Genomic DNA, 54404 nt, shown 5'->3' with positions numbered 1-54404 from the left:
CAAGCTGGTCAACCCGGCCAACCGCCGCAAGCTGTCCGTCATCGTGGTCGGCACCGGCCTGGCCGGTGGCTCGGCCGCGGCGACACTGGCCGAGGCCGGCTACAAGGTGCGCTCGTACTGCTACCAGGACAGCCCGCGGCGCGCGCACTCGATCGCCGCGCAAGGTGGCATCAACGCCGCCAAGAACTACCGCAACGACGGCGACTCGATCTACCGGCTGTTCTACGACACGGTCAAGGGCGGCGACTTCCGCGCCCGCGAGTCCAACGTGTACCGGCTGGCCGAGGTCAGCGTGAACATCATCGACCAGTGCGTGGCCCAGGGCGTGCCGTTCGCCCGCGAGTACGGCGGCCTGCTCGACAACCGTTCGTTCGGCGGTACCCAGGTGTCGCGCACGTTCTACGCGCGGGGGCAGACGGGTCAGCAGTTGCTGCTGGGCGCGTACCAGGCGATGGAACGGCAGATCGGGCTGGGCAACATCGAGATGCACGCCCGGCACGAGATGCTGGAGCTGATCGTCGTCGACGGCAAGGCCCGCGGGGTCGTCGTCCGCGACCTGGTCACCGGCGAGATCACCACCGACCTGGCCGACGCGGTCGTGCTGGCCTCCGGCGGCTACGGCAACGTCTTCTTCCTCTCCACCAACGCCAAGGGCTGCAACGTCACCGCTTCGTGGCGGGCCCACCGCAAGGGCGCACTGTTCGCGAATCCCTGCTACACGCAGATCCACCCGACGTGCATCCCCGAGTCCGGCTCGCACCAGTCGAAGCTGACGCTGATGTCGGAGTCGCTGCGCAACGACGGCCGGGTCTGGGTGCCCAAGCGCGGCGACGACAAGCGCGCCCCGGGCGACATCCCGGAGGAGGACCGCGACTACTACCTGGAGCGGATCTACCCCTCGTTCGGCAACCTGGTCCCCCGCGACATCGCCTCGCGCGCGGCGAAGAACGTCTGCGACGAGGGCCGCGGCGTCGGCCCCGGCGGGCTCGGCGTCTACCTGGACTTCGCGGACGCGATCGAGCGGCTGGGCCAGCCCGCCGTGGAGGCCAAGTACGGCAACCTCTTCGAGATGTACCAGCGCATCACCGGCGAGGACCCGTACCAGGTGCCGATGCGCATCTACCCGGCCGTGCACTACACGATGGGCGGGCTCTGGGTCGACTACGACCTGCAGTCCACCATCCCGGGCCTGTTCGTGATCGGTGAGGCGAACTTCTCCGACCACGGCGCCAACCGCCTCGGCGCCTCGGCGCTGATGCAGGGCCTGGCGGACGGCTACTTCGTGCTGCCGAACACGCTGAACAACTACCTCGCGTCCGGCCCGTTCGACAAGATCGACGAGTCGCACCCGGAGGTCGCCGCCGCCCGCAGCCAGGTCGAGGACCGCCTGGCCAGGCTGCTGGCCGTCGACGGTGACCGCACCGTCGACTCCTTCCACCGCGAGCTCGGCCACATCATGTGGGAGTACTGCGGCATGGAGCGCACCGAGGAGGGCCTGACCAAGGCCATCGGCCTCATCCGCGGCCTGCGGGAGGAGTTCTGGCAGCGGGTCAAGGTGCCCGGCACCGGCGAGCAGCTCAACCAGAACCTGGAGAAGGCCGGCCGGGTCGCCGACTTCTTCGAGCTGGGCGAGCTGATGTGCGTCGACGCGCTGCACCGCGCCGAGTCGGCCGGCGGTCACTTCCGCGCCGAGAGCCAGACCCCCGACGGCGAGGCGCTGCGGCACGACGACGAGTACAGCTACGTCGCGGCCTGGGAGTTCGGCGAGACGCCCGTGCTGCACAAGGAACAGCTCGAATTCGCATACGTACACCCGAGCACCCGGAGCTACAAGTAATGGACATCCAGGTACGCGTGTGGCGCCAGCAGGGCCCGGCCGACAAGGGCCGCATGGTCACCTACGACGTCAAGGACATCTCCCCCGACGCCAGCTTCCTGGAGATGCTCGACGTCCTGAACGAGAAGCTCATCCTCGACGGTGACGACCCGGTGGCGTTCGACCACGACTGCCGCGAGGGCATCTGCGGCTCCTGCGGCGTCATGATCGACGGCGTGGCGCACGGCCCGGAGCGGGCCACCACCGCCTGCCAGCTCCACATGCGGCATTTCAAGGACGGCGACACGATCGACGTCGAGCCGTGGCGGGCGGCACCGTTCCCGGTCATCAAGGACCTGGTCGTCGACCGCAGCGCCTTCGACGCGATCATCCAGGCCGGCGGCTACATCACGGCTCCGACCGGCACGGCCCCGGACGCCCACGCGACCCCGGTCCCCAAGCCGGACGCGGACGCGGCCTTCGAGGCGGCCACCTGCATCGGCTGCGGCGCCTGCGTGGCCGCCTGCCCGAACGGCTCCTCGATGCTGTTCACCGCGGCCAAGGTCGCCCACCTCAACCTGCTCCCCCAGGGCCAGCCGGAACGCGACACCCGCGTGGTCGACATGCTCCAGGCCCAGGACGACGCGGGCTTCGGCGGTTGCACCAACATGGGTGAGTGCACCACGGTCTGTCCCAAGGGGATCCCGCTGACGCTGATCGGCCGGCTCAACAACGACTACCGCAGGGCCTTCGGCAAGAAATAGCTCCACCGCGCGAACGGAGATGGGCACGGTCGGCGACCGTGCCCATCGCTGTGTCAGCGCGCGGCGATGACCACTTCCGGGTAGCGCGGCGACGGCCGGTCCAGCAGCGGCTGCGGCCGGTCCCGCAGGTGCCGCTCGAAGATCGCCCGGTGGTACCTGCGGGTGATCTCCTGCGAGCGGGCGCCGGTGGTGGTCGCCCCGAGGTCGATGCCGAGCTGGTCGGCGGCCCGGCCCGCGTACAGCTTGCGGAAGAACGCGTCGTCCTCGTCGAGCTCGCAGGTGGCGCAGGTGGCGATCCGGCCGCCGGGGAAGGTGACCGCGTACGTCTCGTGGGTGTGGTCGATCCCCACCACCACGTAGCCGTGACTGGCCAGGTCCTCGGCCGGTCCGGACAGCGAACCGCGGGGCTGGGTGTAGCCGGGCGAGAGCACCACCAGGGGCAGGCTGTGGGCCCGGCCGGCCGGTCGCGCATCGACGTACGCGTAGGTGCGGACCCGGCTGAGGGTGTCCGCGGGCAGGTCGGTGAGGCGTTTGCCGGCCAGGTACAGCTCGGACTCCCGTGGGGTCATGTACCGGGCGCGGGTCCCGCCCGGCGCGGCGGCCGGATACCAGACGGTGACCATGAGCTCACGGGCGGTCAAGCCGGGCACCCAGGGGTCGGTGCGGGACGTGTCGGTCAGGTGGAGCGCGGTGGTGCCGACCGGATGGTGGCCGGTCGGCCGGAGCAACTGCGGGGTGTCCGCGGCCCGGGCCGGCGCCGGGGCCAGCAGTCCGGCGGTGACAGCGAGGGCGGCACAGGCCAATTTCATGTCGGCCCCTTTCCACGAGGGAGTCATTCGGTGCGGAGTGCGGTGACCGTGCGGGTGCCGGCGGCCCAGCCGGCCGGGAGCAGCGCGCCGCCCACCGCGATGACCAGCCCGCCGAGGCCGAACAGCAGCAGTTCCGTCGGGCTGTAGACGTCGACGATCGAGGCGGGCAGGGTGAAACCGGCGCTGCCACCCATGGCGCCGAGGACCGCGCGCTGCAACGCCACCCCGACCGCCGCGCCGATCGCGCCGCCGATCAGGCCGGTGACCAGCACCGAGGAGATGACCATCGTGGTCGTCTGCCGGGGCGTCATCCCGAGCGCCTTGTGCACGCCCAGGTCGTGCACGCGCTCGCGGGTGTCCAGCACGACCACGTTCAGCACGCCCAGCCCGGCGACGACCACCAGCATGACGCTGAGCAGGGCGGTCAGCGTGTCGATGATCAGCACGAGCTCGTCGGTCCCGTGCTCGACCGGCACGGCCGCCGCGCCGAGCGACCGCAGCGCCGTTTCCAGGCCGGAGGCGTACGTCGCGGCGTCGGTCCCGGGCCGCACGGAGACGAGGAAGATCTCCGGTGACAGCCCGGGCTCGGCGGGGCGCAGGGTGGCGAGGTCGGTGAGGATCTGCATGCCCTTGTCGTCGGTGTTGAAGACCTCACCGACGATCCGGGCGGTGAGGTCGGTGCCGTGATCGGTGAGCACGACGGTGTCGCCGACCTCCTTGCCGGCAGCGGTCAGGAACGGGGTGGAGACCACGATCTGGCCCGGTCCGGTGAGCCAGCTCCCGGAGACCATCCGGTAGTAGCGGGCGCCGTCGGTGCCGGTCAGGGCGACGGTGGTGAGCGAACCGGTGATCCCGGCGACGGTCACCTCGGTCCGGGCCTGGCCGACGTACCCGCCGGTCCCGGCCTGCGCGGTGATCGCCGCGACGACCCCGGCAGGGTCGGTGAGCGGCCCCGGTCCGTTCGGCATCGGCTCCCGGCCCGGCCCGCCCGCACCCGGCCCCGGCGCCTCCATCCGGGGAACGACCTGCACGTCGGCGAGGTCCTCGGCTTCCTGGATCAGGCTCAGGGACGTGGCGAGGCCGACGGCGAACGTCACGGCGGCGGTGCCGAACGCGATCGCGGCGACGATGCCGCCCGAGCGCAGCGGGCGGGCGAAGGGATGGGCGAGGCCCAGGCTCATCGGCCGGGGCACCGGAATCCGGCCGGTCAGCCGGGACGCCCACTGCCCGCGTCCGGGCCGGGGCGTTCGGCCGACGGCGATCGCGTCGACGCTGCGCAACCGGCCGGCCCGCGCCGCGGCCGCCCACGCGGTCAGCGTCACCACCACGAGCGCACCCCCGGCGACCAGCGCGTCGACCCACAGCGTCACCCCGTTGTCGGACGTGCCGTACAGCCGGTTGGTCTGGGCCAGGACCGGCACGGTCAGCAGGTTCCCGGCGACGACACCGAGCACGGCGCCGGCCACGGCCGGCATCAGCGCCTGACCGAGGTACGCCCGGACGACCTGGGCCGGGGTGAAGCCCAGCGCCTTGAGGATGCCGATCCGGCGGGTGCCGGTGCTGACCGCCCCGGCGATCACGTTGCCGATGATGAGCACCGCCATCACCACGCCCAGCACCCCGAACGCGATGAGGAACGGCACCAGCAGCGCGGCCTGGCCCACGGCGTCCTGCCGGGTGACCAGCCAGGACACGGCTCCGGTGAGCGCACCGGCCGGCACGGTGGCGGCGATCGCGGCACGGGCCGCCTCGACCTGCGCCGCGGTGTCGGCGACAGTGAGGCGGTAGAGCATCTGGTACCCGGCCGGGCCGCGTTCCCCGGTCCAGGCGGTGACCTGCTCCGGGGTCACCCACGCGTCGGCGGTCCGGCTGACCGAGCGGGCGATGCCGACGACCGTCACGGCGGGACTGCCGGGCGGGTCGGCGACCGTCCACACCGTACCGATCTTGACGGGTGGTCCGCGGAAGCGGCTGTCCTCGGCCAGGACCAGCTCGCCGGGGGCCGTCGCCCACCGCCCCGCGGTCAGAGTGACCTGGTCGACCGGGCCGTCCGGGGCGGACCGGCCGACGACCGTCATCGGCGGCCGCGGCCGGCCGCCCGGCCCCAGCGTGCTGACCTGGGTGGTGGGGAACGGCCCGGCCGCGGCGCTGATCCCGGCGGCCCCCGCGGACGACGTCAGCTGCGCCACCGTCGCCGCGGGGCCGAACTGCGCGGTCAGGTGCGCGCCCTGCTGCTGGCCGAAGGCGCGGTCGAACGGCGCCCGCGAAGCGACCAGCAGGGAGCCGCCGAGCACGGCCGAGGTCACCGCGATCAGCACGACCATGGTGATCACCACGGTCTGCACCCGGTGGCGGCCGGCGCCGGCGCGGACCGCCCGTCCCAGCGTGCTCATCGGACGGGCGCCGTGGTGTCCGCGGCCACCCGGCCGTCGCGGAGCTGGACCGTACGGGTGGCGCAGTTCTCGGCCAGCGCCAGGTCGTGCGTGACCAGCACGATCGTCTGACCGTCGGCGTGCAGCTCGGTGAGCAGCCGCTGGACCTCCACGCCGGCGGCGGTGTCCAGCGCCCCGGTCGGCTCGTCGGCCAGCAGCAACGCCGGCCGGTTCATCAGCGCGCGGGCCACGGCGACCCGCTGCCGTTCCCCGCCGGAGAGCCGGCCCGGGTACGCGGCCGCATGCCGGTCGACGCCGAGCACGGTGAGCAGCTCCGTGGCGCGGCGCTGGGCGGCGGCCCGGGCCATGCCGGCGAGCTGGGCCGGCAGCATCACGTTGTCGGCGACGGTCAGGTCGTCGAGCAGGTTGAAGAACTGGAACACCAGGCCGATCCGGGCCCGCCGGTACCGGGCCGACGCCGCCTCGCCCAGCTTGTCCACGGCGACCCCGTCCACCGTGACCGTGCCGGTGCTCGGGCGGTCCAGCCCGGCGATGAGGTTGAGCAGCGTGGACTTGCCGCTGCCGGACGGGCCGAGAATCGCCACCGACTCCCCCGGCCGCACGGTCAGGGACAGCTCGCGCAACGCCGGGGGCCCGTCGTCGTAGCGTCGGGTCACGTCCCGTAGTTCGATCAACGGCGCCGTCATGGTGGTCTCCTCGGTTCGTCGGCTCTCGGCGGCGTTGACGCTAGGTGCGGGCCCGGACGGGACACATCGCCGGCGGGAGGCATCTTCGGTACCGCATCGGGATGAGCCCGGCGTGGTGTCATCCCTGAGATGTAGGCGTGCGAGGTAGCGCGCACCCGTCCCGCGACGGATACCGCCGGGTCGCCGCGGCGACGAGAATGAGCCGGTGACCGAACGTGCGCTGCTGAGCCGGCTGCGGGCCGGGGCGCGGGCGTTGACCCGTCCGGCCGGCCCGCTGCCGCCGCAGTCGATGCGGGGTCAGGTGTTCGACGCCGTGCTGGCGCTGGGCCTCGGCATCGCCGCGATCCAGGCCGGTGACCAGGGCATCCAGGAGCGGGCCCGGCAGCTCAACTGCCCGGTGCCGGACCCCCGTCCCGGGCCGGCGCCGGTGTGCGAGCCGGTGTGGCCGCCGTTCCTGCCGGTCGACCAGGACCAGTCCGCCGGTCCGACGACTCTGCTGCTCCTGCTGGTGGTGCTGCCGCTGGTGTTCCGGCGCCGCTATCCGCTGGGCGTGCTGTGGGTCGTGCTGGCGCTGGCCACGGCGGTCAGCGAGAATCCGGCGGCGTTGCGGCTGTCGTTCTTCGCCTGCGTCATCGCCGGGTACACCGCCGCGGTGTTCAGCCCGTACCGGTTGCCCGCGCTGGCGAGCCTGCCGGTGGCGGCGGTGCTGCACAACACGTTGCAGTCGGACGCCAGCTCGGTGTCGGACAGCGCGGTGCCGTACCTGATCCTGCTGCCCATCGCCGTCGCGGCCGACGGCCTGCGCCGGTGGAAACACCGCGCCGACGAGGGGCAGGCGCGGATGGCGGTGATGGCCCACGAGCAGGCCGAGGCGGTGCGCCGGGCCACCGAGCACGAACGGGCGCGGATCGCCCGCGAGCTGCACGACGTGGTGACGCACAACGTCAGCGTGATGGTGATCCAGGCCGGCGGCGCCCGCAAGATCATGGACTCGTCGCCCGGGCAGGCGAAGGAGGCTCTGCTGGCGGTCGAGGCCAGCGGCCGGTCGGCGATGACCGAGCTGCGCCACGTGATGGGCCTGCTCACCATGCGGGGCGAGGGCACCGAGCCGGCGAGCGACGCGGACCTGGCGCCCCAGCCGGGTCTCGACGGGCTCGACGGGCTCGTCCAGCGGATGCGCGACACCGGGGTGCCGGTCGAGCTCACCCGCAGCGGGCAGCGGATGCCGCTGCCGTCCGGGATCGAGCTCACGGTGTACCGGCTGGTGCAGGAGGCGCTGACGAACATCGTCAAGCACGCGGCCGGCGCCTCGGTGCGGGTGACGCTCGCCTACGGCGCCGACGACGTGCAGGTCGAGGTGGCCGACACCGGCGGCCGGTCCGGTACCGCGGCATCCACCGGGGCCGGGCGGGGGCTGATCGGCCTGCGGGAACGGCTCGCCGTCTACGGTGGAGTCCTGCAGGCGGGGCCGCGGCTCAACGGCGGATACCGCGTCCACGCCCGGATCCCGGTGGAGGTGTCGTGACAGCGGCGCTGCGGGTGGTGGTCGCGGACGACCAGGCGCTGGTCCGGGCCGGCTTCCGGATGATCCTCACGGCGGACGGCATCGACGTGGTCGCCGAGGCGACGAACGGCGCCGAGGCCGTCGACGCGGTTCGCCGGCACCGGCCCGACGTGGTGCTGATGGACATCCGGATGCCCGAGATGGACGGGCTGGCGGCCACCCGGCACATCCTGTCCGGCACCGGCGACGCGCCGCGGGTCATCATGCTGACCACGTTCGACCTCGACCACTACGTGTACGCGGCACTGACCGCCGGAGCCAGCGGCTTCCTGCTCAAGGACGTCACCCCCGAGCACCTGGTGGGCGCCGTACGCCTGGTCCGCGACGGCGACGCGATGCTGGCCCCGGCGATCACCCGGCGGCTGGTCGAGCGCTTCGCCCAGCGCGACGCCGACGTGCCGATCGTGCACCGGGACCTGGCCGTCCTCACCCCGCGCGAGCTGGAGGTGCTCGGCCTGCTGGCCCACGGCCTGAGCAACGCCGAGCTGGCCGGGCAGCTGCACCTGTCCGAGGCGACGGTGAAGACCCACGTCGCCCGGATCCTGGCCAAGCTGGGGCTGCGGGACAGGGTGCAGGCAGTCGTCATCGCGTACCGGACGGGTCTGGTCAATCCTTGACCCGGGAGCAGGTCATCGCCGAGGTCGCGGGCCGGATCCCGGAGCCGGCCGGTGCCGTACGGGTCGCGGTGGACGGGGTCGACGGGGTCGGGAAGACCACCTTCGCCCGGGAGCTCGCCGCCGCCCTGCGGGCCCGCGGGCGGCCGGTCGTGCAGGTGTCCGCCGACGGCTTCCATCACGTGCGGGCCGTACGCCACCGGCGGGGGCCCACGTCCCCGAAGGGCTTCTGGCTGGACTCGTACGACTATCCGGCGCTCATCACCGCCGTGCTGGCGCCGTTCGGGCCCGGTGGTGACCGGCGGTACCGCAGCGCCGGGCACGACGTCGGCACGGACGAGGTGCTCGATCTGCCGTGGGTGCAGGCACCGGCCGACGCCGTGCTCGTGGTGGACGGACTGTTCCTGCACCGCGACGAGCTGGCCGGACAGTGGGACTTCTCGATCTTCCTGACCGCGCCGTTCGCCGTCACCGTGGCGCGGATGGCGCAGCGCGACGGCAGCCACCCCGATCCCGGCCATCCCGGCCTGGCCCGGTACGTACAGGGCCAGCGCCTGTACTTCGCCGCGTGCCGGCCCTGGGAGCGCGCCGATCTGGTGATCGACAACAGCGACCTCACCCTCCCCCGCATCGCCGACCGCTGACTACTGTCGTCGCTGGACGATCACCGACACGGGGGTGGGCAGCAGTGGATGACCCGGCGCTGGAGCTGGACGGCCTGCGCAAGGACTTCGGGCCCAAGCAGGCCGTCCGGGACGTCAGCCTGGCGGTGCCGCCCGGCTCGTTCTTCGGCCTGGTGGGACCCAACGGCGCGGGCAAGACGACCTCCCTGTCGATGGCCGTCGGGCTGCTGCGCCCCGACGCCGGGCGGGCCAGGATCTTCGGCCGGGACGTCTGGGCCGACCCGGTCGCCGCCCGCGCCCTGGTCGGGGTGCTGCCCGACGGGCTGGCCCTGCCCGAGCGGCTCACCGGCCGCGAGCTGCTGACCTACCTCGGCCGGCTGCGGGGGCTGGACGCGGCCACCGCCGCCGGCCGCACCCGGGACAGGTGGCCGCGTCCGGCACCCTCGCCGAGGTGCGGGCCGGCGGCAGCCTCGAAGAGCGGTTCGTCGAACTGGTCGGTGCGGACACCGGCCGGCGGAAGGGTCCTTCGTGGTTGGCGTCCTGATCGCGATGAAGCTGCGGGTGCTGGCCCACTCGCTCACCGGGACCCGCGCGGCCGGCATGATCCTCGGCGGGGTCGCCGGACTGGTGCTGGCGGCGGGCACGATCGCGCTGACCGCCTCGGGCCTGGCCGCGCCGGCCGTACGGGCCGACCTGCTCGCCGCGGTGCTCGCGGTCTGGCTGTTCGGCTGGATGCTCGGCCCGGTCTACACCGGCGGCGGGGACGAGAGCCTGCGTCCCGAGCACTTCGCGCTGCTCCCGCTGCGGCCGGTCCGGTTGGCTGCGGGCCTGCTCGTCGCCGCGTTCGCCGGCATCGCGCCGCTGGTCAGCCTCATCGCGTTCTCCGCGCTGCTGGTCCACGCCGCGGACCGGGGCCCGGCCGCCGTGACGGTCGCCCTGGTGGCCGTACCGTTGCAGCTCGTTCTCGCCGTGGTGCTGTCCCGGGTGATGATCGGTGTGATCGGGGTGGCCGTCCGCTCGCGGCTCGGCGCGGTGCTCGCCGCCCTGGTCAACGCCGCGATGACCGTACTGCTCAACCAGTCCTGGGTGCTGGTGTGGGCGGCTGTGGAGCTGGACCTGCTGAGCCTCGGCTTTCCCGGGCGCTTCTCGGCGGTGCTGCGCTGGCTGCCGTCCAGCTGGGGTCTGGCCGCGATCGACGCGGCCGCGCGCGGCGCCTGGCCGGTGGCGGCCGCGGCGCTGGGCGGCACAGTGGCCGTGGTCGGGCTCGCCCTGCTGCTCTGGGCCCGACTGCTGGTGGTCCGGACCACCAGCCGGCCGCTGCAGCGGGTGCCCCGGGGCAGTTCCGCGCACGGCTCACCGCTGGACCGGCTGGCCGACGCCGGCCGGGCCGGTGCGGTCGCGGCCAAGGAGCTGCGTACCTGGTCGCGGGATCTGATGCGGTTGCACCTGTTCTTCTTCGCCCTCTTCTTCGGGGTGCTCTACACGCTGGTGCCGTTGCTCATCGACTGGCCGGGCATGCTGCCGTGGGCCGGCCTGATCGTGGTGGCGATGGCCGCGGCGACCTCGGCCAACCTCATCGGGCTGGACGGCACCGCGCTCTGGCTCAGCCTGGTCGATCCCGGTGCCGAGCGCGCCGAGGTACGCGGTCGCCAGCTGGCCTGGCTGTTGCAGGTGGCTCCGGTCGCCGTCGCGCTCACCGTCGTGGGCACGCTCGCCGGCGGCGGCGCGGCCACCTGGCCGTGGGCGCTGGGCCTGCTGGCGGCGACTCTCGGCGGCGGTGCCGGGCTGGTCGTGCTGGTTTCCGTGTACGCGCTGGTGCCGGTCACCGAGCCGCAGCGGCGCAGCGGCAATCCGCTCGAGGCCGGGGCCGTCTTCGGGCAGGTGCTCGTGGTGCTGCTGCTGGTCACGCTCACGGCGGCACCGCCGGCGCTGGTGGCGTACCTGGGTGACCGGTGGGGTCCGGGCCTCGCCTGGGCGGCGGTGCCGGTCGGGGTGGCCACCGGCGCGTGGCTGGCCATCCACTGTGGCCGACTGGCCTACCGTCGGTTGTCCTCGACCGGCCCCGAGCTGCTCGCGACCATGCGCAGCGGCGGGACCCAGGCGCGCACCGCCGTCCGGCCGGGACGCCCGCGCCCGCAGCTCACTACGGGCCGGCAGGCTCTCGTGACGTTCCTCTGGGTCGCCTGCTGGATCCCGATGTTCCCGCAGGGCCTGCTGCCGCTGTGGATGATCTTCCAGGACAGCGGCAACCGGCTGTGGTTCCTCGCTCTGCACCTGCACGATCCCTACCGGGTGCCCACCGCCGTGGCGTTCCTCCTGGCCGGGCTGGTGATGCTGTACTTCGCCACGGTGATCCCGCTGCGCGCGGGCCGGACCGGGGCCGAGCGGGGGTAGGCGTTGCTGGGGACCGTGCTGGCGGCGGTGGGTGTCTTCGCCGGCACCAACGTCGACGACATCATCGTGCTGACCGTGCTCTTCCTCGCGGCGCGCGCGGCGGGACGGCCGCGGCCCTGGCAGATCTGGGCCGGGCAGTACGCCGGGATCGCCGTGCTCGTCGCGGTCTCCGCGCTGGCCGCTCTGGGGCTGGCGCTGATCCCGGACCAGTGGGTCGGCCTGCTGGGCCTGGTCCCCGTCGCGCTGGGTGTCCGGGGCCTGATCGGCGCGATCCGCGGCGGCGGTGCCGACGACTCCCCGGTGGCGGCCGGGAACGCGTTCGCGGTGGCCGGCGTGACGATCGCCAACGGGGCGGACAACATCGCCGTCTACACGCCGATGTTCCGCACGCTGGGTGCCGGCCACGGCGTGGTGGTCGTACTGGTCTTCGCGGTGCTGGTCGCGGTGTGGTGCGCGGCGGCGTCCTGGCTCGGCTCGCACCGCCGGATCATCGACGCGGTCCGGCGGTACGGCCACTGGCTGGTGCCGCTGGTCTTCATCACCATCGGCCTGGTGATCCTGCTGGAGTCGGGCGTGCTGGGCCGCCTGTTCTGAGCAGCGGCCACGGCGCCGGACCCGCCCACCGGGCCCGGCGCCGCGAGCGGTCAGGCCGCTGTGACAGGCTCGCGCGACTCGGGCTCAGCAGCGTCCGCTACCGGGGTGGCTGTGTTGTGTTTCAGCGCCAGGTAGAAGCAGAAGATCGCCGGGGCCGCGATCAGCAGGACCGGGAGGGCGCTGCCGGTCAGGTAGATCGACACGGCGGTCAGCAGCACCCCGAAGACGATCTCGGCGCGGTTGGCCACCAGCGCCTGGCGCAGGGTGATCCGCTGGTCCTCCTTGGGGGTCACCACGAACACCGACTTGCCGAACGCCGAGGTCACCGAGGCCCGGAAGCTGATGAACAGCATCGAGCCGTACAGCAGGATCGTGTGCAGCAGATACCAGGCCAGGCGCAGCTTCGGCATGGCGCGGAAGTGGAAGATCACATCGTTGAGCATCGGTGCCAGCAGGAACAGCGCCGTCGGGGCGAGCATCCACAGCGGATACTCGATGCGGTAGCCGAGCACCGGCAGCACGACCACGTGGATCGCCACGTAGACGGAGAACACCGCGGTCAGCGGCAGGTTGTAGGTGAACAGCACGATGTCGAGCTTCTCGAACCAGCTCATCCGCGAGCGCAGGATCACCCCGGTGTAGCGCTTGATGAACTCCATGTTGCCCTGGGTCCACTTGGAGTGGCGCTTCTTGAAGGCCAGGTAGTCGACCGGATACTCCTCCTCGCACACCACGTCGGGCGCGAAGACGGTGTAGTAGCCGGCGTCGCGCGCGGCGATCGAGAAGCACAGGTCCTCGGCCACCACGTGCGGGAAGCCGCCGGCCTCGGTGTAGCACTCACGGCTGACCATGGCGCCGTGCCCGAGCAGCGACAGGAAGCCGTGCCGGTCCTTGACCGTCTGGTACGCGATCCAGTGCGAGTCGACGCCGATCGAGAACATCCGCATGAAGGCGTTGCGATTGCGGGTGGCGATGTGGTTGGCCTGCACGATGCCCGCGTTCGGGTACGCCGCGAAGTAGTCCAGGCTGCGGCCGATGTAGCCGGGCGGGATGATCTCGTCGCTGTCCAGGATGACGAAGTAGTCGAACTCGGCCGTACCCAGGTAGTTGTTGAGGTTGCCGGCCTTGAAGCCGGCCCGGTCCGCGCGCCGCACCACCCGCACGCCGTGCTCGGCGCCGAAGGCGTCGACCTGGGCCAGGTACTCCGGCTTGGACGAGTCGTCCAGGATGACCACGTCGAAGTCGCCGTAGTCCTGCCGCATGCTGCGCAGCAGGCTGTCGGCGGAGAAGTCGTTGCAGGTGCAGTAGACGAGCACGACCCGCGGCTGCGCCGCCGACGCCCGGCGCGGCACCGGCCGCGACCGCCGGGCCGAGATCAGGTGGTAGTACAGCGTGTAGACGACGTCCTTGGTGCCGTTGAGCCAGAAGTACGCGATGAAGACGGTGCTGGCCACGACCAGCGTGACGATCGGCCAGCCGGCCCGGGTGGCCGCGTCGATCTGGTCCAGGGAGGTCTCCAGCAGCGCCGCGAGCAGCACCGACCAGCAGCCGAGAATGATCAGGTAGAGCCGGGGGGACTTGGTCATCAGGAGCCGTCCCGTCGCCGCTTGAGCCGGTCGCCCAGGGCCAGGACCGCGCCGATGCCGACGAACAGCGCGCCGCCGAGCGTCACCGCCGTCAGGCTCGCGGTCTGCCCGAGAATGGTGATCCCGCTGCCGGTGAGCGCCAATGACGCCGAGTTGTCGTACATGATTTGTTCCTCCCGGTGGAAGTGAGTGCCGGGAACCACCTTGGACGGGCGATATTAATGGCGGGTAAAACAGTTCGTTCGACAGCGTTTCGCGCGGGTGCGGCGCCGTATTGTTTCGCCCGGATGAACTCTGTCAATATCTGACGGCTCGGCCACCGAGGCAGGTCAGCGGGGTATTGTGGGGCGCACGGAAACGTTGTGTCCATACCGGAGAAATGGCGGCATGACATTCAAACTGGCCCATGTGCTGACCCTCACACTGGCGGTGCTGCCGCTCACGGCGTGCGGGTCGGACGGCGACCGCCCGGCCCGGGCCTGTCCGGCCGGCACCTCCGCCGCGCTGACGCCGTATCCGGGCCCGGCCGGCTGGATCCAGGGCGCGACCTGGTCCCCGACCACGGATGTGGCCGGCGAGCTGCGGCGGATGCGCGACGGGTACGGCATCGACACGGTCAACGTGTACGGCCTGGAGACGTGGAGCCGGTCCCGCCTCGACGAGTTCTTCACCGCGCTGACCACGTTGCGGATGCGCGCGGTCGTCCGGCTGGAGGCGTACGAACCGGCGACGTTCGCCTTCCGGCCCGAGGACGCGGCAGAGGTGCTCGACAGGCACCGTGAGCTGCTCGACTACGTCCGGGACAAGCCGGTCGCGTACCTCGCGCTGAACATGCCGGTGGACGACCCGCGGGTGCAGGCCCGCCTCGGCGGGGTCAATTCGCAGCTGTCCGGGCAACGCCAGGTGACGTACGCGAAGACGCTGGTGAGCCTGGTCCGGCCGCACGCCGGCCCGGCACCGGTGTTCGTCGGCCTGTTCTACGGCTGGGACGGTTCGTACCGGATCCCGTCCTATCGCGACAGCGGCGCCGACGGCTACGTGCTGACCAGTTACAGCTATCCGGGCAGCCGGGTGCCGCACGCCGGCAGCAGTACGGACGAGCTGATCGACGCCCCCCGGTTGCGGGCGGCAGCGGACCGGGCGGTGGCCGGGCAGCCGGGCGCGCCGATCGTCGTCGAATACGGATTCCAGACGCTGGCCGCGCAGCAGTCAATGCCGGACCAGACCGCGGGATTAGTGGCCGACGTCACGGTTAAACGCGCGGCCCTGCGGGCGACCACGCATTTCTATTGCTCGCGGTACCCGGCCGTCATCGGCACGACGTATTTCGGCTACAACGTTTTCAAGGCGGAGGGAAATCCGCCGCGAACACTCGACTACGGTTTGACGACTCCACCGGCGCAGTAGCACGACGGTCCGCCCCGCGCGGTCGGGTGACCGTCGGAGCGGGCCGTCAGCCGGAGTGCGGTGGTCAGGCGATGAATTTGCGCCGGCGGCGCAGCAGGAGGGTCGCGCCGCCGCCGACCAGGGCCACGCCCACCGCGGCGATGCTGCTGACCACGGCACCGGTCAGGGGCAGGCCACCGCCGTCACGGGCCCGGTGCCCGCAGCCGGCGTGGGCGACGGGGTCGCGGTCGGGGGCGGCGTGCTGTCGCCGGTGGCGGTGCCCGTCGGCGTGGTCGGCACGCCCGCCGGGGTCGTGGCCGGTGTGGTCGTGGCCACCCACGCCTTGCTGTGGCCCACGAAGACGATGTCGTCGTCGTCCGCGGCGCCGGCCTCGATGACCACGGTCTTGTCCCCGGCACCGTCGCTGTCGCTGTCGCTGTCGCTGTCGAACGTCGCGGTGACGCTCGTGACGACACCCGTCTTGCCGGCGTTGCCGGGCAGACGCCACATGATTCACACGGGACACACCGCACCGGATCGGACGGACGGTCCGAGGCCCCTGACCGCGGTCACCGGTTCCGACATCTCCTCCAAAAGCCTGCTTACCTACCAATGTGCACAGTTGCCCCGGCCGGAGGCCGGTGCCGGGAGCGGCGGGCGACGGTTGCCGCCGCGGCGAGGCAGAGGGCGGCCCCGGCCAGCAGGACCGGGCGGGCTCCCAGGTGGACCGCCACCGCGCCCAGCGGGATGGCCAGGGCGGTCGGGCCGAACATGACCGTGTTCGCCGTCGCGGCGACCCGCCCCAGCCGGTCGGGCGGGGTGTGGGTCTGCACGGCCGTCACCGCCGCGGTCAGAGTCCAGGGCAGGCCGATGCCGCCGATCACCGCGCCGACGAGCAACGCCGGCCACCACGGCAGGCAGCGGGCTACCAGGCCGATCGCGAACAACGCCGTGCCCGCCACGCCGACGGCCGTCACGCCCCGCCGGGCGATCAGGCGGCCGACGATCAGGCCGCCCACCACGGAGCCGGCACCCTGGGCACTGACCAGCACGCCGAGGAAGGTCGCGGCCAGGCCCAGGCCGACCGTCACGACCTCGTACTGGGCGGCGGTCGCGAAGCCCGACACGGCGATCGAGACGGCGGCGAGCGTGACGGTCACCCGCAGCAGGCCGTGCCCGGCCAGCACAGCGAGACCGGCGCGCAGACCTGGCCCGGGCGCGACATTCGTGGTGGTCGCCGGGGCGGCGGTCAGGCGCAGAGCGGCGTACAGGACCGCTGCGATCACCGGCATCGCCGCACTGAGGACGGCGACGGCCGCGCCGCCGTGCCAGGCGTAGAGGCCCGCGCCGGCGAGCGGGGCGACGAGCTTGGTGCCTTCCTGGGCGCTGGACCGCCAGCCGTTGACGTCGCCGAGGGCGCCGGCCGGCAGCGCCACCGGGAGCAGGGCCGACTCACCCGCGTCGAGCAGGACGTAGCTGATCCCGTACGTGAGGGCGACGGCGAAGATGAGCCAGCTCTGGGCCACGGTGCGCACCGCCAGCAGGCTCAGCAGGGACGCGGCCAGCAGCAGGTTGGTCGCGATCAGCAGCGGGCGGCGGGGCACCCGGTCGAGCAGGGCGCCCAGCCACGGGCCGGCGAGTGTCGGCGCGTAGACGCAGAGGCCGGTCAGCGCGGCCCGGCTCGGCGACCCGGTCAGATCCAGAATCCAGATGCCCGCCACCAGCGACATCGCGGTGCTACCGAAGCCGGACAGCAGCGAGATCGCCACGAAGAGTACGGCGTTGCGACGCATGCCCCATCCTGGACAGCTGAGCCTGGGCGGCTCAATATCTGTCGGCGTTGTCAACGATCCGTTGACAAGGCCCGGCGCAGGGCCGCGGCGGCGAGCCGGACGTGGCCGGGCAGCGGCGCGGCGGCGAGATCCTCGTCCGCCTGGGCCGCCAGCGCGTAGAGGCCGCCCGGGGGCGCGTCCAGGGCGGTCTGCACGGTGGCCCGCACCAGGGCCGCGCGCGGGAAGCGGGACACCCAGCGGCGGTCGGTGGCGATGCCGCGGTGCAGGTCGTCGACGGCCGCGCGCAGGGTGACGATGCTGTGGGCGTACCGCAGATCCTGGTCGTGGCGCCGCGACCGCGCGGCCGCCACCAGTCGTTGCCGGCGCTGCTCGGCCGCCTGGCGGCTGGCCAGGCCCAGGGCCGCGGCCACCTGGCCCCAGGTGGCACCGGCCTGGCGCGCCCGGTCGATCAGCTCGAGCTCGCGCTCGTCCAGCGCGGCCCGGGCCGCGCCGATCTCCGCGAGGTGCCCGAGCTCAGCCTCCACCGTTCGTCACCATGACGTCCACGCCGTCGAGCACGCGGGTCAGCCCGAAGGCGAACGCCCGCTCGGCATCGTCACCGGCGGCCCGGAATACGCCGGCCGCCGAGGCCGCCGCCAGCGCGGGCATGCGCTCCGGAGTGACGAAGTGGGCGATGAGCCGTCCGTAGTCCGCCGGATCGCCGTCGCCGCCCCGCAGCACGACCGCACCGATCTGGGCCTCGCCGCGGACGAAGTGCAGCACCGTCATCAGCACGTCCAACCGCTCGGCCGGGCCCAGCCCGGTGCCGTCCAGAGCGGACAGACCCCGGTCCAGCCAGGCCAGCTGGCCCGGGTCCAGCGGCGGCCGCCCCGCGGTGACCTGCAGGACCCACGGGTGGGCGTAGTAGACGCCGCGCAGCGCCCGGGCCCAGGTCTCCAGCGCGGGCCGCCAGCCGGTGGACGGCAGCTCGGGCGGCGGGCCGGGGGCGGCGTCGGTCATGAAGGCCAGCAGCTCGTCCTTGTTGGCCACGTGCCGGTAGAGCGACATCGGCGCGCTGCCGAGCCGCTCGGCCAGCCGCGCCATGGAAAGGGCCGCGATGCCGTCGGCGTCGGCGAGGGCGATGCCGGCCGCGACGATCCGTTCGCGGCTCAGCCCCCGACCGCCGGGCCGGTCCGGCTCACCCCAGAGGACACGCAGCGTACGCGGGATCTCGGTCGTCACGGTGGTCATCCTACGAGCGCCCCTTCCGGAGTTCATGCGTATGTCGTACGCTGCTTGCGTATGGCATACGCAACTGAGGAGGCGGCGATGAAGGCACGACCGACGTGGTGGCGGCGACCGTGGGTCTTCCCGCTGGGCGCGCTGGTGACGATCTTTCTGGCTTTCTCGCTGCCGCCGTACCTCAGCCTCGACCCGGACCGCTCCCGCGTCCCGCAGCCCGAGGCCCTCGGGGTCGCGCACTACTGGACGCTGGTGCCGCACGTGCTGTTCGGCAGCATCGCGCTGGCCACGGCGGTCCTGCAGATCTGGCCCTGGCTGCGCGCCCGGCATCCGGCCTGGCACCGGCGGCTCGGCCGGCTCTACGTCTTCGGCGGCGTGCTCCCGGCCGGACTGACCGCGCTGGTGGTGGGGGCGTTCACGCCGTTCGGACCGGTCACCCGGGCCAGCAACGTGCTGCTCGCCGCCCTCTGGCTCGGCTGCACCCTGGCCGGCTGGCGGATGGCCCGGCAGCGGCGCTTCGCCGAGCACCGGCGGTGGATGATCCGCAGCTTCGCCCTGACCGCGTCCATCATCACCAACCGGATCTGGGGTGCGGTCGCCACGATCACCCTCGCACCGCGGCTCGACACGACGTTCCACGGTGACGAGGTGCTGTTCGGCTGGGTCGTGTCCGGGGTGGCCGCCTGGCTCGGCTGGACGCTGCCGCTACTGGCGGCAGAGTGGTGGCTCGAGCGCGACCGGTCCCGCAGCCGCCGCCTCCGCGACCGGCGGATCCCCGTCCAGCCGGACCCTGTCGTCGCCGAGCCCGCTGTCGCCGGCAACAGGTGAGGGACCACGGCGGAGCACAAGGGCGCCTATGACCAGCGCACCCAGGGCGAACCCGGCAGCCGTCAGGAAGGCGCGGCTGTAACCGTCGCGCAGCGCCGCGACCTCGGCCAACCCGGCGGCCAGGCCGGCATCGGTGACCCGGGCCGCCACCACCGCCAGCACCGCCAGGCCCAGCGCCGCGCCGGCCTGCTGCGCCGTGTTCGTCAGGCCGGACACCAGCCCGGTCTCGCCCGGCCCGGCGCCGGCCATCGCCAGCATGATGATCGCCGGGATGACCACGCCGATGCCCAGGCCCATGACGATCAGGGCGGGCAGGACATCGACCGCGTACCGGGGCTCGACCGGCACCCGGACCAGCAGCAGCAGGCCCGCGGCCAGCACGGCGAGTCCGGCCAGCAGCACCGGCCGGGCGCCGAGGCGGGCAGTCACCCGGGGCGCCACGAACAGCGAGATCAGGCCGATCACGATCGGGGTCGGCAGGAACGCCAGGCCGGTCCCGATCGCGTCCAGGCCCAGCACCCGCTGCAGGAACAGCGCGTTGACGAACTGGAAGCCCATCCCGGTGGCGAAGATCAGCACCACGGCGGCACCGGTGCCCAGCAGCCAGCGGCGGCGCAGCACGGGCAGGGGGGCGAGGGGGCGGCGGGCGTACCGCTGGCGGAGCAGGAAGGCGGCGACCAGCAGGGCCGCCGTCACGCCGCACCAGAGGACGCCGTCCACGATGGCGTAGACGCCGAGCGACAGTCCCGCCGTGATCAGCACCGCCCCGCTCACGTCCATTCCGTCGCCCAGCCCGAGGCCCGCCTCGCGGGGCAGCACCCGCAGCGCACCGGCCAGGACCGCCGCGCCGATCGGCACGTTGACCAGGAAGATCCACGGCCAGCCGGCGGCCTCGGTGAGCAGCCCGCCGGCCACGAAGCCGAAGGCGGCCCCGCCGGCCTGGGTGAAGCTGTAGACGCCGATCGCCCGGGCCTGCGGGCCCGGCTCCGGATAGAGCCGCACGATCAGGCTGAAGATCACCGCGGACGCGAGCGCGCCGCCGACGCCCTGCACGAACCGGCCCGCCACGAGCAGCGCAGCCGTGTCCGCAAGACCGCAGAGCAGGCTCGCGGCGGTGAAGACACCCAGGCCGGCGAGGAACATCCGGCGGGCACCGAGCAGGTCACCGAGGCGCCCGGCCAGCAGCAGGAAACCGGCGAAGCCGATCAGGTAACCGTTGACGACCCAGGCCACCCCGGCGGGCGAGAAGCCGAGATCGAGCTGGATGGCGGGCACGGCGACGGCCACGATCGTGCTGTCCAGCACGATCATCAGCGACATCGCGCAGAGCACGGCGAGGGCCGGGCCACGGCGGGGGTACGCGGAAGCAACCATGGTGCGACCGTAGCAGATAGTCCGCTAGCGGACTATCCAGATGTCACCTACTTGTCGCCTGCCGTGCCCGCCGCACCGGCCGGGGTCCCGGCTCCAGGCCGCCGTCGACCAGCTGCCGCAGCGCCGCCACGAAAGCCTCGCGTGCCTGCTCAGGCAGGGCGCCCAGCGCTTCGGCGTGCACCCGGTCGACGATCCGCTGCCCCTCCTCGGCGGCGGCCCGGCCGGCCGCGGTGACCGCGATGATCCGGGCCCGCCGGTCGGTCGCCGACGGGCGGCGCTCGGCCAGCCCGCGTCGCTCCAGGTCGTCCACGGTGCTGACCATCGTCGTCTTGTCCAGATCGGCCAGCGCGGCCAGCTGGATCTGGGTGCGCTCCTCCTCGAGGGCGTGCACCAGGACGCACTGCATGCGCGGGGTGAGATCGACGGCGGCCAGCGCGGCGGCGAGCCGGTTGGACAGGGCGTGACCAGCCATGTTGAGCAGGCCGGTGACATCGCGCTCGGTGCGCTCGGGGGCTGCGGAGGACATGACCGAAGCGTAACGCGCGATCATCCCGTACCGGATGATCCCTTTCCGGGACGACCTGCGGCCTCAGCGTGTCGTCTTCTTCTCGGCAAGCTACGGCTGACAAGACCCCCCACGCAGCGGAGTCCCCCGCCTGCGGTGCGTTGTTAGCGTCATGGCCCGAGCCGGACGGCGCGGGGCAATCAGGACCAACAGCGCGTAGGAGCATCCATGTATGCGGTCATCGATGTCGAGACCACCGGACTGCGCGCCGGCTGGCACGACCGGATCATCGAAATCGCGGTCGTGCACCTCGACGAACGCGGCCGGGTGCAGGAAGAGTGGTGCAGCCTGATCAACCCGGACCGCGATCTCGGACCGCAGCACATCCACGGCATCTCCGCCGCGGAGACCGGCCGGGCCCCGGGCTTCGCGCAGCTCGCCGGGGCGGTCGCCGGCCTGCTGCGGGGACGCACGCTGGTCGCCCACAACCTCGCCTTCGACGCGTTGTTCCTGGCCGCCGAGTTCCGCCGCCTCGGCCACACCGTGCCGGTCGACGCGCGGCACGGCCTGTGCACGATGCAGCTGGCCCCGCACTTCCTGCCCAGCGCCGGCCGCAGCCTGCTGGACTGCCGCCGCGCCGCGGGCCTGCCCGCGCACCGGGCCCACTCGGCCCTGCACGACGCCCACGCGGCGGCCGACCTGCTCGCTTACTACCTGACGATCACCGGCGCCCCGCCCCCGTGGACACCGACCCTCACCGGCGCCCGGGCGCTGCCCTGGCCCGCCCTGCCGGTGGCCGCGGTCGCCGCTGTGCGCCGCCGGTCCCCCGGGGTACGCGAGCCGCACTTCCTGACCCAGCTCACCGACCGCCTGCCCCGGCAGCAGGAGCCCCGGGCAGACGCCTACCTGGACCTGCTCGACCAGGCCCTGCTGGACCGGCACATCTCGGCGACCGAGGCGGACGGGCTCATCGTGGTCGCCGAATCCCTCGGACTCGGGCAGGCCGACGTCCGGTGCCTGCACAAGCGGTACCTGACCGGCCTCGCGGTGGCCGCCCTGGCCGACGGTGTCCTGAGCCCGGCCGAGCGGCACGACCTGGACAGCGTCACCGCCCTCCTCGGGCTTCCCGCCACGGCCGTGGACAAGGCCCTGACCGACGCCGCGCGGGCGGCCGCCGACCCGGACCGGCAGTTCTGGCAGCTGCGGCGCGGCGACCTGGTGGTCTTCACCGGCACGATGCAGCCGGACCGCGAACAGTGGCAGGCCGAGGCCGAAACCGCCGGCCTGGTGGTGGGGGAAGCCGTGAACAAGCGGACCCGGCTGCTCGTCGCGGCCGACCCCGACTCGATGTCCGGCAAGGCCAAGAAGGCCCGCCAGTACGGCATCCCGGTCGTGCACCCGGTCGCGTACCGGGCGATGGTGGACGCGCTGCTGCTGCCGGCCTGATGGACGACCGACGGACCCCCGTGTGAACCCGCCGGCCGTCGTCATCAGTGCGCGGTCAGTGCCGCCCAGCCGGGTGCCGTCGGCGCCCGGCGCAGCGGCATCCGCGCCTCCGCCGGCGTGCGGTCGCCCTTGCGCTGGTTGCAGCGCCCGCAGGCCGCGACGGTGTTGAGCCAGGTGTTGCCGCCGCCCCGCGAGCGCGGCAGCACGTGGTCGATGGTGGACGCGGCGCCGCCGCAGTACGCGCAACGGCGGCCGTCGCGGGTCAGCACGCCGCCGCGGGACCAGCCCGGGCCGCGGCCGTGCCGCCAGCGCGTCACCACGTAGCTGACCAGGCGGACGACCGTCGGGATCGGGAAGACACCCATCCGGGCGTCCGGTTGCGCCTCCTCCACGACCGCCACCTCGCGGCACAGCATGCGGATGGCGTGCCGGACGCTGACCCGGTGCAGTGGCCCGGAATCGGCGTTGAGTACGAGGACCACGCTCATCGCGGGTCACCTCCCTGCCTGTCTCGGCACGAAAAAGCCGTCCGTCCCGAGGCACAGGGACGAACGGCGGCCGGTCGGCGCGCAAGCGCGTCAACCGGGGCCGTCAGCCCAGCTCTCGTGCCGGAAGGCAGTCACGTGTATCTCCCTTTGGCCCCGGTGATCCGGGACACGTCGTTGCTGAGAAAGGTAGGGGGTGACGCCATCATGGACAACCGAATAAAGATCCTCAGGCGGACAGTTCGCGGCGTACCGCGACGACCAGCTGGGTCAGTCCGATCAGGCCCAGGGCCAGCCAGACGATCGCCGCCACCAGCACGACGGCCGTCTCCCAGCCCGGGTGGACCAGGCCGGCGACCCCGCCGACCAGCAGCCCGCTGATCGCCACCGAGACCCGGGTGGGACGCTCCCCCAGCGTCACGATGCCCAGGCCGTCCATGCCGCCGGCCGCGGCGCGGGCCCGCACGTACTCGTGCAGCCAGCTCACCGCGGCGCCGGCCGCCGCCAGCCAGCCCGGCACGCCGGCCACCCAGAACGCCGCCAGCCAGGCCAGCTCGCCCAGCCGGTCGGCGACCGAGTCGTAGACGAACCCCAGCCGGCTGGTCCGGCCGGTCACCACGGCGACCGCGCCGTCGAGCGCGTCGGCGAAACCCGCCAGCAGGACCAGCACGGCCCCGAGCAGCAGACCCGAGCGGCCCAGCAGAGCGGCGAACGGCACCGCGAGACAGAGCAGGAGACCGCAGGCGGTGACGGTGGCCGGGCTGATTCGCAGCCGGCCGAGCAGGCTGCCGCCGCGGTACGCCAGCCGGATCCAGCCGCGCACGACCGGTGCGGCGGACTCGGGGTCGAAGCCGCCGTGCAGCCTGGACCAGGCCGCCGCGTACTCCTGCCAGGTCAAGCCGGGACGTTGGCGGCCAGGTGTTGCCACACCTCACGGGTCGCCGTGGATCGGTTCATGGTGATGAAGTGGATGCCCGGCACGCCCTCGTCGAGCAGCCGCTGGCACATCTCACTGCACAGGTCGATGCCGAGCGCGCGCACTGCCGCGGCGTCGTCGGCGACCCGCTCGAAGCGGCTCAGCAACGCGGGCGGGAACGGCGCCCCGGAGAGCTGCGCGGCGCGGGCGATGGTGGCCATCCGCAGCACGGGCATCACCCCCGGCACGATGGGCGTGTCACAGCCGGCGGCGGCCACCCGGTCGCGCAGGCGCAGGTATTCGTCGGCCTCGAAGAACATCTGGGTGATGGCGAAGTCGGCGCCCGCGCGGCACTTGCTGATGAAGTTGCGGGTGTCGCTCTCGATGTCGGCCGAGCGAGGGTGCTTGTACGGGAAGGCGGCGACCCCGACGCTGAAGTCACCGGCCTCGCGCAGCAGCCGCACGAGATCCTCGGCGTAGAGCACGCCGTCGGGGTGGCGCACCCACTCGCCCATCGGGTCGCCGGGCGGGTCCCCCCGGACGGCGAGCACGTTGCGGATGCCGGCCCCGGCCAGGCGCCCGATGACATTGCGCAGCTCGGCGACGGAGTGGTTGACCGCGGTGAGGTGGGCCATGGGCAGCAAGGTCGTCTCGGTGGCGACCCGCTCGGTCACCGCGACGGTGGTGTCCCGGGTGCTGCCGCCGGCGCCGTACGTGATCGAGACGAAGTCGGGCCGCAGCGTCTCCAGCTCGCGGATGGTCTGCCAGAGCAGCTGCTCACCCTCGGGCGACTTGGGCGGCATGAACTCGAACGAGAACGTGGGATCCGGACGACGGATGAGCTCCCCGATCGCCGGAGACGTCGGGAGCCGCGAAGGAAGTCCGAGAGACACACCGCAGACTCTACCGGCTGGCGGACCCGGCGGGACCCGCTAGGTTGGCCCCGTGACGTCCCCGCTAGAACGCGCCGGCCTGCGGCCTCGCGTCGACAAGGCCCTCGCTGTGTTCCTCGCCACCCAGCGGGCCCGGCTGCTCGCCATCGACGAGGCCCTCGCCGACGTCGCCGACGCGCTCGACGACTTCGTGCTGCTCGGCGGCAAGCGGCTGCGCCCGGCCTTCGCCTACTGGGGTTACCGCGGCGCCGGCGGGGCGGACTCCGAGCAGATCGTCGCCGCGGTCGCGGCGCTCGAACTCGTGCAGGCCAGCGCCTTGATCCACGACGACCTGATGGACCGCTCCGACACCCGCCGGGGCGAGCCGTCGGTGCACCGCCGGTTCGCGGCCCGGCACGCCGCGGCCGGCTGGCGCGGGGCCGGCGACAGCTTCGGTGACAGCGCGGCTGTGCTGCTCGGCGACATGGCGCTGGTCTGGTCCGACGAGCTCCTGCACACCTCCGGCATCGAGCCGGCCGATCTGGCCCGGGCCCGGCCGGTCTTCGACGAGATGCGTACGGAGGTGACCGCGGGCCAGTATCTCGACGTGCTCACAGTGGTCACCGGGGACACGTCGCTGGAGCGAGCGAGCAAGGTGGCGCGCTACAAGTCGGCGAAGTACACGGTCGAGCGGCCGCTGCTGCTCGGCGCGGCGCTGGCCGGGGCGCCGGAGCCGCTGCTGCAGGCGTACTCGGGTTACGGACTGCCGCTGGGCGAGGCGTTCCAGCTGCGCGACGACGTGCTCGGGGTGTTCGGCGATCCCGCGCAGACCGGCAAACCGGCCGGTGACGACCTGCGTGAGGGCAAGCGGACGTACCTGGTGGCGGCCGCGCACGCCGCCCTGGGGGCCGGCGAGCGGGCCGAGCTGGAGACGCGGCTGGGCGATCCGGCGCTGGACGACGCCGGCGTGCAACGGCTGCGGGCGCTGATCCGCGACAGCGGGGCGCTGGCGCGCACCGAGGAGCGGATCACCGCCCTGACGACGACGGCGCTGACCGAGCTGGCCGCGGCGCAGGTCGAGGCGGAGGCGCGAGGGGTTCTGCTCGAGCTCGCCGACGCGGCCACGCGCCGGGCGGTCTGAGCGCAGATCCTCCGCGCCTCCCCGCGGTCACGCCGCGGCGACGGCCCGGCCCACCGGGAACCGCACGCCGGTCAGGTCCTCCGAGACGGCCCAGAGGCGTTCCTGCACGGTCACGTCGTAGGACTCGGGGCTGGAAGTGACCAGCTTCGGGTGGCCGCGCGTCTCGGCCAGGCCGTCGGGGCCGTAGTACTGCCCGCCGAGCACGGACGGGTCGGTGGCGGCCCGCAGGGTGGGCAGCGCGCCCGCCGTCGCGGGCTGGGTGATCAGCGGGGCCAGCCAGGAGACCGGTCCGCGCAGGACCGCCGGGATGTTGCGGACCAGTTCGGTGTTGGAGACCCCCGGGTGCGCGGCCACCGCGGCGGTGGTGCCGTGCCCGGCCAGCCGGCGCTGCAACTCGTAGGTGAACATCAGGTTGGCCAGCTTCGACTGGCCGTAGGCGGCGGCCCGGCCGTAGGACCGTTCCCACTGCAAGTCGTCGAAGTGGATGGCGGCGCGGATGCGGTGGCCGGTGCTGCTGACCGTCACCACCCGGGAGCCGGGCACCGGCAGCAGCAGGTCGAGCAGCAGTCCGGTGAGCGCGAAGTGGCCCAGGTGGTTGGTGCCGAACTGCAGCTCGAAACCGTCGTGGGTGGTCTGCCTCGGGGTGTACATCACGCCGGCGTTGTTGATCAGCAGGTCGATCCGCGGGTGGGTGGCGCGCAGGCCGGCCGCGGCGGCGCGGACCGACTCCAGCGAGGTCAGATCCAGTTCCTGGACGGAGACGTCGCCGTTGATGCGGGCGGCGGCCCGCTTGCCCTTCGCCGTGTCGCGCACGGCCAGCACGACGGCCGCCCCGCGCTCGGCCAGCCGCCGGGCGGTCTCGAAGCCCAGCCCGGTGTTGGCCCCGGTGACCACGGCCACCCGGCCGTCCTGGCGCGGGATCTGCTGCTCGGTCCACTTCATCTCGGACTCCTTATGTACCGGCGGTTACTTATACCGGAGACGTTAATGTACCGCCGGTACACTGTCAAGGGACCGCCGGTACCTAAGCTAGGGTTGGCGTCATGACGTTCCAGCGGGCCCGCAACGAGGAGCAGCGTGCGGTCCGGCGCCGGGCGATCCTGGAGACCACCTCGGCGATGCTCGACGAGATGCCGGTCGCCGAGGTGACCCTGAACGAGCTGAGCCGGCGGGTCGGCCTGGCCAAGACGGCGGTGCTGCGCTATTTCGAGTCCCGCGAGGCGGTGCTGCTCGACCTCATGGACGACCGGACCGCGACCTGGCTGGCCGAGCTGGAGCAGGAGCTGGCCCGGGCGATCGACCCGGGCCGCTCCACGGCCGAACGGGCAGAGCAGGTGGCCGACGTGCTCAGCCGGTCGCTCGCCGCCCAGACGGTGCTCTGCGATCTCTACGGCGCGCAGGGCGGGGTGCTCGAGCACAACGTCTCAGTCGAGGTCGTCCGCCGGCACAAGCGGGCCTCACTGGGCAACCTCGCGGTGATGGCCGGCCTCGTCCAGCGGCACCTGCCCGAGATCGGCGACCGCGCCGAGCTGTTCTGCCTGAACCTGCTGCTCATCGGGGGCGCACTGTCCGCCTACACCTCGCCGCCGCCGAGCCTGCTGGCCGTCTACGAGTCCGAGCCGGAGCTCGCGGTCCACCAGATCGAACTGCGGACGGCCCTGCGGCTCGCGATCATCACGTCGCTCGTGGGCCTGCTGCCGCGCTCCTGAGTCCGGCGATCAGGAGAACAGCAGCCGTGAGGCAGAGGGCGGCGGTCAGTGCCTGCGTCGGTTGCGGCAGGGTGTCGGTCGCTGTGATCAGGTCCGGCGACAACAGGGTCGCGGTGTCGTAGACCTCGTAGGGCAGAAGCGTCGCCCCCAGCGCCGTGTCGATCCAGATCAGCGCGGCCGGCACCAGCAGCAGCGCACCACCGGCAGCCAGCGGTCGGCGCTGGGCTGCGGTGACCACGGCGAGTGCGAGCGCGGCCAACGCCAGCAGCAACGGCATCAGGGCCACGACTGCGGGTGGAAGTCTCGGTAACCCCTCAGGGCCGGTTTCCTTCAGGACGGAATTGATCAGCGCGAGACGCGCGGCCGTATAGAAGACGACCAGAACCCCGGCCGCGATCGCCGCCCCGAGCCAGGTCCGGCTCAGCCGCGGCTTCCCCCCGGTCGCCAGCAGGACCAGGACGAACAGGAGCGCGACCGTCACCGGGATCAGGCTCTGGAGCTGGGTGCGCAGGACCGAGCCGTCGTACTGCTCGACGCTGAGGAACTGCAATCCGGTGCCGTCACCGGGCGGCGGCGGCACGGTCAGCGCGGCCCCGGCCACCAGCACGGCCGCCGCGACGGTCGGACCCCACCGCGCCGGCCCGCGGTCAGCCCGCAGGTCGGAGCCGATCGCGCAGGCCAGCAGGCACAGCGTGGCCAGGACCTCAGCCGGGCGGTACAGCGGGCGGGCGAACAGCACCCCGATCACGTGCACCACGGCCAGCACGGCCGCGGCGGTCAGCAGCAACGGCCTCGGACGCACCGCGGGATGGTGTCACAGATCGGCGGAATCGCGCTGTCCCAGGCGGGCCCGGCCCCACTTCAGCAACCGGCTGCCCTCCCCCGCCGCCGGTGTGCGCTGCACCCCGCGGCGGCCCAGCCAGACCCAGATCGACAGGGTCAGCAGCACCAGCGCGAAGCCGAACAGCAGGTCCTCGACCGGCGCGTACACCAGCCGCCAGCCGATGATCGCCGCCGGGTCGTAGACCACGATCCGGCGGCCGGTCAGGATGCCGTTGGACAGCAGCTGGAAGGCGATGATGATCGGGTACGTGGCCCAGAACACCACCCGGGTCACCAGCCGGGTCCGCAGCACCGCGAGATCCACGAGCAGCGCACCGGCCACGCCGAGCAGGGCCGCGACGGTGTAGGTCATTCGTCACCGGCCGGCCGGCGCAGCACAGCCCGGACCGCTTCGAAGCCCAGCACCGCGCAGACCGGCACCACGACGAAGAACAGCACCTCGTCCAGCGGCAGCCCACCGGGGAACAGCACGCCGGTGGTCTGTTCCGGGTCGAAGTCCCAGTGCCCGGCGGCGATCGCCCCGAGGTCCCACAGCACGAAGATCACCACCACCGGCAGCAGCGTGAGCAGCAGCCGCTTCCACCGGCGGAGCACGTTGACCTTCAGCACCGGCTCCAGCCAGATCGCGGACACCAGGCAGCCCACGAGCACGAGCAGATACGAAAGGTGTCGCATGTGGGCGCTCAGAAACCCAGCGCCTGGGCACGCCGCTTGACCTCGCGGGCGCGGTCCCCGCCGAGACCCTTGGCGCCGCAGCCGTCCACGGTTGCGTCCGGCTCGTAGAGCCACCGCAGCGCCTCTTCGTCGTTGTACCCAGCGTCGCGAAGCAACGTGAGGATGCCGGGGAGGTGCTTGAGCACGGTGCTGTTGGCCACCAGCTCCGCCGGCACCACGCGCACACCGTCGCGCCGGACGGCGAGCAGAGCGCCGTCGCGGATCATCTGGTGCACCTTGCTGATCGACACGCCGAGCTTGTCCGCCACGTCGGGCAGGTTGATCCACTCGGTCGGGCCGGTGGGCTGCGGGGCCGCCGCCTCACCCACGGTTACGGAATCGGTCACCCGACCAGCGTGCCATGCCCGCTCCGCGGCTGACCAAGCGGAGCATGCGGAACCGGGAAGTCCCCGGTTCCTCGAGATCGGAGAACAGTCCCGATGACCATGTGGCGCAAAGCCCGCACCGAGGTGGCCGGAGCGTGGCGCTCGGTGCGGTACGACCTGGACCGGCCCGAGCCGGACGCCGGCGAGCCGGAGGCCGGCGTCCGATCCGTCCGCCCGTCCGCCGGCCACCCGGACGTGACCTCGACCGGGCTCAGCACCTTCGGCGGTGCGGGCATGACCGGCGGGCTGCGCACCTCGTACGGCGAGCAGCTCGTGCCCCGGCCGCGCCGGATCGTGGCGGCCTCGGCCTTCGGCGTCCTCGCGGTCGCGGGGGCCGCGGGCAGCTACTTCGCGGTCGTCAACGGGATCGGTGCGCTGGTCGGCGAGAAGCCGGCCGGTGCGGAGCCGTACCCGCTGGCCGCCGAGGCGCCGCGGGGCTCCGAGGGTGATCTGTCCAACTCGGGCCTGGGCCGCGGCACCGCCTACGCGGCGGGCGGCCGGCCACCGGCTGCGGCCACGACGGCGGCTGAGCCCGTACCCGGGACGATCCGGGTGCTGCCCCCGACCGTGGGCGCCGCCGCGCCGGCCGCGCCGCCGCCGATCGTGCCGCAGCCGCCGCGGACCACCTCGGCCGGCCGGCCCGAGACCCGGCCGGCCGACTGCTGTGCGGCGCCGCCGGTGCCGACCCCCACCGCGCCCGTGCCGACGCCGCACAGCCCGTCGGCGACGCCCTCGCCGACCTCGTCCTCGCCGGACGGCAGCGGCTCCCCGGAGCCGAGCGAATCGCCCGTTCCGGCCGAGCCGACCGGCTCGGACGACGCCACGGGGCCGGACCGGGACGAGAACCGGGCTCGCCACGCGCGACAGCACTGATCCGATTTGTCACGATAAGCGACTCGCGGGGCTCCGGCACCGCGGGTCGTTTTCTCCACTTTGCCCTGGTCACCGCTTCGCGCTGTACCCGTTCGGTCTCAGCTGTGAGATCCTGGGCTGCCGCGCCCGGAAGGACACATACACTTCACGCCGATGGACACGACTGTCGCCGACACGTTGATCGGCACGACGATTGACGGGCGCTACCGGATCACCGGCCGGGTAGCCCGTGGTGGCATGGCGACTGTGTACACCGCTGTGGACGACCGGCTCGAACGCACGGTGGCCCTGAAGATCATTCACCCGTCGCAGGCGACGAACGTGCACTTCGTCGACCGCTTCACCGACGAGGCGAAGACGATCGCCCGGCTCACCCACCCCAACGTCGTCGCGGTGTACGACCAGGGCCGCCACCAGGGCCTGCCGTACCTGGTCATGGAGTACGTCCAGGGTCGCACCCTGCGCGACCTGCTCACCCAGCGCCGCCGGCTCAACCCGGTCGAGGCGCTGGCCATCTGTGAGCAGATGCTCGCCGCGATCGCCGCCGCGCACCGCGCCGGCCTCGTGCACCGCGACGTCAAGCCGGAGAACGTGCTGGTCGCCGAGGCGCCCAGCGGCGGCATCGCCAACCTGGTCGACAGCGTGGTCAAGGTGGCCGACTTCGGCCTGGCCCGCGCGGTCGAGGCCAGCAGCACCGACGACTCGGGCCAGCTCATGGCCACGGTCGCCTACGTGGCGCCGGAGCTGGTCACCGACGGGCACGCGGACGCGCGCACGGACGTCTACTCGGCCGGTATCGTGCTCTTCGAGATGCTCACCGGCCGGGTCCCGTACGACGGTGACGAGCCGGTCGAGGTCGCCTGGCAGCACGTCGACAACGACGTCCCGGCGCCGTCCAGCATCGTCAAGGGCCTGCCCACCGTGCTCGACGACCTGGTCGCCCGGGCCACCCGCCGTGACCCGGGCGCCCGCCCCACCGACGCCGGCGCGCTGCTCGCCGAGGTGCAGGTGGTCCGCGACGACCTGGGTGCGGCGAACGTCGAGACCGCGCTGCTGCGCCAGGTCCCGGCGCGCCCGCCGGCCGCCGACGCCACCGCGCTCGTGCCCGCGATCACCACGACCTTCCCGGCCACCGGCGGCGACCGTCCCGGCTGGGCCCGGCTGCCGGAGCAGGGCCGGTCCCGCGGTGGCCAGCGCCGGGCCGGACCGCCGGCACCGCAGGGCGGGGGTGGTGTGCGCGGCCGCTTCACCGGCGACCGGCGGCAGATCCTGATCATGGCGGCGGTGGCGCTGATGGTGCTCGTCGTCGTCGGCAGCACCTGGTGGGTGACCCTCGGCCGGTACACGGACACCCCGCAGCTGGTGAACATGAGCCGGGCCCAGGCCGAGCAGGCCGCCGCCCAGGAGGGCTTCGAGCTGCGCATCGGCGACGGCGCGTTCAGCGAGAACGTCCCCAAGGACGTGGTGCTCAACCAGGACCCGCCGCCCACCGAGCGGATCCTCAAGGGCGGTGTCGTCGTCCTGACGCTCTCGCTGGGCCCGGAGCGCTATCCGGTGCCCGACGTGGTCGGCAAGGAGCTGGCCGTGGCGCGCGGCGAGATCGAGGGCACGAAGCTCAAGGTCAAGGAAGGCAAGGGCAAGTACAGCGACACCATTCCGCAGGGCGTGGTCATCTCCACCGACCCGAAGGCGGACGCGCAGCTCAAGCCGGGCGCAACCGTGACCGTGGTGGTCAGCAAGGGCAAGGCGCCGATCACCGTCCCGGACCTGACGGGCAAGAACATCAACGACGCCCGCGGTGAGGCCCAGCGGCTCGGCCTGAACGTGGTGGAGCAGTACAAGGACGGCGATCAGCCCGCTGACCAGGTCATCGAGCAGTCCCCCGCCCCGGGGACCGGCGCCGAGAAGGACGACGAGATCAAGCTCGTGGTCAGCAAGGGCCCGCCGCAGGTCGGTGTCCCGGACGTGAACAACCAGCCGTGCCAGCAGGCGAAGGGCGTCCTGGAGTCGCAGGGGCTGCGCGCCCGCCTCGACTTCAACCCCAACGGCGTGGTCCGGATCCAGAACCCGCCGGCCGGCACGCCGGTCCCGCCGCAGACCGAGGTGGTGCTGACGTGCGCGTGAGCAGGCCGGTCGGCTCGCACACGAGGACGTCAGGAGGGCTGGCCAAGGCGGCGCTGCCGTACGCGGACGCGGCCGGGTCCGAGGCGGTGCAGGTCTACGTCTCGAACTCCCGCGGCTGGGCGCTGCCGCCCGGTGACCCGAAGCAGGACGCGCTGTTCCGCGACGGCTGCGGCGAGCGGGGGCTGCCGGCGTACATCCACGCGTCGCTGCTGGTCAACCTGGGCTCGCCCACCGAGCAGACCGTGCAGCGGTCGGTGGAGACGCTGGAGCACGCGCTGCGCCGCGGTGCCGCGATCGGTGCGACGGCGATCGTCTACCACGCGGGCAGCTCGGTCGACCCGGCCCACGACGACAAGGCGCTGCACCAGCTCCGCGAGGCGTTGCTGCCGCTGCTGGACGTGGCGGCGGCCCAGGGCCTGCCGAAGGTGCTGGTGGAGCCCAGTGCGGGTGGTGGGCGCAGCCTGGCGTCGAAGGTGCAGGATCTGGGGCCGTACCTGGACGCGGTGGAGCACCACCCGTGGCTGGGCGTCTGCTTCGACACCTGCCACGCCTGGGCGGCCGGGCACGACCTGGCCAAGCCGGGCGGCATGACCGAGACGCTGGACGCCCTGGTGGCCACGGTCGGCGAGGGCCGGCTACAGCTCATCCACGCGAACGACTCGAAGGACGGGTGCGGCTCGACCCGCGACCGGCACGAGCGCATCGGTGAGGGCCGGATCGGCGCGGCCGCCTTCGCCGAGCTGCTGGCCCACCCGGCGACCGCGGGCCTGCCGGTGATCGTGGAGACCCCGACCGAGCAGCACGAGGGCCACGCGGCGGACATCGCCCTGCTCAAAGGGCTGCGCCCCGAGCTGTGAAGCCTTCGATCACCACCGATCTGGTACGCGCCCTGATCGCCGAGCAGTTCCCGCAGTGGAGCGACCTGCCCGTCACTCCGGTGCCCCGGCAGGGCTGGGACAACCGCACCTTCCGGCTCGGCGATCAGCTGTCCGTGCGGCTGCCCAGCGGCGAGGGATACGTGGCGGCGGTGGAGAAGGAGAACCGCTGGCTGCCCGAGCTGGCCGGGCACCTGCCGCTGCCGGTCCCGTCCCCGGTGGCGGTCGGGCGCCCGGGTGCGGGCTATCCGTTCCCCTGGTCGGTGCGGCAGTGGCTGGCCGGCGACACCCTGGAGGACGCCGCGGAGGTCGGCCGGGACAGGCTGGCGAGTGACCTGGGCGCCTTCCTCACCGTGCTGCGCCAGGCTCCCGTGCCCGGCCCGGCCGGCGGCCGGCATTCGTTCTTCCGGGGCTGCCACCCCAGCGTCTACGGCGACCAGGTCGAGCAGGCCCTGGAGCAGCTCGGCGACACCGTGGACGGGCCGGCCTGCCGGAGCGTGTGGGCCCAGGCGCTGAAGTCGGCCTGGCCGTCGGCGCCGGTCTGGTTCCACGGCGACATCGCGGTCGGCAACCTGCTGGTGCGCGACGGGCGGCTGGCCGCCGTCATCGACTTCGGCACCTGCGGCGTCGGCGATCCGGCCTGTGACCTCGTGATCGCCTGGAACTCCCTCGAAGGGACCGAACGCGCCGCCTTCCGGGACGCGGTCGGCCTCGACCGGCAGACCTGGCAGCGGGCCCGTGGGTGGGCACTGTGGAAGGCGCTGATCATGCTGGCCGAGCCGGGGGCCGCCCCGGCCTGGCGCGACGTCGTGGACCGGGTGCTGGCCGATCCCGGCACCGCGTGACCGGGGTCAGCCCGGCGTGATGTCGTATTCGAAGGTGTAGCGGTGCTCCTCGGAGCTGTTGTCGATCTCGAACGTACCGGTGAGACCGGCCAGTTCGTCGGTGCCCGAGTCCGGCACCACCCGCACGATCAGCGTCCCGGCGCCGCGGTCCATCAGCCCGTAGTGCTGCAGCACGAAGCTGCCGCTGCGGCCGTGCAGCGTGCCGGTGATGCGGTCGATCGCGACGTAGCCCGCCGAGCCGTCGATCGGGGTGCCGACCGAGAGCATCTCCGCGCGGCCGGTGCCGCTCAGGTCACCCTCGATGGTCTTGAGCACCTGCATCCGGCTGATCGTGTCGTCGTCGATCGGCAGCGGCTCGAAGACGGTGGTGAAGGTACCGGTGGCGCGGCGGGTCATCGGAGCTCCTCGGCGGTTCGCAACGGCGTCGGCTCCTGATGTAAGCAGAAGACCTCAGGAAAGCAGGCTCCGCAACACCGTGATCGCCTCGTCGATGTCGTCGTCGGTGACGTCCAGGTGGGTCACCAGGCGGGCCGTACGCGGCAGCATCGCCGCCAGCAGCACTCCCCGCTCGGCCGCCGCCGCCACCAGCGACGGCGCGTCCAGGGACGCCTTGGTCAGGTCCAGCATCACCAGGTTGGTCCGCACCTCCGCCCCCCGCTCCACCCCGAGCGGCTCGAGCGCCTCGGCCAGCCGGCGGGCGCGCGCGTGGTCGTCGGCCAGCCGGGTCAGGTGGTGGTCCAGCGCGTGCTGACCGGCCGCCGCCAGGATGCCGACCTGGCGCATGCCGCCGCCCAGCCGCTTGCGGAGCAGCCGGGCCTGGGCGATGCGGTCCGCGCTGCCCACGACCAGCGAGCCGACCGGCGCGCCGAGGCCCTTGGACAGGCAGACCGACAGCGTGTCGAAGAGCTCCCCGTACGCCGCGAGCGGCACGCCCTCCGCGATGTGCGCGTGCCAGATGCGGGCGCCGTCGCAGTGCAGGGCCACACCCGCCGCGTCGGCCACCGCCCGCAGGCGGCGCAGGATCTCCAGCGGGACCACACCGCCGCCGCCGAGGTTGTGCGTCTGCTCGACCGCGACGGCCCTGGTCGCCACGGACGGGTAACCGTCCGGGCGGATCATCGCCTCGATCTGCTCGGGGTCCAGCGCCGCGCCCACCGACGGCCAGGTCCGGGTGGAGATGCCACCGAGCGCGGCCGCCGCACCCTGCTCGTAGGTGACCACGTGCGCGTCGGCGCCGGCCAGCAGCTCACCGCCGCGCGGCACGACCAGCTGCAGGGCGATCTGGTTGGCCATCGTGCCGGACGGGGCGAACAGTGCCGCCTCGTGCCCGAACAGCCCGGCCACCTGCCGCTCCAGCGCGATGACCGTCGGGTCGTCGCCGAAGACGTCGTCGCCCACCACCGCCGTCGCCATGGCCTCGCGCATCGCCGCGGTCGGCCGGGTGACGGTGTCGGAGCGCAGGTCAGCCACGCAGCATCTCCGCCACCAGGAAGGCCAGCTCCAGGCTCTGCTGGGTGTTGAGCCGGGGGTCGCAGGCCGTCTCGTAGCGGCCCGGCAGGTCGAGGTCCTCGATGCCCTGCGCACCGCCCAGGCACTCGGTGACGTCCTCGCCGGTCAGCTCGATGTGGATGCCGCCCGGGTGGGTGCCCAGGCCGCGGTGCACCTCGAAGTAGCCGAGCACCTCGTCGACGACCCGGTCGAAGTGCCGGGTCTTGTAGCCGTTGGACGACTCGTGGGTGTTGCCGTGCATCGGGTCGCACTGCCACACCACCTTGGCCCCGGTGGAGGTGACCTTCTCCACGATGGCCGGCAGCGCGTCCCGGACCTTGCCGTTGCCCATCCGGCTGATCAGGGTCAGGCGGCCCGGGATGTTGTCCGGGTTGAGCTTCTCGCACAGCTCGATGGCCGTCTCCGGGCTGGTGCCGGGGCCGAGCTTGACGCCGATCGGGTTGGCGATCCGGCTGATGAAGTCGATGTGCGCGTGGTCCAGCTGCCGGGTGCGCTCGCCGATCCACAGGAAGTGCCCGGACAGGCCGTACGCCTTGCCGTCGGAGACCCGGGTGAGCGCGCGGTCGTACTCCAGTGCCAGCGCCTCGTGCGAGCAGTACAGGCTGACCGTGCGCAGCGCCTCGTCCTCGGTCATGCCGCACGCGCGGATGAAGTCCAGGGTGCGGTCGATCTCCCGGGCGATCGCCTCGTAGCGCTCGCCGGCCGGCGAGGCGCGGACGAAGTCCTTGTTCCAGTCGTGCAGGCCGGCCAGGTCGGCAAGGCCGCCCGCCAGGTACGCCCGCAGCATGTTCATCGCCGCGGCGGAGTTCGCGTACGCCCGGATCATGCGCTGCGGGTCGGCCACCCGGGCCGCCTCGTTCGCGTCCAGCGAGTTGATCAGGTCCCCGCGGTACGCCGGCAGCCCCAGCGAGTCCGTCGCCGACGACCGGGGCTTGGTGTACTGCCCCGCGACCCGGGCCACCTTGACCACCGGCATCGACGCGCCGTAGGTCAGCACGACCGCCATCTGCAGCAGCGTGCGGGCGTTGGCCAGCAGGTGGCTCTCGGTGTTGTCCGCGAAGGTCTCGGCGCAGTCGCCGCCCTGCAGCAGGAAGGCGCGGCCCTCGCAGACCTCGGCCAGGCGGTGCCGGAGCTGGTCGACCTCGTAGGGCGCGACGATCGACGGGACGGTGTCGAGGACCCGGCAGACGGAGGCGACCTCGTCCATGTCGGCCCACGGCGGCATCTGCAAGCGCGGAAGCTCCCGCCATTTGTCCAGGCCCAGGGCGGAGTCCTCGGCGGAATCGGTGGACGGGCGGGACGTCTGCAGGGCGGTGGTCCCGACCCCGGGATGACTCAACTGATGCCACTCTCGGCGCATACGGAAAGCCTACGGCGCGGTGTCCCGTCGCCGTTCAACCGGCCCCGTCGCTGCCGTCTGATGAGATGAACCAGGCCGTGGCCGCTCCGGTCGCGTCCGCGTACCGCTGATCGGCGCCCTCCGGGCCGAACACCCCGGCCACCTCCAGGCTGATCACGCCGTGCGCGGCCGCCCACAGCACCTGGGCGACGGCGGCCGGGTCGCCGGGCCGGTAGGCCCCCGCCGCCATGCCCGCGGCGGCGGCGTCGATCAGGTACTGGAATGTCGCATTGCCGACGGCCTGATCGTCCGGGCCGGGGCTGAAGCCGGGGATCGCGCCGAGGAACATGACCCGGTAGTAGTGCGGCTCGGCCAGGGCGCCCGCCCGGTACGCCGCGGACAGCGCCCGGATCCGGGCGATCGGGTCCGGGCTGGGCGGCAGGTCCTGGAACCGGCGCTGGAAACGCGCGAAGCCCTCCCGGTACAGCCCCGCGGCCAGCCCGTCCTTGCCGCCGAACAGGGTGTAGAGCACGGTCGTCGAGCAGCCGACCTCGGCGGCCACCCGCCGCATGGTCAGCGCGGCCGGCCCCTCCTCGGCGAGCAGCCGGCCGGCCGTGTCGAGCAGGAACCGGCGGAGTTCGTCCTGCCCGCGGCGTCGCATCTCGGCGAAGGTTGGTGTAACGTCGTTATCCACGAGTAACGACGTTACAGGAGGACACCATGGCTGTCACGCTGATCAACCCGGACGGACTCGTCGAGCCGCAGGGCTACACCCACGTTGCGGTCGCGCAGGGCAGCCGCATGATCTTCCTGGCCGGTCAGGTGGGCCAGGACGCGCAGGGAAAGGTCGCCGGCGACCTGGCCGCCCAGACCGAGCAGGCACTGCGCAACGTGGGCACCGCCCTGGCCGCGGCCGGCGCGACGTTCGCCGACGTCGTCAAGACCACCATCTACGTCGTGGACTGGCAGCCGGAGAAGGCGGGCGACCTCTTCGCCGGGCTGCAGCGCAGCGGGGCCGGATCACCCGGGCCGACCACGCTGATCGGGGTGGCCGCCCTGGCCGCCCCCGACCTGCTGGTCGAGTTCGACGTCACCGCGGTGGCGGCATGACAAAGGCGGGGCACCCGTGAGGGCACCCCGCCTTCTGTTACCGCAGTGACTACTTGAGGCCGTTGCTGATCGCGCTGATCAGCTCGCCGTTGCTGGTGTCACCGGAGAACTCCCAGAAGAACGCACCGCCCAGACCCTGCTGCTTCGCGTAGGTCATCTTGCCGGCGATGGTGCTCGGGGTGTCGTAGCTCCACCAGTTGCTGCCGCACTTGGCGTACGCGGTGCCGGCGATCGTGCCGGAGACCGGGCAGCTGTTCTTCAGGACCTTGTAGTCCTCGATGCCGGCCTCATAGGTGCCCGGCGCCGCGCCGGTGGCCGTGCCGCCCGGGGCGGTCTGGGTGACACCGGTCCAACCGCGGCCGTAGAAGCCGATGCCGAGCAGCATCTTGCTGGACGGCACGCCCTTGCTCTTCAGCTTCTGGATCGCCGCGTCGGACCAGAAGCCCTGCTGCGGGATGCCGGCGTACGAGGTCAGCGGCGAGTGCGGGGCGGTCGGGCCCTGGGCGGCGAACGCGCCGAAGTAGTCGTAGGTCATCGGGAAGACGTAGTTCAGCTTCGCGATGCCCGCGGCGTAGTCGGCCGCGTCCAGCTTGCCGCCGTTCGAGCCGTCGGCCGAGATCGCCGAGGTGACCAGGAAGTTCTGCCCGAACTTGGTGCGCAGGGCGGAGACGACCTTGTTGTACGAGTCCGGGCCGCTGGCGTCACAGGTGAGGCCACAGGCGTTCGGGTACTCCCAGTCGACGTCGATGCCGTCGAAGACGTCCGCCCAGCGGGAGTCCTTGACCAGGTTGTAGCAGGAGTTGGCGAACGCGGTCGGGTTCTGCGCGGCCTGGGTGAAGCCACCGGACCAGGTCCAGCCGCCGAACGACCAGATCACCTTGATGTTCGGGTACAGCTTCTTGAGCTTGCGCAGCTGGTTGAACGAGCCGCGCAGCGCGCCGGTGTCCCAGGTGTCGGCGACGCCGTCCACACTGTCGGCCGCGGTGTAGGCCTTGTCGTAGTCGGCGTACGCGTCACCGATCGAGCACTGGCCGCCGGTGGTGTTGCCGAAGGCGTACAGGATGTGGGTCAGCTTGGCCGCCGAGCCGCTCGTCACCAGGTTCTTGACGTGGTAGTTGCGGCCGTAGACGCCCCACTCGGCGAAGTAGCCCACGACGGCCTTACCGGCCGGGCCGTTGGTCGGCGGGGTCGTCGGCGGCGTGGTCGGCGGAGTCGTGGGAGGTGTCGTGGGGGGCGTGGTCGGCGGGGTGGTGGGCGGCGTGGTCGGCCCACCGTCACAGGCACCCTTGTCGGCCCAGACGCCCCACTGACCGCTGGTGGACGGGTTCTCGTTGGTGGTCCACCACTTCGCGGTGTAGTTCTTCGACTGGTACGAGACCGAGTTGTCCTTGACGTAGACCGCCGAGGCGCTCCAGGCGGGTGCACAGGCTTCGGCGGCGGATGCCTGGACCATGGGGACCGCAGCGGAGGCGACCGCCACGATGGCCCCGGCCCATAGGGCGCGGCGGAGGGATTTCTTCACTGCGTCTCCTCAAGAACAGTTAGGAAACTTTCCAAAGGGAAGTTGAAGAGACGGTAGTCACATCTATGAACATGAGTCAAGAAGGTCATCGCTGATTAAGCGCGACCTTAACTTTTCTCCCGGACGCAGCCACGGCGTGCACTCGCTCGGGCACAGCGCGTAGTCTGCCGTCATGACCATCTTTGCCGTCGACATCCACACACTCTCGGGCGGACCGGCCGATATGGATCGTTACCGCGATCATGTCGTCCTGGTGGTCAATGTGGCCTCCCGCTGCGGCCTCACCCCGCAGTACGCCGGCCTGCAGGCGCTCGCCGACACCTATGCGGACCGCGGGCTGGTCGTCCTCGGTGTCCCGTGCAACCAGTTCGCCGGCCAGGAACCGGGCACCGCCGCCGAGATCGAAGATTTCTGCCAGGTGAACTACGGCGTCACCTTCCCGCTCACCGAGAAGGTGGAAGTGAACGGGCCCGGGCGCCACCCGCTCTACCGCGAGCTGGTCGGCGACGGCCCCGACATCCAGTGGAACTTCGAGAAGTTCGTGGTCGGCCCGGACGGTGCGGTGGCCGCCCGGTTCGGACCACAGACCGACCCCCAGGACGGCGAGCTGATCGCCGCCATCGAGAAACTGCTCCTCCGCTGAGCTGCCGATGAGCATCCACGTGATCGGCGTCGACGCGTACGCCCTGGGCTGGGTGGGGGTCGAGCTGCGCGACGGCGCGTTCGGCCGGGCGATGCTGGCGTCCACCCTGTACGAGATCGTCGCGGGCAGCTCCGGCGCGGCCGTGATCGGCGTCGACATCCCGCTGGGCATGCTCCCCGACCGCTGGCGGGCTGCCGACACCCTCGCCGCCGACCAGCTCGGACCCCGGCGCAGCAGCATCTTCCGGGTGCCGCCGCGCGCGGTCTGGCAGGAGGGCGACTTCGCCGCGGCCAACCGGCTCTGCCGCGAGCTCACCGGCGCCGGCCTCAGCCGCCAGTCGTGGGCGCTGCGGCCCAAGCTGCTGGAGGCCAACGCCATCTGGGAACGGCACCCGGGGCTGCTCTTCGAGGCCCACCCCGAGGTGTCGTTCCGGCAGATGGCGGGCGAGCCGCTGGCGTACGCGAAGAAGACCTGGACCGGGCAGGCCCGCCGCCGGCAGTTGCTGGCCAAGCACGGCATAGTGCTGCCCGACCAGCTCGGCCCGGCCGGTCAGGCCCCGCCCGACGACATCCTGGACGCCGCCGCGGTGGCCTGGAGCGCCCACCGGATGGCGACCGGAGCGGCCCAGAGCCACCCCAGCCCGCCGGAAGAGAACAACGGCGCCCGCATCGCCATCTGGTACTGAATCAAGCGGACTGGGCGGCGATCTCCCGGGCGCGGTCCCGGGCGGCCTCCAGAGCGGCCAGCAGCGCCGCCCGGACGCCGTGCTTCTCCAGCTCGCGGATCGCCGAGATGGTCGTGCCGGCCGGTGAGGTCACCGCCTCGCGCAGCTTCACCGGGTGCTCACCGGAGTCGCGCAGCATCACCGCCGAGCCGATCGCGGTCTGCACGATCAGCTCGTGCGCGACCTGGCGGGGCAGCCCGAGCAGGATGCCGGCGTCGATCATCGCCTCGACCAGCAGGTAGAAGTACGCCGGGCCGGAACCGGACAGCGCCGTCACGGCGTCCTGCTGGGCCTCCGGCACGCGCATCGTCTTGCCCAGCGGCTGGAAGATCTCCTCGGTCAGTGCCAGGTGCTCGTCGGTCGCGTACGGGCCCGCGGAGATCACCGTCATCGCCTGGTCGACCAGCGCCGGGGTGTTGGTCATGACCCGTACCACCGGGATGCCGCCGGGCAGCCGCTCGGTGAAGAAGCTCGTCGGCAGGCCCGCGCACAGCGACACCACCAGCTTGCCGGGCGGGATCTTCATGCCGAACTCGTCCAGCAGCTTGCCCGCGTCCTGCGGCTTGACCGCTACCAGCAGCACGTCGGCCTGGGTCACCGCGGTGAGGTTCAGGGTGGGCCGGATGCCGTAGCGCTCGGCCAGTTCGGCCGCGCGTTCCGGGCGCCGGGTGGTGGCGATGAGCTGGTTGGCCGGCCAGCCGGCCCGCAGCAGGCCGGACAGGACCAGTTCGCCGAGCTTGCCGGCGCCGATCACCGCGATCATGTGATTGCCCATCGGACCCCTTCGGGACAGAGAAAAAGGGGGCGACCGGCGGTCGCCCCCTTTATGAAGAACGCCGGCTCAGCTGCCGAAGAAGACCTCGGCCTCGTCGTACCGCGAGATCGGCACGGTCTTGAGCTCACCGGTGCCGTCGGCGAGCGGGACGCGGACGATGTCGGTGCCACGCAACGCCATCATCTTACCGAAATCACCCTCGTGGACGGCGTCGATCGCCTGCAGACCGAATCGGGTCGCGAGGACGCGGTCGAACGCGGTGGGCGTGCCGCCGCGCTGGATGTGACCGAGGACGACCGTACGGGCCTCCTTGCCGGTCTTGTCCTCCAGCTGCTGCGCCAGCCACTGGCCGATGCCGCCCAGGCGGACGTGACCGAACGCGTCCTTCTCCTGGCTCTGCAGGCTCATCTGGCCCTCGAGCGGCTGCGCGCCCTCGGCGACCACGACGATCGGGGCGTACTCGACCTGGAAGCGCTTGGTCACGTACGTGGCCACCTGCTCCACGTCGAAGTTGCGCTCCGGCAGCAGGATGACGTTGGCGCCGCCGGCCAGGCCGGCGTGCAGCGCGATCCAGCCGGCGTGCCGGCCCATGACCTCGACCACCAGGGTGCGGTGGTGCGACTCGGCGGTGGTGTGCAGCCGGTCGATGGCCTCCATCGCGATGTTGACCGCGGTGTCGAAGCCGAAGGTGTAGTCGGTGGCGTTGAGGTCGTTGTCGATCGTCTTCGGCACGCCGACGACGTTCACGCCCAGGTCGTTGAGCTTGGTCGCGACGCCGAGGGTGTCCTCGCCGCCGATCGCGACGAGCGCGTCGACGCCCTGCTCGGCCAGGTTGGCCTTGATCCGCTCCACGCCGCCGTCGATCTTGAACGGGTTGGTGCGGGAAGAGCCCAGGATGGTGCCGCCGCGCGGCAGAATACCCCGGACCTCGGCGATGCCGAGGGGCTTCGTCAGGCCCTCCAGGGGGCCCTTCCACCCGTCGCGGAATCCGACGAACTCGTGTCCGTAAGTGGCGACGCCCTTACGAACCACCGCCCGGATCACCGCGTTCAGACCGGGGCAGTCGCCGCCGCCGGTGAGCACGCCGATACGCATGATTTGCTCGTCCTCCCTGATCGGGTCGCGAGATGCCCGCCGGCAACAGGAGAACGGTCGACCGGCTGCACTGCCGGGGTCCCGGGGCGGGCCGCAAGCGCACTCTAGTCGCCGCGCCCCACCCGGGCCAAAGCACCCCGCTACAACTGCACGGTTTCGTTCTCACCCGCGTCAGGGGTCTTGCCGGTCACGGCGGCCTTGGCCATGCCCAGCAGAGTGACAACCCTCGAACTGTGCGCCGATTCCCAGTACTCGGCGGTGTCGGCGTGCACCTTGACCAGCGTCAGGTTCGGCGTCTCCAGGCCGTCCGGGAACCACGCCTTGAGCATCGGGTTCCACAGCTCCTCGGCCTTGGCCCGGTCGGTGAGCTGCTCGGCGGAGCCGGCGATGGAGACCCAGGCGTGCTGCTTGTCGTCGCTGAACGAGACGTTCACCTGCGGGTGCGTGCGGACCTGCTGGACCAGGTCGGAGTCGGAGTAGGTGAAGAACCAGAGGTCGCCGTCGAACTCGACGTCCTGCACGGCCATCGGCCGGCTCACGTGCCGCCCGTCGGCGGTCATGGTGGTGAGCATGCCGATCCGGGCGTCCTTGACCAGCCCCTTGAGCGTTTCCCGCTTCTCCTGCTCGGTCTTCTCGGCCATCACAAATCCCCTCACCGTCGTCGGATACGCCGACAGAGGTGCCCGCTGCGGGTGACCCGAAACGAACGGGGACTATCCGCCCATCGCGCGCCAGCGCGCGAGGTTGTGCCTGGCGTCCACCAGGGCGTCGTGCCGGCCCTCGGCGGTCGGCAGGGGCGGGCGGCCGAGGTCGTCCCACTTCTGGCGCAGGTCCTTGGTGAAGCGGGGGATCTCCCGGGGCAACGCCGGCATCGCCCCCCACAGCTGGGCCAGGGCCACGTGGTCGTACGCGGCGTACCAGGCCCACAACTCGATCTGCTCGTCGCGGCCCTGGACCGGTTCGCGCATGAACGCGTAGAGGTCGTCGCGGATGCGCTCGCGGGAACGCCACGCCGGGTCGGCCGGGGACGGCAGCTTGTCGAGCACGTTGCGGCGCACCCAGGGCACCGCCCGGGAGTCGTCGAACTCGGTCGACACCGCGTAGAACTCGCGGCCGAACTCGTCCACCATACCGATCGAGACCAGGTCGACCGTGCGCCCGTCCTCGATGAATTCGCAGTCGTAGAAATACCTGTAGGCCATCGCGGACATCCTTGCCTACGCCGCGCCGGGCCCCTCGGCCAGGGCCTGCCTCGCCTGCCGCAGAGCCTGCCGGGCGCTCTCGTCCTCGCCGCGGGCGAGCCGCTGCGCCGACCAGTCGGCCTGTACCGCCCAGCGGAAGCGCAGCAGGACCGGCAGCGCCGCGTGCAGTTCGCCCTCGTCGACCGGGCCGGCCGCGAGGTAGCCGTCCAGCAGCTCCGCCGAGGTGTCCGGGCCACCCGCGTAGACCACCGCCGCCGCCACGTCGTAGAGCAGCGGGCCGGTGCCGCTGGCGCCGCAGTCGAGCAGGCCCGCGCGGCCGGTCGCCGGGTCGACCAGGAAGATCTCCGGGGCCGGATCGCCGTGCAGCACCCCGTACGTGAGCCGGTCGGTGACCGTCAGCCTGGTCATCGCCGTCACCGCCTCGGCGACCGCCGGGCGCAGCCAGGTCTCGATGTCCAGGTGCGCCGCCTCCGGGTCGAGCAGGTTCCAGCGGCGCAGCCCCGGATGCCGGAAGCCCTGCAGCCGGCAGTGCACCGCGCCCAGCCGGTCACCCCAGAACTGCTGGTCGACCGGGTCGCGGCCGTCGAGGGTACGGCCCGGCGCCCGGCGCAGCACGGCCAGTGCGCCGGCCGGCGTCTCCGCGGTGAGGCCCCCGGCCAGGGTCCGCACCGGCTCGCCCGCCTCGATGCCGGACCCCCTCAGCAGCTCGGCCGCGGCCAGGCCCGCTTCGACCGGCTGGCGCGCGGCGGGGTCGGCCAGGCGGGCCACGAAGCGTTCGCCGCCCGCGGTCACGTCCCAGCCGTGCGACAGCAGGCCCCCGGGCAGCGCCGTGATCTCGGCGGGCACGAGGTGCCACTGGTCGCGCAAGGTTGATCGAAGAAGGTCGTCATCCGGCACGGCGGCGATTATCCCGGTACACACCGTAATGACGACGGACACCGTGGGCGATAGTCACAGGCGGCGATTAGAGGGTGTACAGATAGCTACGCGCGCGAGATGATCGTATGCGTCTGCTGGATGTATCAAATGGCGTCGACGTGGCTCTTCATGCTAAGAGTGATCGTTCGCGTCGTGGGGCCGGCGCCGGACAACTGTGTCCACGGGGGTCCCGATCGGGGAGGGACTGACCGTGGATCATCGACTGGCAGAGCACGGGGACGCGCTCACAGGCGTGGAGATGTTCGCCGGCCTGGAGCCGGACGTCCGCCAGCGGGTGATCGCGGCGGCGGTGCCGCGCACGTACCGCAAAGGTCAGATCCTGTTCGTCGAGCACGACCCCGGCGACTCCCTGATCATCCTCCGCCGCGGCGCCATCGCCGTCTTCCGCACCGCCCCGACCGGCGAACGCGCGGTGCTGACCGTGGTCCGCCCGCCGGACGTCCTCGGCGAGGTCTCCCTGCTGGACGCCCTGACCCGCTCAGCGTCGGCCGAAGCGATCGAGGACAGCCAGGCCCTGGCGCTGTCCCGGGTCGCCTTCATCGACCTGGTGCACTCCAACCCCCGCATCCTGGACGCGGTGATGCGCTCGGTGGGGGCGCTGATCCGCCGCCTCACCGAGCAGAACGCCGACCACGTCTTCCTCGACCTGCCCGGCCGAGTGGCCAAGACCCTGGTCCGCCTGGCCGGCGAGAGCCAGGCCCCGATGATCACCATCGAGCTCAACCAGAGCCAGCTGGCGGAGATGGCAGGCGGCTCCCGGCAGAGCGTCAACCAGGCGATCGGCTCCTTCGCCAGCCGCGGCTGGCTCCGCACCGAAGGCCGCCGCATCGTGGTCACAGACGTCTCAGCTCTCCGCCGCCGAGCCGGCATGGCCGACCGCTAGCTCTGTTGCTGGTCTCGCCTCCGGCTCGACGGGACTGCGCCCCACGAGGTCGGTGTCGAGGTCACCGACGGGCGCAGTCCGACTCTGGTTACGGCCCTCGGTGGTCGTCGGGGCGACGATTGCCGCCTCAGGGCCGGTCGGCCAGTCCAGGCCGAGGGATCGGCGCCGGGCTGGTTGCCGCCACTCCGCCCGTCCGGCCGGGAATCGCCGGCCGTGTCGGCCGCCATGTCGCCGGACCAGCCGAGCAATCGGCCCTCAGGCCGCCTGCCCATACTGCCCGCCAGCCCGCGGACCGACCGCAGACCGCCCACCAATGCCACCCGGCCAGCCCGGCGGCCGATCCCTCGGCCTGGACCGGCCGCTGGGCCGAGAACCGCCCCACTCCAGCCCCGGTGTTGCGGTTGCCTACGCCGGGACGCGTAGCTCAAATCGGTCAGGTTTCGACACTCGCGGATGACGTCCGGCTCGGGGCGACGATTGCCGTTTTCAGGCTGGCTGCGTAGACGTCGACGTAGGGGCGGCCGGTCAGGGTCATCAGTTCGTACATGATCTCGTCCGTCACCGCCCGTTCCACGAAGCGGTCGCCGACCCGGTCTGCGTAGCGGGTGAAGTCGAGGGGGGCGCCGAAGCGGATGCGGACGCGCTTGATCTTGGGGATCAGTTTGCCGGTCGGCTGGATCTCGTCGGTGTTGAGCAGGGCGACCGGTACGACCGGGGCGCCGCTCTCCAGGGCCAGGCGGGCCACACCGGTCTTGCCGCGGTAGAGCCGGCCGTCCGGTGAGCGGGTGCCCTCCGGGTAGATGCCCGCGATGTTTCCGCCGCGCAGGACCCGCAGCTGGGTGTCCAGGGCCGCCCGGGCCGCCTTGCCGCCCGAACGGTCCACCGGGATCGTCCCCGTGCTGACGAAGAACTGTCGCATGAGCCAGCCTTTGATCCCCTTACCGGTGAAGTACTCCGCTTTGGCGACGAACGTCACCCTCCGATTCACCAGCAGTGGTGTGAAGATCGAGTCGGAGAAGGAGAGGTGGTTGCACGCCAGGATCACCGGTCCGCTCCGTGGTACGTGAGCCAACCCCTCCACATCGGGGCGGAAGAGGCATTTCAGGACGGGTCCCAGCACGACGTACTTGAGCAGCCAGTAGAACACCGGTGTCCTTTCCCGCGCGCCACGGTCTGTGGCAAGCGAAAGCGTACGAAGCGGGAGCGGCACGCCACAACGCACTCCCGGAACCGGCATGTCACGTGTCACCATTCAAGGCACGGTCGGCCGGGCGCAGCTGAACGGGGACCGGATCCGCCGACCAGGCGGGCACAGCGCGCGACGGCGCGAAGCGAGGAGTGAGCAGGGTGTCAGCGGGTGGCGCCCGCCGCGGGCGGCGGGACAACGGGCTCGACGCGGCCGACTACGCGGCCGCGGGCGACGTGGATCCCCGCGTCGGTGAACACCTCCTGGACGTGCTGGCCGCGGGCGGTATCGCGGCGTACCTGCAGCCGTCCGCGGACCTGAATCCGATCCTGCGCGCCACGACGTTCCCGGCCCGGCCCACCGACCGGCTCTACGTCGACCGCACCCACCTGGCCACGGCCCGCGAGCACCTGCACAAGCTGACCGGTGGCGTAGGCCCGACCCCGGTCGCCCCGAAGTCCGAGACCCGCACCGACCAGGGCACCGTGGACGCCGAGTGGGCCAAGATCGTCGCCGGCTTCCACACCCCGATCGATCCGACGGCCCCGCCGTGGCCGGCGTCGGAGGGGGTGGATCCGACCCGCGCGCCGGAGCTGCCGGCCAACGATCCGCCGGAGCAGCCCCGCCAGCCGGGCGGCACTCTGCCGTCGGCCGCCGACTTCTCGGGCGTCTCGCTCAACCGCCGTCGCACCGACGAGCCGTCGCTGCTGGACGGGCTGGACACGTTCGGCACCGGCACGGACGACGACGGCCTGGACGAGGACGACGACGAGCGCTACACCCCGCCGCCCCCGCCCCCGCTGCCGCACATCTCCAAGTACGCGGTCGCCGGCGTGCTCGGCGTGGTGCTCGGCTTCCTGCTCTTCCTGTTCCCGTGGCTGCTGCCGATCGAGCGCAACTTCGTCACCCTGATCGGCTTCACCGCGATCGTCGGCGGCGCGGTGACGCTGGTCTGGCGGCTGCGCTCGGGCGACGACGACGATGACTTCGACGACGGCGCAGTGGTCTGACGAAGGCCGAAGAAGGACATAGATCACTGACGTTGTTTCGCTCGGTAGCCATCGCGTAACCTTTCGTGGATGCGCCAGAGCTCGCTCGTGGTCGTCGCCAACCGCCTTCCGCTGGACGACAGTGCCGCCCCGGACGGCGCCTGCGAATGGCGGCGCAGCCCCGGCGGTCTCGCCAGCGCCCTGCACGCGATCCTGCAGCAGACGCCGGCCACCTGGGTCGGCTGGAACGGCGGCATCGACAGTGCGCCCACGTTGCCGGACATCGGCACGCTGCGGATCCGGCCGGTGGCACTGTCCGAGGAGGAGCTTCGCGGCTACTACGAGGGCTTCGCCAATTCCACGCTCTGGCCGCTCTACCACGACGCCGTCGAGCAGCCTGTCTTCGACCGCGGCTGGTGGGAGACGTACCGGGACGTGAACCGGCGTTTCGCCGAGACGGCCGCCGAGGTCGCCGGGCCGGGCGCCGCGATCTGGATCCAGGACTATCACCTGCAGCTCGTCCCCCAGCTGCTGCGCGAGCTGCGCCCGGACGTGCTCATCGGCTTCTTCCTGCACGTGCCGTTCCCCCCGCCCGAGCTGTTCATGCAGCTCCCCCGCCGGGTCGAGCTGCTGCGCGGGATGCTCGGCGCGGACCTGGTCGGCTTCCAGCGCCCGCAGGCCGCGCACAACGTCGCCCAGCTGGCCACCAAGCTGCTGGGCGCGCAGTCCACCGACGACCAGGTCACCCTGGACGGGCGGATGGTGCGCACCGGCGCGTTCCCGGTCTCGATCGACGTCAGCGAGATGCAGTCGCTGGCCGCGCGCCCCGACATCGTCGAGCACGCCGAGCAGCTGCGCGCCGACCTGGGACGGCCGCGGCGGGTCCTGCTGAGCGTGGACCGGCTGGACTACACCAAGGGCATCGAGCACCGGCTGACGGCGTACAGCGAGCTGCTGCGGGACGGCCGGGTCAAGGTGCACGACACCGTCCTGGTGCAGGTGGCCGTGCCGAGCCGGGAACGCGTGGACAGCTACCGGGTGCTGCGCGACCGGATCGAGGGTGAGGTCGGCCGGATCAACGGCGAGTACGGCCGCGTCGGCGAGCCCGCCATCCACTACCTGAACCAGCCGTTCGACCGCGCCGACCTGGCCGCCCTCTACCTGACCGCCGACGTCATGGTGGTCACCCCGCTGCGCGACGGCATGAACCTGGTCGCCAAGGAGTACGTGGCCGCCCGCGCCGCCGGCACCGGCGCGCTGGTGCTCAGCGAGTTCGCCGGGGCCGCCGCCGAGTTCGACGACGCGTTCCTGGTCAACCCGCACGACGTGGACGGGCTCAAAGCGACCCTGCTGGACGCCCTCGACGCCGACCCGGCGGACCTGCGACGCCGGATGCGGGCGATGCGCGACCACCTGACCCGCTACGACATCCTGGCCTGGGCCCGCGCCTACCTCACCGCCCTGGACCACTCCGGGCGTCTGGCGGCCGGCCTGCGTCGCTGAGCAGCGTCGTCACGCCGGCCATGGTCAGCCGGCCAGCTCCTTGGTGAGCCAGTCCAGGATCGCGTCGATCGGTTCCCGCCAGTTGGTGTCGAGCATCAGATCGTGGGCCATCCCGGGGAACAGCAGCGGTGCCCCGCCGAACCGGGCCGCCGTACGGTCGAGCGCCTTGCGCGGCACCACCCGGTCGTCCGGGCTGCCCACCACCAGGGTCGGCGGGTCCCCGACCGGCGCCGCCGGCGGGGTCGCGAACAGCACCTGCCGGTAGATCGCCGCCGGGGTGCGCTCGAGCTTCGCCCGGTAGGCGTCGGCCTCGGCCAGCTCGGCGCTGAACAGCTGCTTGCGGCTCAGCCGGGGCGCCGCACCGATCAGCGCGGGCAGCGTGCCGAGCGGGTTGGCCCGCAGCGCGGCCCCCAGAGCCGACCAGCCCTCCGGCACCGGCGCGGCCAGCACCGCGGCCCGGGCCGGATACCGCGCGAGGGCGTGCGCTACGACCAGCGCGCCCGCGCCGTGACCGACCAGCACAGCTTGCCGCGGCAGACCCGCCGCCACCTGCACCACGTCGTGCACGTACGCCCGCAGCGACCCGTTCGCCCGCGGGCTCACCGAGTGGGCCGCAAAGCCCCGCGACGCGGTATGCCCCAGCCAGTGCTCGGCGAACGCCCACGCGCCGTGGCCCAGCCCCGGCACGAACAGCACCGGCGGATTGTCCTCGGCCGTCTCCGGCAGGGCGCTGAGCACCTCCCGCCGCACCGGCGGCACCGGAGACGTCCAGTCCGCGAACCGCAACACCTGCGAACTCATGCCGGCTCCAGCTGCTTCAACAGATCTTCGAGGGTGCGCAGGTAACTGGTGTGGCTGACCTCGAACCAGTGCCGGGACGAGGGCACCACCCGCAGCCGGGTCCACGACCGCAGCGGCCGCGTCGACTCCCGCTGCTGCACCGCCGCGGCCCGGACCGGGTCGGTGGCCCGCAACCGCAGCCAGCGGGCCACGGCCACGCTCTGCCAGTGCGCGAGCGGGAACAGCCCGGCGTCCGGCTGCACCAGCCCGATCACCGCGAGCGTCGGGTGCTTCCGGGCGAATGCGTGCAGGTGCAGATCGGGCTTGCCGTCGTCGTCGATGTCGAGCAGCTCGGGGGCGAGGAACTCGAACCGGGGCAGGTAGCCGGTCGCGGTGATGACCAGGTCGGGCTCGACGCGCCGGCCGTCGGCCAGCTCCACAGTCGAGCCCTCCAGGCGGGTCACGTCCGGCACCGGAGTGATCCGGCCGTGGCCCAGGTAGTAGACGAGCTGGCTGTTGACCACCGGGTGGCTCTCGTACGGGCGGTGGTCGGGCTCGGGCAGGCCGTACCGGGTGATGTCGCCGACGGTGAGCCGCAGCGCGCGGTGGTAGATCCACTGGCGCAGCCACAACGGCAGGCGCAGCTGCAGCATCTTGTCGTTGACCTGGTCGGCGGGGCGGCCGAAGACGTACTTGGGGGCGTACCAGTAGCCGCGGCGGGTCGAGTGCCAGACCGTGCTCGCCTGCTGGGCCGCCTCGACGGCGATGTCACAGCCGGTGTTGCCGCCGCCGACCACCAGCACCTTGCGCCCGCGCAACTGCGCCGGGTCCTTGTACGCCGACGCGTGGATCACCTGCCCCCGGTACTTCGAGGTGTCCACCGGCAGCGGCTTGGGCGACCAGTTGTGCCCGTTGGCCACGACGACGGCCGCGTACCGCTGGATCCGCTCGGCGCCGCCGCCCGTGCTGCGGGTGGTGACGTCCCAGCGCCCATCACCGACCGGCGTCACGGCCACGACCTCGGTGCCGAACCAGATGCTGTCGCCCAGCCCGAAGTGCTGCGCGTAGCGCTCCAGGTAGCTGAGCAGCTTGCTGTGGTGCGGATAGTCCGGCCAGTCGTCGGGCATCGGGAAGTCGGGGAACTCGGTGAGCGGGCGTGACGAGATCAGGTGGGTGGAGGCGTACACCGGGCTGCGGTCGTGCCGCCAGTTCCAGGCGCCGCCGACCGAGGTCTCGCGTTCGTAGCAGTCGACGGCGAAGCCCTGCTCACGCAGGTTCTTGATCGCCGCGAGACCGCTGCCGCCGGCGCCGATCACACAGACCGCGTCGTGCCGGTCGGCGATGTCAGGGGTGTCGGGCACCCGGAGATCCTCGCAGAAGCGAGAGCTACTCGGAAGGCAGGGACAGCTCCGCGAGAACGGGCAGGTGGTCGCTGGCCCGGCGGGCCTGATCGGTCTCCACGACCTCGTACCGGTCGACCGTGATGTCCGGCGAGACGAAGAGCCCGTCGAGGCGCAGCCGGGGCAGCGTGGCCGGGAACGTGAGGGCCGAGGAGGCGGCACCGGCGGCGTCGGTGAGGCCGTCGGCGACCGTCCGCCAGGCGCCCCCGCCCGGCCCCTCGTTGAGGTCGCCGGCGGCGATCAGCGGACCGTCGACCGCCGACAACGCTTCCTTCCAGCGGGCCGCCTGATCCGGGCGCTCCCGGGCGTCGGTGGCCAGGTGCGAGCCCGAGACGGTGAACCGGGCGCCGCGCACCGAGCACCGGGCGAACGCGGCGCCGCGCAGGTGCCGGCCCGGGGTGAGCGGATAGCGCAGGCACCACTGCTCGTGCACCCGGACCCGGAGGCTGACCAGCAGCAGGTTACCCAGCGAGGGAAGCCCGCCGGCGGCCACGACCATGCCGAAGTCGTCGGCCAGGGAGGCACACTTCTGCCGCCACCGGAACCGGCGCGGCGCCTCCTGCACGACGACGACATCCGGGGCGAGGTCGCGGACGAGCCCGGTGAGGGCCGCCCGGTCGTCGCGCAGGCCGTGCACGTTGTAGCTCAACACCCGAAGCGGGACCCCGGACACGGCGTGCTCCCTCGTCGTTGGTCAGATACGTCGGGCGAGATCGGCGGCGCCGAGCACACCTGCCGTGTTGCCGGTCTCAGCTGCCCGGATCTCGGCGACCGGAAACCTGCCACGTTGTGCCAGCTGGTCCCGATACGTCCGTTCGGTGGGTCCCATCAGCAGCTCGCCGGCGTCGATCACGCCACCGCCGACCACCAGCACCTGCGGGTCGAACGCCTGGGCCAGGTCGGCCATCGCGACCCCCAGCCAGTAGCCGATCTGCGCGAACGCGTCGCGGGCCACGCCGTCCCCGCCGTGCGCGGCCGCGGTGATCATCCGCCCGCCGATCGCGGCCGGATCACCACCGGCGAGGTCGAGCAGCAGCGGAGCCCGGCCGGGCTCCTGCCGGGCGCCGGCCTGCGCGAACCGGACCAGCGCGTTGCCGCTGGCGTACTGCTCCAGGCAGCCGAGCCGGCCACAACCGCAGGGATGCCCGTCGTTCACGGACTGAATGTGCCCGAGCTCCCCGGCGATGCCGTTGGCGCCCCGCCACAACCCGCCGTTGATGACGATGCCGCCACCGATGCCGGTCCCCACCGTGATCATGACCATGGAGTCGTCGGCGTGCCGGGCGGCGCCGTAGCGGAACTCCGCCCAGGCCGCGACGTTCGCGTCGTTCTCCAGCACGGTGGGCAGCCCGACGGCCTTGGCGACGTAGTCCCGCACCGGCTCGTCCCGCCAGGCCAGATTGGGCGCGAACAGGACGGTGGCCCCGGCGGCATCGATCCAGGCGGCGGCACCGATGCCGACGGCCTTGGCCTCGGGGTGGGCGGCGGCCAGCTCGGCCGCGACGGCCACGATCGTGTCCCGGGTACCGGCAGGATCCTCGGCCGGCGTCTCCCGCCGGGTCTGCGCGAGCACGACGCCGCGGTCGTCCACCACCCCACCGGCCACCTTCGTGCCGCCGACGTCGATTCCGATGGTCAGCGTCACGCTGCCCGTCCCCTCTGTTGTGTCACACCGCGTCGCCGGAACGGGCGTCGTCGCCCGAACCGGCACCACGGCCCTCGGCTGCCTCAGCAGCCGGCGCAGTGCCCGGAACATCATGATCCACGCTGGGCGTCTGCGCCACGCCGGTATCACCGGCCGTGTCGCCATTTGCGGCGGTAACCGCCGCCCAGACATCGGTGGCCCCCGTCACGCGTCGAGGGGAGCCGGGACCATTGTCAGGCAGGGCTCCGGATTCCTCGATATTTGTGGCGGGGTCTTTTTCAGAGCCTTTTCCGGTACGCGCACTGACTTGATCAACCGCGGCAGCGGGGTCCTCGGCGGGGGCGCGGTGAGTGGTTTGCGGGCGGTCGGCGGATGGTTGAGCAGCCGCAGTGGGGGCGGGCTGTGCGGGTGGCCGGCCCGGTGCGGCCGGGCCGGGCCGCCGGTCGGAGATGGGCCGCCGGTCGGAGATGGGCCGCCGGTCGGAGATGGGCCGCCGGTCGGAAGTGGGTCGTTTAGGCGAGCGGGTCGCTGCCGCCCACGGGTCACCCTGCGGCAGGGCCGCGGCGGCGCCCGGATCCGGTCCGACAGCGGCGGCCTGCGCCGCCTGCTCCGGTCCGACGGCGTCGGTCTGTGCGGCTGCTTGTGCCTCCGCCCGCGTCGCATCCTCCCGGGATCCCGGAGCGCTGTCGCGGGTCGTGCCTTCAGGTGCGGTCCCGGGCTGGGACACGGAACCGGACGCAGTCACCACCCACGCACCCGGCTCGGCCGGCACGTCCCGCCGCGGCTTCAGCCCGGCGGCCGGATCGGCCGGATCCGCGTGTGCGCTCTTGCGCGGCGGTCGGGTTGTCGGGGCGGTCCCGGTGGATGCTCGGGGGGCGCGGGTGGCGGCCGCCCACGGGTCACCCGACCTCGGCGGGGTCGCCGGATCCGCGGGAGCGGTCGTTCCTGGGCCGGTCGCATCTGTTCCGGGACCGGTCGCGC

Annotated in this window: 56 protein-coding genes and 2 pseudogenes (1 of these 58 running past the window's edge); 23 read left to right on the top strand and 35 right to left on the bottom strand. The window is 72.4% G+C overall.

Annotated features, from left to right (window positions below; genetic code table 11):
- Both Aau02nite_RS39985 and Aau02nite_RS39980 read left to right on the top strand, forming a co-directional pair.
- Nucleotides 1-1837: the 3' portion of a fumarate reductase/succinate dehydrogenase flavoprotein subunit gene (locus tag Aau02nite_RS39985; protein WP_212993871.1), read on the top strand. It extends 92 nt beyond the left edge of the window; 1837 of the gene's 1929 nt are visible here — the last part of the coding sequence; its start codon lies beyond the left edge, outside the window; it ends in the stop codon at nucleotides 1835-1837.
- Nucleotides 1837-2580, top strand: coding sequence for a succinate dehydrogenase/fumarate reductase iron-sulfur subunit (locus tag Aau02nite_RS39980; protein ID WP_212993870.1), 744 nt, complete (start codon nucleotides 1837-1839; stop codon nucleotides 2578-2580). Before Aau02nite_RS39985 ends, Aau02nite_RS39980 begins: the two co-directional genes overlap by 1 nt.
- A gap of 53 nt (nucleotides 2581-2633) precedes the next feature.
- On the opposite strand, the gene Aau02nite_RS39975 is transcribed toward Aau02nite_RS39980, so the two are convergent.
- From Aau02nite_RS39975 to Aau02nite_RS39965, 3 genes are read right to left on the bottom strand one after another with little or no spacing between them, the layout of a single operon-like run.
- Nucleotides 2634-3389: an alpha/beta hydrolase gene (locus tag Aau02nite_RS39975; RefSeq protein ID WP_212993869.1), complete on the bottom strand. Its 756-nt coding sequence runs from the start codon at nucleotides 3387-3389 to the stop codon at nucleotides 2634-2636.
- A gap of 23 nt (nucleotides 3390-3412) precedes the next feature.
- Nucleotides 3413-5782 (bottom strand): ABC transporter permease, encoded by a 2370-nt coding sequence (locus tag Aau02nite_RS39970; protein ID WP_212993868.1) that lies wholly within the window; start codon nucleotides 5780-5782, stop codon nucleotides 3413-3415.
- The gene (locus Aau02nite_RS39965; RefSeq protein WP_212993867.1) at nucleotides 5779-6468 is read right to left on the bottom strand and encodes an ABC transporter ATP-binding protein; all 690 of its coding nucleotides are present in this window, start codon (nucleotides 6466-6468) and stop codon (nucleotides 5779-5781) included. The genes Aau02nite_RS39970 and Aau02nite_RS39965 overlap by 4 nt, the downstream gene beginning before the upstream one ends.
- Before the next feature lie 205 nt (nucleotides 6469-6673).
- Between Aau02nite_RS39965 and Aau02nite_RS39960 the strand changes: the two genes are divergently transcribed.
- The 6 genes and pseudogenes from Aau02nite_RS39960 to Aau02nite_RS39940 all read left to right on the top strand — a co-directional run bounded on the left by Aau02nite_RS39960 (nucleotide 6674) and on the right by Aau02nite_RS39940 (nucleotide 12257).
- Nucleotides 6674-7993 (top strand): sensor histidine kinase, encoded by a 1320-nt coding sequence (locus tag Aau02nite_RS39960; protein ID WP_212993866.1) that lies wholly within the window; start codon nucleotides 6674-6676, stop codon nucleotides 7991-7993.
- A complete protein-coding gene (locus tag Aau02nite_RS39955) occupies nucleotides 7990-8649 on the top strand; it encodes a response regulator (RefSeq protein WP_212993865.1) in 660 nt (219 codons plus the stop codon). The genes Aau02nite_RS39960 and Aau02nite_RS39955 overlap by 4 nt, the downstream gene beginning before the upstream one ends.
- Nucleotides 8646-9290 (top strand): nucleoside/nucleotide kinase family protein, encoded by a 645-nt coding sequence (locus Aau02nite_RS39950; RefSeq protein WP_246595806.1) that lies wholly within the window; start codon nucleotides 8646-8648, stop codon nucleotides 9288-9290. Before Aau02nite_RS39955 ends, Aau02nite_RS39950 begins: the two co-directional genes overlap by 4 nt.
- A gap of 44 nt (nucleotides 9291-9334) precedes the next feature.
- Nucleotides 9335-9691 (top strand): annotated as a pseudogene (locus tag Aau02nite_RS47010) (ATP-binding cassette domain-containing protein); the annotation flags it as partial.
- 106 nt (nucleotides 9692-9797) lie between these two features.
- On the top strand, nucleotides 9798-11663 hold the full coding sequence (locus Aau02nite_RS39945) for a hypothetical protein (RefSeq protein WP_246595805.1): 1866 nt from the start codon (nucleotides 9798-9800) through the stop codon (nucleotides 11661-11663).
- Nucleotides 11664-11666: 3 nt separating this feature from the next.
- On the top strand, nucleotides 11667-12257 hold the full coding sequence (locus Aau02nite_RS39940) for a cadmium resistance transporter (protein ID WP_246595804.1): 591 nt from the start codon (nucleotides 11667-11669) through the stop codon (nucleotides 12255-12257).
- 50 nt (nucleotides 12258-12307) lie between these two features.
- Here the strand turns inward: Aau02nite_RS39940 and Aau02nite_RS39935 are convergent, their stop codons facing one another.
- Together Aau02nite_RS39935 and Aau02nite_RS39930 are read right to left on the bottom strand one after the other, a co-directional pair.
- Nucleotides 12308-13843 carry a glycosyltransferase family 2 protein gene (locus tag Aau02nite_RS39935; RefSeq protein ID WP_212993864.1) on the bottom strand — a complete coding sequence of 512 codons (1536 nt, stop codon included), beginning with the start codon at nucleotides 13841-13843 and terminating at the stop codon, nucleotides 12308-12310.
- Nucleotides 13843-14007 carry a hypothetical protein gene (locus Aau02nite_RS39930; protein ID WP_212993863.1) on the bottom strand — a complete coding sequence of 55 codons (165 nt, stop codon included), beginning with the start codon at nucleotides 14005-14007 and terminating at the stop codon, nucleotides 13843-13845. Before Aau02nite_RS39930 ends, Aau02nite_RS39935 begins: the two co-directional genes overlap by 1 nt.
- A gap of 223 nt (nucleotides 14008-14230) precedes the next feature.
- Here Aau02nite_RS39930 and Aau02nite_RS39925 point away from each other — a divergent pair, with 223 nt between their 5' ends.
- Nucleotides 14231-15250 carry a hypothetical protein gene (locus Aau02nite_RS39925; protein ID WP_212993862.1) on the top strand — a complete coding sequence of 340 codons (1020 nt, stop codon included), beginning with the start codon at nucleotides 14231-14233 and terminating at the stop codon, nucleotides 15248-15250.
- A gap of 64 nt (nucleotides 15251-15314) precedes the next feature.
- On the opposite strand, the gene Aau02nite_RS39920 is transcribed toward Aau02nite_RS39925, so the two are convergent.
- From Aau02nite_RS39920 to Aau02nite_RS39900, 5 genes are all read right to left on the bottom strand, one after another.
- Complete coding sequence (locus Aau02nite_RS39920) at nucleotides 15315-15404, bottom strand: LPXTG cell wall anchor domain-containing protein (RefSeq protein WP_212993861.1); 90 nt, start codon at nucleotides 15402-15404, stop codon at nucleotides 15315-15317.
- Nucleotides 15405-15412: 8 nt separating this feature from the next.
- Nucleotides 15413-15739, bottom strand: a complete 327-nt coding sequence (locus Aau02nite_RS39915; RefSeq protein WP_212993860.1) for a hypothetical protein — start codon at nucleotides 15737-15739, stop codon at nucleotides 15413-15415.
- A 92-nt stretch (nucleotides 15740-15831) separates the two neighbouring features.
- Nucleotides 15832-17022 (bottom strand): MFS transporter, encoded by a 1191-nt coding sequence (locus tag Aau02nite_RS39910; RefSeq protein WP_212993859.1) that lies wholly within the window; start codon nucleotides 17020-17022, stop codon nucleotides 15832-15834.
- Between the two features lie 50 nt (nucleotides 17023-17072).
- Nucleotides 17073-17546: a hypothetical protein gene (locus tag Aau02nite_RS39905; RefSeq protein WP_212993858.1), complete on the bottom strand. Its 474-nt coding sequence runs from the start codon at nucleotides 17544-17546 to the stop codon at nucleotides 17073-17075.
- Nucleotides 17536-18243: a TetR/AcrR family transcriptional regulator gene (locus tag Aau02nite_RS39900; protein ID WP_212993857.1), complete on the bottom strand. Its 708-nt coding sequence runs from the start codon at nucleotides 18241-18243 to the stop codon at nucleotides 17536-17538. The genes Aau02nite_RS39905 and Aau02nite_RS39900 overlap by 11 nt, the downstream gene beginning before the upstream one ends.
- A 60-nt stretch (nucleotides 18244-18303) precedes the next feature.
- On the opposite strand from Aau02nite_RS39900, the pseudogene Aau02nite_RS47005 reads away from it, so the two are divergent.
- Nucleotides 18304-18873: pseudogene (locus Aau02nite_RS47005) on the top strand (DUF2306 domain-containing protein); the annotation flags it as partial.
- A gap of 75 nt (nucleotides 18874-18948) precedes the next feature.
- Here the strand turns inward: Aau02nite_RS47005 and Aau02nite_RS39895 are convergent.
- Together Aau02nite_RS39895 and Aau02nite_RS39890 are read right to left on the bottom strand one after the other, a co-directional pair.
- Complete coding sequence (locus Aau02nite_RS39895; protein ID WP_246595803.1) at nucleotides 18949-20445, bottom strand: MFS transporter; 1497 nt, start codon at nucleotides 20443-20445, stop codon at nucleotides 18949-18951.
- Nucleotides 20446-20488: 43 nt separating this feature from the next.
- A complete protein-coding gene (locus tag Aau02nite_RS39890) occupies nucleotides 20489-20971 on the bottom strand; it encodes a MarR family winged helix-turn-helix transcriptional regulator (protein WP_212993856.1) in 483 nt (160 codons plus the stop codon).
- Between the two features lie 207 nt (nucleotides 20972-21178).
- Here Aau02nite_RS39890 and Aau02nite_RS39885 point away from each other — a divergent pair, with 207 nt between their 5' ends.
- On the top strand, nucleotides 21179-22396 hold the full coding sequence (locus Aau02nite_RS39885; protein ID WP_212993855.1) for an exonuclease domain-containing protein: 1218 nt from the start codon (nucleotides 21179-21181) through the stop codon (nucleotides 22394-22396).
- 44 nt (nucleotides 22397-22440) lie between these two features.
- Here Aau02nite_RS39885 and Aau02nite_RS39880 read toward each other — a convergent pair whose 3' ends face one another.
- From Aau02nite_RS39880 to metF, 3 genes are all read right to left on the bottom strand, one after another.
- Nucleotides 22441-22884: an HNH endonuclease gene (locus Aau02nite_RS39880; protein WP_212993854.1), complete on the bottom strand. Its 444-nt coding sequence runs from the start codon at nucleotides 22882-22884 to the stop codon at nucleotides 22441-22443.
- A gap of 226 nt (nucleotides 22885-23110) precedes the next feature.
- The gene (locus Aau02nite_RS39875) at nucleotides 23111-23779 is read right to left on the bottom strand and encodes a CDP-alcohol phosphatidyltransferase family protein (protein WP_212993853.1); all 669 of its coding nucleotides are present in this window, start codon (nucleotides 23777-23779) and stop codon (nucleotides 23111-23113) included.
- Entirely contained in the window at nucleotides 23776-24690 is a 915-nt protein-coding gene (metF, locus tag Aau02nite_RS39870) for a methylenetetrahydrofolate reductase [NAD(P)H] (protein WP_212993852.1), read from the bottom strand. The genes Aau02nite_RS39875 and metF overlap by 4 nt, the downstream gene beginning before the upstream one ends.
- A gap of 52 nt (nucleotides 24691-24742) precedes the next feature.
- Here metF and Aau02nite_RS39865 point away from each other — a divergent pair, with 52 nt between their 5' ends.
- Nucleotides 24743-25810, top strand: a complete 1068-nt coding sequence (locus tag Aau02nite_RS39865) for a polyprenyl synthetase family protein (RefSeq protein WP_212993851.1) — start codon at nucleotides 24743-24745, stop codon at nucleotides 25808-25810.
- A 27-nt stretch (nucleotides 25811-25837) separates the two neighbouring features.
- On the opposite strand, the gene Aau02nite_RS39860 is transcribed toward Aau02nite_RS39865, so the two are convergent.
- A complete protein-coding gene (locus tag Aau02nite_RS39860) occupies nucleotides 25838-26752 on the bottom strand; it encodes an SDR family NAD(P)-dependent oxidoreductase (RefSeq protein WP_212993850.1) in 915 nt (304 codons plus the stop codon).
- Between the two features lie 101 nt (nucleotides 26753-26853).
- On the opposite strand from Aau02nite_RS39860, the gene Aau02nite_RS39855 reads away from it, so the two are divergent.
- On the top strand, nucleotides 26854-27519 hold the full coding sequence (locus Aau02nite_RS39855; protein ID WP_212993849.1) for a TetR/AcrR family transcriptional regulator: 666 nt from the start codon (nucleotides 26854-26856) through the stop codon (nucleotides 27517-27519).
- On the opposite strand, the gene Aau02nite_RS39850 is transcribed toward Aau02nite_RS39855, so the two are convergent.
- The 4 genes from Aau02nite_RS39850 to Aau02nite_RS39835 are packed head-to-tail and all read right to left on the bottom strand — an operon-like array spanning nucleotide 27485 to nucleotide 29423.
- Nucleotides 27485-28321: a hypothetical protein gene (locus Aau02nite_RS39850; protein WP_212993848.1), complete on the bottom strand. Its 837-nt coding sequence runs from the start codon at nucleotides 28319-28321 to the stop codon at nucleotides 27485-27487. The genes Aau02nite_RS39855 and Aau02nite_RS39850 overlap by 35 nt on opposite strands.
- A 12-nt stretch (nucleotides 28322-28333) precedes the next feature.
- Complete coding sequence (locus Aau02nite_RS39845) at nucleotides 28334-28714, bottom strand: lycopene cyclase domain-containing protein (RefSeq protein WP_212993847.1); 381 nt, start codon at nucleotides 28712-28714, stop codon at nucleotides 28334-28336.
- Nucleotides 28711-29037, bottom strand: coding sequence for a lycopene cyclase domain-containing protein (locus Aau02nite_RS39840; protein ID WP_212993846.1), 327 nt, complete (start codon nucleotides 29035-29037; stop codon nucleotides 28711-28713). Before Aau02nite_RS39840 ends, Aau02nite_RS39845 begins: the two co-directional genes overlap by 4 nt.
- A gap of 8 nt (nucleotides 29038-29045) precedes the next feature.
- The gene (locus Aau02nite_RS39835) at nucleotides 29046-29423 is read right to left on the bottom strand and encodes an Rv2175c family DNA-binding protein (protein ID WP_212993845.1); all 378 of its coding nucleotides are present in this window, start codon (nucleotides 29421-29423) and stop codon (nucleotides 29046-29048) included.
- 93 nt (nucleotides 29424-29516) lie between these two features.
- On the opposite strand from Aau02nite_RS39835, the gene Aau02nite_RS39830 reads away from it, so the two are divergent.
- From Aau02nite_RS39830 to Aau02nite_RS39815, 4 genes are all read left to right on the top strand, one after another.
- Nucleotides 29517-30335: a hypothetical protein gene (locus Aau02nite_RS39830; RefSeq protein ID WP_212993844.1), complete on the top strand. Its 819-nt coding sequence runs from the start codon at nucleotides 29517-29519 to the stop codon at nucleotides 30333-30335.
- Between the two features lie 153 nt (nucleotides 30336-30488).
- Entirely contained in the window at nucleotides 30489-32459 is a 1971-nt protein-coding gene (pknB, locus tag Aau02nite_RS39825; RefSeq protein ID WP_212993843.1) for a Stk1 family PASTA domain-containing Ser/Thr kinase, read from the top strand.
- The gene (locus tag Aau02nite_RS39820; protein WP_212993842.1) at nucleotides 32450-33316 is read left to right on the top strand and encodes a deoxyribonuclease IV; all 867 of its coding nucleotides are present in this window, start codon (nucleotides 32450-32452) and stop codon (nucleotides 33314-33316) included. Before pknB ends, Aau02nite_RS39820 begins: the two co-directional genes overlap by 10 nt.
- Complete coding sequence (locus Aau02nite_RS39815; protein WP_212993841.1) at nucleotides 33313-34179, top strand: aminoglycoside phosphotransferase family protein; 867 nt, start codon at nucleotides 33313-33315, stop codon at nucleotides 34177-34179. The genes Aau02nite_RS39820 and Aau02nite_RS39815 overlap by 4 nt, the downstream gene beginning before the upstream one ends.
- A gap of 6 nt (nucleotides 34180-34185) precedes the next feature.
- Here the strand turns inward: Aau02nite_RS39815 and Aau02nite_RS39810 are convergent, their stop codons facing one another.
- From Aau02nite_RS39810 to Aau02nite_RS39795, 4 genes are read right to left on the bottom strand one after another with little or no spacing between them, the layout of a single operon-like run.
- The gene (locus Aau02nite_RS39810) at nucleotides 34186-34575 is read right to left on the bottom strand and encodes a DUF3224 domain-containing protein (protein WP_212993840.1); all 390 of its coding nucleotides are present in this window, start codon (nucleotides 34573-34575) and stop codon (nucleotides 34186-34188) included.
- 54 nt (nucleotides 34576-34629) lie between these two features.
- The gene (locus Aau02nite_RS39805) at nucleotides 34630-35649 is read right to left on the bottom strand and encodes a threonine aldolase family protein (RefSeq protein WP_212993839.1); all 1020 of its coding nucleotides are present in this window, start codon (nucleotides 35647-35649) and stop codon (nucleotides 34630-34632) included.
- Nucleotides 35642-37048, bottom strand: a complete 1407-nt coding sequence (locus tag Aau02nite_RS39800) for a class II 3-deoxy-7-phosphoheptulonate synthase (protein WP_212993838.1) — start codon at nucleotides 37046-37048, stop codon at nucleotides 35642-35644. Before Aau02nite_RS39800 ends, Aau02nite_RS39805 begins: the two co-directional genes overlap by 8 nt.
- Nucleotides 37049-37082: 34 nt before the next feature.
- Nucleotides 37083-37721, bottom strand: a complete 639-nt coding sequence (locus tag Aau02nite_RS39795) for a TetR/AcrR family transcriptional regulator (protein WP_212993837.1) — start codon at nucleotides 37719-37721, stop codon at nucleotides 37083-37085.
- A gap of 26 nt (nucleotides 37722-37747) precedes the next feature.
- On the opposite strand from Aau02nite_RS39795, the gene Aau02nite_RS39790 reads away from it, so the two are divergent.
- Nucleotides 37748-38137 (top strand): RidA family protein, encoded by a 390-nt coding sequence (locus Aau02nite_RS39790; protein WP_212993836.1) that lies wholly within the window; start codon nucleotides 37748-37750, stop codon nucleotides 38135-38137.
- Nucleotides 38138-38186: 49 nt separating this feature from the next.
- Here Aau02nite_RS39790 and Aau02nite_RS39785 read toward each other — a convergent pair whose 3' ends face one another.
- Nucleotides 38187-39659 (bottom strand): glycosyl hydrolase family 18 protein, encoded by a 1473-nt coding sequence (locus tag Aau02nite_RS39785; RefSeq protein WP_212993835.1) that lies wholly within the window; start codon nucleotides 39657-39659, stop codon nucleotides 38187-38189.
- A gap of 172 nt (nucleotides 39660-39831) precedes the next feature.
- Between Aau02nite_RS39785 and Aau02nite_RS39780 the strand changes: the two genes are divergently transcribed.
- Both Aau02nite_RS39780 and Aau02nite_RS39775 read left to right on the top strand, forming a co-directional pair.
- Nucleotides 39832-40302 carry a glutathione peroxidase gene (locus Aau02nite_RS39780; RefSeq protein ID WP_212993834.1) on the top strand — a complete coding sequence of 157 codons (471 nt, stop codon included), beginning with the start codon at nucleotides 39832-39834 and terminating at the stop codon, nucleotides 40300-40302.
- Between the two features lie 7 nt (nucleotides 40303-40309).
- Complete coding sequence (locus Aau02nite_RS39775; RefSeq protein WP_212993833.1) at nucleotides 40310-40987, top strand: DUF429 domain-containing protein; 678 nt, start codon at nucleotides 40310-40312, stop codon at nucleotides 40985-40987.
- A gap of 1 nt (nucleotide 40988) precedes the next feature.
- Here Aau02nite_RS39775 and proC read toward each other — a convergent pair whose 3' ends face one another.
- The 5 genes from proC to Aau02nite_RS39750 all read right to left on the bottom strand — a co-directional run bounded on the left by proC (nucleotide 40989) and on the right by Aau02nite_RS39750 (nucleotide 44995).
- Entirely contained in the window at nucleotides 40989-41801 is an 813-nt protein-coding gene (gene proC, locus Aau02nite_RS39770; RefSeq protein ID WP_212993832.1) for a pyrroline-5-carboxylate reductase, read from the bottom strand.
- Nucleotides 41802-41867: 66 nt separating this feature from the next.
- Nucleotides 41868-42896 carry a 6-phosphofructokinase gene (locus Aau02nite_RS39765; protein WP_212993831.1) on the bottom strand — a complete coding sequence of 343 codons (1029 nt, stop codon included), beginning with the start codon at nucleotides 42894-42896 and terminating at the stop codon, nucleotides 41868-41870.
- Between the two features lie 140 nt (nucleotides 42897-43036).
- Nucleotides 43037-43537, bottom strand: a complete 501-nt coding sequence (locus Aau02nite_RS39760; protein ID WP_212993830.1) for a pyridoxamine 5'-phosphate oxidase family protein — start codon at nucleotides 43535-43537, stop codon at nucleotides 43037-43039.
- Nucleotides 43538-43609: 72 nt separating this feature from the next.
- Nucleotides 43610-44098, bottom strand: a complete 489-nt coding sequence (locus Aau02nite_RS39755) for a polyadenylate-specific 3'-exoribonuclease AS (RefSeq protein ID WP_212993829.1) — start codon at nucleotides 44096-44098, stop codon at nucleotides 43610-43612.
- 15 nt (nucleotides 44099-44113) lie between these two features.
- The gene (locus Aau02nite_RS39750) at nucleotides 44114-44995 is read right to left on the bottom strand and encodes a phosphotransferase enzyme family protein (protein WP_212993828.1); all 882 of its coding nucleotides are present in this window, start codon (nucleotides 44993-44995) and stop codon (nucleotides 44114-44116) included.
- Nucleotides 44996-45227: 232 nt separating this feature from the next.
- Between Aau02nite_RS39750 and Aau02nite_RS39745 the strand changes: the two genes are divergently transcribed.
- The gene (locus Aau02nite_RS39745) at nucleotides 45228-45920 is read left to right on the top strand and encodes a Crp/Fnr family transcriptional regulator (protein ID WP_212993827.1); all 693 of its coding nucleotides are present in this window, start codon (nucleotides 45228-45230) and stop codon (nucleotides 45918-45920) included.
- Between the two features lie 433 nt (nucleotides 45921-46353).
- On the opposite strand, the gene Aau02nite_RS39740 is transcribed toward Aau02nite_RS39745, so the two are convergent.
- A complete protein-coding gene (locus Aau02nite_RS39740; RefSeq protein ID WP_212993826.1) occupies nucleotides 46354-47067 on the bottom strand; it encodes a lysophospholipid acyltransferase family protein in 714 nt (237 codons plus the stop codon).
- A 200-nt stretch (nucleotides 47068-47267) separates the two neighbouring features.
- Here Aau02nite_RS39740 and Aau02nite_RS39735 point away from each other — a divergent pair, with 200 nt between their 5' ends.
- Nucleotides 47268-48116 carry a DUF308 domain-containing protein gene (locus Aau02nite_RS39735; RefSeq protein ID WP_212993914.1) on the top strand — a complete coding sequence of 283 codons (849 nt, stop codon included), beginning with the start codon at nucleotides 47268-47270 and terminating at the stop codon, nucleotides 48114-48116.
- Nucleotides 48117-48185: 69 nt separating this feature from the next.
- Nucleotides 48186-49598: an alpha,alpha-trehalose-phosphate synthase (UDP-forming) gene (locus Aau02nite_RS39730; RefSeq protein ID WP_212993825.1), complete on the top strand. Its 1413-nt coding sequence runs from the start codon at nucleotides 48186-48188 to the stop codon at nucleotides 49596-49598.
- 24 nt (nucleotides 49599-49622) lie between these two features.
- Here Aau02nite_RS39730 and Aau02nite_RS39725 read toward each other — a convergent pair whose 3' ends face one another.
- The 4 genes from Aau02nite_RS39725 to Aau02nite_RS39710 are packed head-to-tail and all read right to left on the bottom strand — an operon-like array spanning nucleotide 49623 to nucleotide 53423.
- Nucleotides 49623-50399, bottom strand: coding sequence for an alpha/beta hydrolase (locus Aau02nite_RS39725; protein WP_212993824.1), 777 nt, complete (start codon nucleotides 50397-50399; stop codon nucleotides 49623-49625).
- Entirely contained in the window at nucleotides 50396-51739 is a 1344-nt protein-coding gene (locus Aau02nite_RS39720) for a flavin-containing monooxygenase (protein ID WP_212993823.1), read from the bottom strand. Before Aau02nite_RS39720 ends, Aau02nite_RS39725 begins: the two co-directional genes overlap by 4 nt.
- A 25-nt stretch (nucleotides 51740-51764) precedes the next feature.
- Complete coding sequence (locus tag Aau02nite_RS39715; protein WP_212993822.1) at nucleotides 51765-52451, bottom strand: endonuclease/exonuclease/phosphatase family protein; 687 nt, start codon at nucleotides 52449-52451, stop codon at nucleotides 51765-51767.
- A 21-nt stretch (nucleotides 52452-52472) separates the two neighbouring features.
- The gene (locus Aau02nite_RS39710) at nucleotides 52473-53423 is read right to left on the bottom strand and encodes an ROK family glucokinase (RefSeq protein WP_212993821.1); all 951 of its coding nucleotides are present in this window, start codon (nucleotides 53421-53423) and stop codon (nucleotides 52473-52475) included.
- Nucleotides 53424-54404 lie beyond the last annotated feature (981 nt).

Origin of the sequence: Actinoplanes auranticolor, from assembly GCF_018332655.1 — a bacterium.
GTDB classification, from domain to species: Bacteria; Actinomycetota; Actinomycetes; order Mycobacteriales; family Micromonosporaceae; genus Actinoplanes; species Actinoplanes auranticolor.
Note: the sequence above shows the minus strand (reverse complement) of the source record. Positions and strands in the feature narration are given on the sequence as shown.

What these genes read in the sequence shown, in the direction of transcription:
- Aau02nite_RS39980 (WP_212993870.1), top strand. Translation starts at nt 1,837, where the DNA reads ATGGACATCCAGGTACGCGTGTGGCGCCAGCAGGGCCCGGCCGACAAG.
- Aau02nite_RS39975 (WP_212993869.1), bottom strand. Translation starts at nt 3,389, where the DNA reads ATGAAATTGGCCTGTGCCGCCCTCGCTGTCACCGCCGGACTGCTGGCC.
- Aau02nite_RS39970 (WP_212993868.1), bottom strand. Translation starts at nt 5,782, where the DNA reads ATGAGCACGCTGGGACGGGCGGTCCGCGCCGGCGCCGGCCGCCACCGG.
- Aau02nite_RS39965 (WP_212993867.1), bottom strand. Translation starts at nt 6,468, where the DNA reads ATGACGGCGCCGTTGATCGAACTACGGGACGTGACCCGACGCTACGAC.
- Aau02nite_RS39935 (WP_212993864.1), bottom strand. Translation starts at nt 13,843, where the DNA reads ATGACCAAGTCCCCCCGGCTCTACCTGATCATTCTCGGCTGCTGGTCG.
- Aau02nite_RS39930 (WP_212993863.1), bottom strand. Translation starts at nt 14,007, where the DNA reads ATGTACGACAACTCGGCGTCATTGGCGCTCACCGGCAGCGGGATCACC.
- Aau02nite_RS39925 (WP_212993862.1), top strand. Translation starts at nt 14,231, where the DNA reads ATGACATTCAAACTGGCCCATGTGCTGACCCTCACACTGGCGGTGCTG.
- Aau02nite_RS39915 (WP_212993860.1), bottom strand. Translation starts at nt 15,739, where the DNA reads ATGTGGCGTCTGCCCGGCAACGCCGGCAAGACGGGTGTCGTCACGAGC.
- Aau02nite_RS39910 (WP_212993859.1), bottom strand. Translation starts at nt 17,022, where the DNA reads ATGCGTCGCAACGCCGTACTCTTCGTGGCGATCTCGCTGCTGTCCGGC.
- Aau02nite_RS39895 (WP_246595803.1), bottom strand. Translation starts at nt 20,445, where the DNA reads ATGGTTGCTTCCGCGTACCCCCGCCGTGGCCCGGCCCTCGCCGTGCTC.
- Aau02nite_RS39890 (WP_212993856.1), bottom strand. Translation starts at nt 20,971, where the DNA reads ATGTCCTCCGCAGCCCCCGAGCGCACCGAGCGCGATGTCACCGGCCTG.
- Aau02nite_RS39885 (WP_212993855.1), top strand. Translation starts at nt 21,179, where the DNA reads ATGTATGCGGTCATCGATGTCGAGACCACCGGACTGCGCGCCGGCTGG.
- Aau02nite_RS39880 (WP_212993854.1), bottom strand. Translation starts at nt 22,884, where the DNA reads ATGAGCGTGGTCCTCGTACTCAACGCCGATTCCGGGCCACTGCACCGG.
- Aau02nite_RS39860 (WP_212993850.1), bottom strand. Translation starts at nt 26,752, where the DNA reads ATGAAGTGGACCGAGCAGCAGATCCCGCGCCAGGACGGCCGGGTGGCC.
- Aau02nite_RS39855 (WP_212993849.1), top strand. Translation starts at nt 26,854, where the DNA reads ATGACGTTCCAGCGGGCCCGCAACGAGGAGCAGCGTGCGGTCCGGCGC.
- Aau02nite_RS39845 (WP_212993847.1), bottom strand. Translation starts at nt 28,714, where the DNA reads ATGACCTACACCGTCGCGGCCCTGCTCGGCGTGGCCGGTGCGCTGCTC.
- Aau02nite_RS39840 (WP_212993846.1), bottom strand. Translation starts at nt 29,037, where the DNA reads ATGCGACACCTTTCGTATCTGCTCGTGCTCGTGGGCTGCCTGGTGTCC.
- Aau02nite_RS39830 (WP_212993844.1), top strand. Translation starts at nt 29,517, where the DNA reads ATGACCATGTGGCGCAAAGCCCGCACCGAGGTGGCCGGAGCGTGGCGC.
- pknB (WP_212993843.1), top strand. Translation starts at nt 30,489, where the DNA reads ATGGACACGACTGTCGCCGACACGTTGATCGGCACGACGATTGACGGG.
- Aau02nite_RS39810 (WP_212993840.1), bottom strand. Translation starts at nt 34,575, where the DNA reads ATGACCCGCCGCGCCACCGGTACCTTCACCACCGTCTTCGAGCCGCTG.
- Aau02nite_RS39800 (WP_212993838.1), bottom strand. Translation starts at nt 37,048, where the DNA reads ATGCGCCGAGAGTGGCATCAGTTGAGTCATCCCGGGGTCGGGACCACC.
- Aau02nite_RS39790 (WP_212993836.1), top strand. Translation starts at nt 37,748, where the DNA reads ATGGCTGTCACGCTGATCAACCCGGACGGACTCGTCGAGCCGCAGGGC.
- Aau02nite_RS39780 (WP_212993834.1), top strand. Translation starts at nt 39,832, where the DNA reads ATGACCATCTTTGCCGTCGACATCCACACACTCTCGGGCGGACCGGCC.
- Aau02nite_RS39775 (WP_212993833.1), top strand. Translation starts at nt 40,310, where the DNA reads ATGAGCATCCACGTGATCGGCGTCGACGCGTACGCCCTGGGCTGGGTG.
- proC (WP_212993832.1), bottom strand. Translation starts at nt 41,801, where the DNA reads ATGGGCAATCACATGATCGCGGTGATCGGCGCCGGCAAGCTCGGCGAA.
- Aau02nite_RS39765 (WP_212993831.1), bottom strand. Translation starts at nt 42,896, where the DNA reads ATGCGTATCGGCGTGCTCACCGGCGGCGGCGACTGCCCCGGTCTGAAC.
- Aau02nite_RS39760 (WP_212993830.1), bottom strand. Translation starts at nt 43,537, where the DNA reads ATGGCCGAGAAGACCGAGCAGGAGAAGCGGGAAACGCTCAAGGGGCTG.
- Aau02nite_RS39755 (WP_212993829.1), bottom strand. Translation starts at nt 44,098, where the DNA reads ATGGCCTACAGGTATTTCTACGACTGCGAATTCATCGAGGACGGGCGC.
- Aau02nite_RS39730 (WP_212993825.1), top strand. Translation starts at nt 48,186, where the DNA reads ATGCGCCAGAGCTCGCTCGTGGTCGTCGCCAACCGCCTTCCGCTGGAC.
- Aau02nite_RS39725 (WP_212993824.1), bottom strand. Translation starts at nt 50,399, where the DNA reads ATGAGTTCGCAGGTGTTGCGGTTCGCGGACTGGACGTCTCCGGTGCCG.